The organism is Streptosporangium fragile (genome assembly GCF_039534445.1).
Classification (GTDB): Bacteria; Actinomycetota; Actinomycetes; order Streptosporangiales; family Streptosporangiaceae; genus Streptosporangium; species Streptosporangium fragile.
The window spans coordinates 115344-169747 of the sequence record NZ_BAAAVI010000003.1 but is presented as its reverse complement, the minus strand read 5'-3'; the positions used below and the strand labels follow the sequence as shown (position 1 = coordinate 169747).

Here is a 54404-nt window from a genome sequence, read left to right as displayed (position 1 = left end):
GAGCACCAGGTCCGCGCGCGCGGCGTACAGCGCGTCCCAGAACGGTTGCATGTTGGGGAAGTTGCCGTGCGAGGAGCCGGAGCTGAACATCGGGCGGTGCCAGTAGGCCAGCACGCACGGCTTGGTGGTGGCGCTCAGGTCGTTCTGGAGCCAGGTGACCTGCTCGCTGCCCGCGCTGCGGCTCGTCTCGGAGTTGAGCGACACGATGTGCCAGTTGCCCAGGTCGAAGCTGTACCAGCTCTTCCCCGCGGGCCTGGCCGCCGTGCCGAAGTACTGGAAGTAGCCCGCCGCGCCGTCGCCGAGCCCGTACTCGTGGTTGCCCGGCGTCGGCCTCGTCTTCGCCTTGAACCGGCCCCAGCTCGGCGCGTAGTGGGTGGTGAACTCCTGGTAGGTGCCGTTCTCGTACTGGTTGTCGCCCAGGGTCAGCACGACCTCGGGGTTGATGGCGAGGACCCGGTCGGAGGTGCGGGTATGCGCGCAGCCGCTCTCCTCGCAGGTGGTGGCGATGTCACCGGCCGCCACGACCACGTGCTCGCCGCCCTGGCCCTGGTCGGGGCCGAGCGCGGCGGTCTCGCTGATGCTGGCCCAGGATCCCTCCTGGCTCTGCCAGAAGGAGATCCGCACGTAGCGGGCGCTCACCGGCGCGGCGTACGGGTAGCTCTCGAACCCCGCGGTGCTCCCGGAACTGCGGCCGGCCCAGACCTTGGTGTAGGTCGTGCCGTCCGTGGACGTGTAGATGTTGAAGTCGTTCCACCGCAGGTTGCCGCGGTGCCAAGCGATCTTCAGGCCGCACATGGTGCGCGCCTGGCCCAGGTCGAGGATCAGGTGCGCGCCGAGCCCCTCCCCGGACCACCTGGTGGTCAGGTTGCCGTCGACCGCCTGCCCCGGCGGGTTCACCTCCTCCCAGGTGCTGGCCGTCACCGCGGAGACCGGCTGGGCGGTGGTGCAGCCGGGGATGACCGGGACGACCGTCGAGGGAACGTCGTCGGCTCGCGCGGCGCCACCCGCGCCGAGCACCGGTATCAGGAGGAGCGCGCAGAGCGCCGCCCACACCCGTTTCGTTCGTGGCATGCGTGATCTCCCTGTCGGCAGTGGGGTGTCCGGCCGGGCCGGCGGGTCGGCGGCCCGGCCGGTGGGTCAGGAGGTGGCGAGCGCGGCGGCTTCGGCGATGCTGGCCCAGCCGTTGCCGGCGGAGCTGTTCCACCACGAGATGCGGACGAACCGGGCCTGGCGCGGCGGGAAGCGGTACGGCTCCGGGCTCAGGGTCGATCCCGAGCTGCGCCCCTCCGCCGCCTTGGTGTAGGTCGCGCCGTCCGGGGAGGTGTAGACGGTGTAGTCGTTCCACCGCCCGTCCCCCTGGTGCCAGGCCACGTCCACCCCGCACACCGGGCGCGAGGCGCCCAGGTCGAGCACCAGGTGCGCCCCGTACCCGCTGCCCGACCAGCGCGTCGCCAGGTTCCCGTCGATCGCGTTCGAGGGCGGGTTGATCTCCTCCCAGGTGCTGGCGGTCACACCGGCGGGGGCGAGTTTCATCGGGCAGGGGTCCGCCTGGCCGGCGGGGTCGATCTCCCGGACGCTGAGCTTGGTCACGTCGACCTCGGTGGCGTCGTCCCAGCGGAACGCCGCCTTCGGACCGCCCCAGGTCACCTGCTCGGTGCGGGTGCCGCCGCAGGGGTTGCCGGTGTCGATGGACCAGCCGCCGGTGTCGTCGCGGGTCGTGACGCGGGTCCAGGTGCCGTCGTTCTCCCGGTCGAGGTAGGCCTCCAGCCGCACGCCGCCGGGGATGTTGTACATGACCGTCTTGAAGCCGACCGTCTTGCCCTTGATCGAGGCGCCGCCGTTGACGTAGGAGCCGTCCGCGTAGCCGTCGCCGCCGTGGTGGTAGATCTCCTTCTCGAACTTGACGGCCCCGTCGGCGTAGCGCAGGTTGCCCTTGTAGGCGGTTCCCCAGCACGCCTCGGGGGCCCGCCCCTCACCGGTGTGCCGGCCGCCGCGGGCGTACCAGGTGAAGGCGTCCCCGTCGTCTTCGCCTTCGACGTAGCGGACGTATCCGGTGATCTCCACGTCCCGCCAGTCGTTCCGGTCGTGCATGTGGCCGTCCGTGCGCAGGTCGGGCTGGTACCAGGTGAGGTCGTCCTCGTGCTCGTCCTCGTCGTAGGTGGTCGTGGAGACGCCGAGCCGGGTCTTGACGTTCCGCACCGTGAAGGTGCCGTCCCCGTTGGGCTCCAGGCTCGTCCCGTCGAGACGGGGGTCGCTTGAGGGGTCGGCCGACAGGTGCCAGACCTGTCCTCCGGCCTTGGTGGGATAGATCATCGCCACGCCGTCGACCGGGTCGGTCCCGGCCACCGCCACCGGAGAGGCGGCCGGGACCGACGCGCGGGGATCGGGGGTGAATCCGGTGAGCAGCATGGCGCCGGCCGCGGCCAGCGCGGTCAGCAGAGGGAGGGTGCCGGGTCGTCGCATGGGGAGTCGCCTCTCCGCGGGGGGAAGTCGCCGGGGTGCTCCCGTGCCGCGGGGACGGCGGCACGGGAGCGGCGGGACCGCTCCGGGTCAGGTCGGGGACACGGAGCGGCCGGGTCGGGAGCCGGAGCCCGGATCAGCCGGATCGGGGATCGGGCCCCGGACCGGCGGGGTCAGGCCGGAGACGCGTCTCAGGATCCGAGGACGGCCGCCTCGGTGATGCTCGCCCAGTCGTTCTGGGGGTTCTGCCAGAAGGCGATCTTGACGTACCGGGCGTCGCGGGGGCCGTTGGTGAACAGCTCCTCCTCGGGCGCGAGCGTCGTGCCCGAGCTGCGCCCCTCCCAGGCCTTGGTGTAGGTCACGTTGTCCGGCGAGGTGTAGACGGTGTAGTCGTTCCACCGCTTGTCGCCGAGGTGCCAGGCCACTCGCGTGCCGCAGAGGCGGCGCGTCGTTCCCAGGTCCAGGATCAGGGCGGCGCCGAAGCCCTGCCCCGACCAGCGGGTGGACAGGTTGCCGTCGACGGCCTGCGCCGGCGGGTTGATCGCCTCGTGGGTGGTGGCGGACGCGCTCGCCACGGGGACGGTGGCCGCGCAGGCCGGGCCGCCGGTGCCGCCGGGGCTCACGTCGGCGTAGGTCGCCCGCTGGTCACCGAGCCGCAGGGCGTCGTAGAACATGACCCGCTGGCTGGTGTCGGACGGCTTGCTCGGGTTGTTCCAGTCCCACTTGTAGATCCCGAACTTGAAGTACGGCGAGCGCGGGCCCCCCGGGTGCGTGGCGCCCGTGCGCTGCAGGACCATCTGCCCGCCGCGCCACACCTCGAGCAGCCCGGAGCTGTCGGTGCGCCACTTGACGTGGAAGACCCAGTCCGTCCACGTGCCGGTGGTGTACCGGCCGAGGTCGATGATGTCTCCCCGGAAGTCGATCTTCCAGCGTCCCTCGTCGGTGAGCAGCGCCAGCGGCGGCGAGCCGCCCGGGCAGTCCCTGTCGCACTGGTGCCACTGGCTCACGATCTCGGCCGAGACGTCGTGGGCCCAGCTCGCGGGCAGATTGATGCTGAAGCCGTACCATCGCTCGACGTTGAGAGGCTGCTCGTCGCGCTGGGTGATCTCGGCGCGCTTGCTACTGGAGTGGATGGGATCGTCACGGTTGAGCTGGAACCGCGCCGCGTAGGAGCCGTCCCGCACCGGGCCGGTCACGACGGTGGCACCGTGGCTAGCCACCCAATGCTTGCCGAAGCCGCTGGGCGCGGCCGCCGGCATGGTGCGGTCGGCCGCGTTCTCCCAGTCCAGCGTCCTGAAGACGCCCGCGGGATCGGCGCTCGCCGGCTGCGCGGGCAGGGCCGAAACCCCTGACGCCATCGCCAACGTCGCCGCGGCCAGTACCGCGACTCTCTTCCATATCACTGTCATCAGCTCCCCAGTGGCGAAACCGGCCCCCACCGCTCGGGTGCGGGCCGCGTGTCGGCCGGTGTCCGTTTCCGACAGGGTCCACGGGTGATCGGTGACAGTCATGAGTAAGTGATGCTCATTCGGATCTCCGCCGCCCGCCCTCCCTTTTACGCCGCGTCACGGCGTGGTGACGGAGGCGGGCGCGGTCTCCTGAGGTAAGAACCTGTGCGGGCCGCTCCTCCTTACCGCGGAGGAGCCCGGACTCGTACACGGGGGATCGTCCATGCTTCACAAGACCTGTCTCGCCCTGGTTGTCGCAGCCGGCACGGTGATGGCCGGAGCCGCGACCGCCGCGACCGCCGAGGCGGCTCGGTGGCCCTGGCCGAAGGCCGACGCCGTCATCCAGGACACGGCCGGCAGGAACGTCGGCGTGCTGCGCATCGAGCACCGGCTGTACAACAAGTCCCGCGTCACGATCAAGGTGAGGAACCTGCGTCCCGGCCACCACGGCCTCCACATCCACGCCAAGGGGCTGTGCGACCCCGACTCGACCGACCCGGTCACCGGAAGCCCCTTCTACAGCGCGGGCCCGCACTTCACCCTCCGCTCGGCCGCGCACGCCGGCCACTCCGGCGACCTGCCCAACCTCCTCGTCGCGGAGGACGGCACCGGCGAGGCCACCGTCGTGACCGACCGCTTCCGGGTGGGGCAGCTCTTCGACCGCGACGGCAGCTCCATCGTGATCCACGCCCTGCCGGACAACCACGCCAACATCCCCGACCGCTACACCCACCCCGCCGACTCCACCGGCACCAGGGGCCCGGACGCCGAGACCCGCAAGGCGGGCGACTCCGGCGGCCGCATCGCCTGCGGAGTGATCACCAGGCGCGAGTGAATCACCAGGCGCCGGACTGCCGCCCCGGCCGCCCGCCTGGCGAGCAGTCCGGTGTGCGCGGCGAGCGACTCGCTGCGCGCGTCGGCCTTGCCCGCCCGTTTCCCGTGCCTCCGGACGGCCCGGCTAGTCCGACGGGAGATGGACGGTCAGCCACTCGACGAGAGGGGTGAGGTCGCGCCAGACCACGCGGACGCGGTCGAGGACCTCGGGGGTGTGCACCCATGGCTCGGGGTCGAAGCGGCGGCCGGCGTGCAGCGAGCGGTGGCGGAGCAGGTCGAGGCGGGGATGGTCGTCCGGGACGCCCCGGGGACGGGTCTTGAGACGGTCGCCCTCGACGGCGTAGCCCGCCGCGCGGATCTCGGCCACGATCTTCGCCAGCGGGACACCGCTGATCTCCTCGTCGACCGCCTCGCGGTAGCGGGTCAGCCGGTCGCCCTGCGCGGTGTACAGGCCGGCGCCCACGTGGAGCCCGGCGGCGTCGAGCTGGACGTAGTAGCCGACGGCCTCGGCGGTCGCGACGTAGGCGCCCTGATGGGTCTTGTAAGGCGACTTGTCCTTGGAGAAGCGCACGTCGCGGTGCGGCCGGAACAGGTGCACCGGCCCGAACTCGGCGGCCAGCTCCTCCCCCAGGGCGGCCATGGGCTCCTTCACGGCACGGTCGTAGACGTGCCGGTGACGCGTCCAGTAGGTCTTGGAGTTGTCGGCCTCGAGGCCCTCGTAGAAAACGAAGGCCTCGTCGGGGAAACCGCTGAAGCTCATGGCTTCCATCGTGCCATCGGGCTCCGACGGTTCCCGCCCGACCGCCCCGCGCCGGGTCCGGCCGGCCGGGCGGGCGGGCGGGCGGCGTCAGCCACGGTTGTAGTACTTCCTCCCGGGCTTCAGCGGCCTGCCGCCGTACAGCTCCGAGAGCGTCACGAACGTGTACCCCCTGGCGGCGAGCCGCCTCAGCAGCCGGGGCACGGCCGTGACCGTGGAGGGGTGGATGTCGTGCAACAGGACGATGGAGCCCGGCCTGATCCTGGCCGCCCGCCGCACGACGACGGAGACCTTGCGGTCACGCCAGTCGAGCGTGTCGACGTTCCACAGGACCTGCGCGAGCCCCTGGCGGCGGCTCTCGGCGGTGACCCTGAGGTCGGTGGCGCCGTAGGGCGGACGCATGACGGTCATCCTGACCCCGGTCGCCTGCTCGACCACGAGCTGGGTGCGGAGGAGTTGCCAGCGGATCCGCGCCCTCGACAGTTCGGAGAGCACCGGGTGGCTCCACGAGTGGTTGCCCAGCTCGTGTCCCTCGGCCACCATCCGGCGGACGGTGCCGGGGCCGTCGTCGACCACCATGCGGCCCAGGACGAAGAAGGTCGCCCTGGCCCGGTGCCTGGCGAGGACGTCCAGCAGGGGACGGGTGTACGGCCCCGGGCCGTCGTCGAAGGTCAGCGCCACGCACTTGATCCTCCGGCAGTTCACCCGGCGGGCCGCGGGCGCGGCGGGAAGGCCCTCACCCGGCCGGTACGCCCGTTCGCCGTCCGCTCCCCCGCGCTCCGTCGCCGGGAGCCGGCCCGTCGCGGGGACGGCGGGCGCGGAGGCGGCGGGTGCGGAGGCGGCGGGTGCGGAGGCCGCCGGTCGCCGTTCCCGATCCGCCGGGGCGATCGGGGAGGCGCATCCCGCAGCCGCCAGCAGCACCATTGGAACGATCCACAGCCGCATGCCATCCCCCGGCCGGCAGTGCGAGGACTGCGAGCAACGCCCCGGCCGCGTCCCCCGCAAGATCACGGCCAGGCTCCTGACAAGGATGGAACATCGGCCGCCGGTTCTCCGTAACCGACGCGCCACACGAGTGCCATATCCAACAGATGTGTACCCAAATACCGAAATTTCACCTCTTTCCCGACATGTAAGTACCCCACCGGCAGCCGGGCGGCGCGGGGCGTCAGCGGTCGGGCGTCTCCCGGGGCTCGGTGACGACCATCATGAAGCGCAGCGGGACGTCGCCGTCGTTGGCGTACCGGTGCGGCCGGTCCGCGCTGAACACCACGGCGTCGCCGGTCTCCATGGTGTGACTGCCGCCGTACACCGACAAGGTCAGCCGGCCCTCCAGCACGGTCAGCATCTCGCGGGTGCCCGGGGGATGGGCGTCGCTGTCGCGGTGGTCACCCGGGGCCAGCCGCCAGTCCCACAGTTCCAGAATGGCGGGAGCGTCGGTGCCGACCAGCAGGCGCGCGGTGCTCGACGCGCCGTGCGGGAAGGTGACGACGTCGGCGCTGTGGACCACCCGGACCACGGGCGTGTCGGATACCTCCACGATGCGCGCGACGGTGACCCCGAGCGCATCGGCGATGCGGGTGAGCGTGGAGATGCTCGGGTTGGTCCTGCCCTGCTCGACCTGGACCAGCATGCCGCGGCTGACCCCCGAGCGGGCGGCGAGTTCGTCCAGGGTCAGCTGCCGGTGCGCCCGCTGGGCCCGCACGTTGTTGGCGATCGCGGCGGTGATCGTCTCTGGGTCCATGGGTTCAGTGTAGTGAACCTGATTTGCACTACATTGCACTCTCTGTATTGTACTAGTAGTGCAACCTATTGAACTGGGGTGAAGAGTGACGGCTGCGGTGCTGGCGACGGTCTGCGCGGTGGTGTACGGCACCGCCGACTTCTTCGGCGGCCTGGCCACCCGTCGCTCCCGGGTGCTGGCGGTGGTGCTGCTCTCGCAGATCGCCGGCCTGGCGCTGCTGGCCGCCCTGCTGCCGGTGCTGCCCGGAGTCCTCACGACCGAGGCGCTGGCGTGGGGCGCGACCGCCGGAGTGTCCGGCACCACCGGGATGGTGCTGTTCTACCGGGCGCTCGCCGTCGGGGTGATGTCGGTGGTCGCCCCGATCACCGCGACCACCTCGGCGGCACTGCCGGTGCTGTTCGGGCTGGCCACCGGGGAGCGGCCGGAACCGGTGGCGCTCGGCGGGGTGCTCCTCGCGCTGGTGGCGGTGCTGCTGGTGAGCCGCGACTCCTCGGCCGCCGCGTCCGGGCGGGGCTACGGCCCGGTCCTGGCGTCGCTCGCCGCGGGCGCCGGTTTCGGCGGCTTCTTCGTCCTGCTCTCCCAGGCGCCCGAGGGCGCCGGCATGTGGCCGCTGCTCGGGGCGAGGACGACCTCGATCGCCCTCATCGCGCTGCTGGCCCTGGCCACCCGCAGGCCGCCGCGGCCCGGCCCCGGCACGCTGCACGTCATCGTGGCGGCCGGCACCCTCGATATGGCGGCCAACGCGCTCTTCGTCCTCGCCCAGCAACGGGGCATGCTGAGCCTGGTGGCCGTGCTGGTCTCGCTCTATCCGGCGAGCACGCTGCTGCTGGCCCGGTACGTGCTGGGCGAGCGGCTCAACACCGTCCAGGTGGTCGGGATCGGCTTCACCCTCGCGGCGGTCGCGTTGATCGCCGGCGGCTGACCGTCCCGGAGAACCCGGACGCCCCCGGACGGGATCCCCGGAACCGCCGGCGCCGTGAGCACTCTTACGGCCCGCACCCGGGACGGGTGCGGGCCGTAAGGCCGAGGGTCGATCTCGAAGGGACCGGCCGGGACGGACCGGGGCGGAGGGTCAGGCGGCCCGAGACTGCTCGGGCACGCGCAGGCCCGCCTCCTCGCGGGCGTAGTCGGCCAGCATGGTGCGCAGCTGGCGTCGGCCGCGGTGCAGGCGGGACATGACGGTGCCGATGGGGGTGCCCATCCGCTCGGCGATCTCCTTGTACGCGAAGCCCTCGACGTCGGCCAGGTAGACGGCCACGCGGAAGTCCTCGGGCAGGGCCCGCAGGGCGTTCATCACCGCGCTGTCGGGCAGCTGCTCCAGAGCCTCGGTCTCGGCGGACTTCAGACCGCTGGACGTGTGGGACTCCGCGGCGGCGAGCTGCCAGTCCTCGATCTCCTCGGTGGCCGAGAGCTTCGGCGAGCGCTGCTTCTTGCGGTAGTCGTTGATGAAGTTGTTGGTCAGGATGCGGTGGAGCCACGCCTTGAGGTTCGTGCCCTCGCGGAACTGGTGGTAGGAGGTGAACGCCTTGGCCACGGTCTCCTGGACCAGATCCTCGGCGTCGGCGGAGTTACGGGTCAAACGCATCGCCGACGCGTAGAGCTGGCCGGTCACCGGCACGACATCACGCTCGAACCAGTCCTGACGCTGCTCATCCGTCATCGTGATCATTCGATCCCCCTCGTGCTCTTCCCCCCATTGCCGCCCCGCGGAGGCGCGACGCACCCGTTCCGGCGGCGTAGCACATGCTCGCAGGCATCCCGTAAGGGTGCCGTTAAGACCTCTAGCTGCTCAGGGGATTCTTCGATGGCTGCGTCATCAGCGGTTGCGACACGCTTCGCAGCCGAACAAGTCTCAATATCATAACACCGTCTACCGGGTTTGGTATGAAATGTGCATGAAATCACATAACCGCAGGTGGCGATACCTTTAAGGACATGAAACATGTGGACCGGCATGACCCCGAGACCCGACGCTGGGTGACCGAAGCCATCCGACGCGTCGAGGCCGACGCCCATCGAAGCTGCGACACGCATCTCCACGTCTTTCCGCTTCCCACCCGCTGGGGGCTAAACCTCTACCTGAAAGACGAGTCGGTCCACCCCACCGGTTCACTGAAGCACCGCCTCGCCCGTTCGCTCTTCCTGTACGGCCTCGCCGGCGGCTGGATCGGCCCCTCCACCACGGTCGTGGAGGCCTCCAGCGGGTCGACCGCGGTGAGCGAGGCGTACTTCGCCCGGCTGGTCGGCCTGCCCTTCATCGCGGTGATGCCCGCCTCGACCTCGCCCGAGAAGATCGCCTTGATCGAGTTCTACGGCGGCAAGTGCCACCTCGTGGAGAACCCTGGAACGATCTACGAGGAGTCCCGGCGCCTGGCCGCGGAGACCGGCGGTCACTTCATGGACCAGTTCACCTACGCCGAGCGGGCCACCGACTGGCGGGGCAACAACAACATCGCCGAGAGCATCTTCACCCAGATGCAGTTGGAGCCCCACCCCGAACCCGCCTGGATCGTGGTCGGCGCCGGTACCGGTGGCACCTCCGCCACCATAGGCCGATACATCCGCTACCGCCGTCACCCCACCCGCCTGGCCGTGGTCGATCCGGAGGGCTCCGCCTTCTACTCCTCCTGGTGTTCCGGCGACGACACCGTCACCGCCCCGGGCTCCCGCATCGAGGGCATCGGCCGCCCCCGTGTCGAACCGTCGTTCATGCCCACCGTGATCGACCGCATGGTCCAGGTGCCCGACGCCCGGTCCATCGCGGCCATGCGCTGGGTCCGCGAGGTCACCGGCCGCGACGTCGGCGGCTCCACCGGTACCAACGTGGCGGCGGCCGTGGAGATCCTCCGCGAGATGCGCGACGCGGGCGAGCAGGGCAGCGTCGTCACGCTGATCTGCGACGGCGGCGAGCGCTACCGGGGCAGCTACGACGACGACACCTGGCTCGCCGACCGCGGCCTGGACATCGCGCCCCACCTGGAGGACCTGCGGGCCTTCCTCGGCGAGGGGTGAGCGAGGGCGGGCCTCGGCGGGCGGCGTTGACGAAAGTCAAGGGTGATCGAGGACGATCGATGATCGTTCCCGCTCCCCGATGGGTCTACGGTCGGAGGTGACCGACAAAGCACTGACTTGTGACCCAAGAGTGGATGAAGAGTGAACGACGCTATAAACATCGAGGATGTCCCGGACGTCAGCGCCGAGTGGTACCGCGACGTCACGGAGTTCGCCCGTGACACGCCGTCCTGGTCACACGGCCTGGCGGAGCTCGGCACGGAGGCCGTCATCGTGCTTCTCGCGGCCCTGCTGGTGTGGGCGTGGTGGCGGGCCCGGCGGCAGGACGCGCGGGCGATGGCGGCGGCCGTCATCGGGCCCGTGGCCGTGGTGGTCGTCTACCTCCTGAGCGAGGTGCTCAAGAACATCGTCCAGGAGGAGCGGCCCTGCCGCGCGGTACCGGGCGTCGCCGCCCTCGCCCCCTGCCCCGAGTACGGGGACTGGTCCTTCCCCAGCAACCACTCGGTGCTCGCCGCCGGGGCGGCGGCCGTGCTCCTCCTGGCCTGGCGCAGGGCCACGCTCCCGCTGCTCGCGCTGGCCGTGCTGGCGGCCTTCTCCCGGGTCTACCTCGGCGTTCACTACCCGCACGACGTCGCGGCGGGCTTCCTGCTGGGCGTGGTCGCGGCGCCGTTGCTGGTGCTGCTGCTGACGCCGCCGCTCACACCGCTGGTGGACCGCCTGCGTGGCCAGGCCCTGTGGCGCCCGCTGCTGGGCGGCACCGGGGCGGTCACCGCGGAGGCGGGCTGGGATCGGGATCCGCGAGCCCGGCCTCATGGGCGATGATGGCCGCCTGAACCCGGTTGCGCACGTCCAGGCGGGTCAGGATCGTGCTGACGTACGTCTTGACGCTGCCCTCGGCCAGGTGGAGGCGCCGGGCGATCTCCGCGTTGGACAGGCCCGCCCCCACCAGGCCGAGGACCTCGCGCTCCCGCCTGGTCAGCGCCTCGACCCGGGTGCGGGCCGCCGCCGCGCGGGCCAGCCGCCCGCCGGCGATCTCACCGATCACCCGGGACGCCACCCGGGGTGAGAGGTACGCGGCCCCCTCGGCCGCGGCCCGCACCGCCAGCAGGAACTCGCGCGGATCGCCGGTCTTGAGCAGGAACCCGGCGGCGCCCTCGCCGAGGGCCCGTGCGATGTAGGCGTCCTTGCCGAAGGTGGTCATGATCAGCACCGCCGTCCCGGGCGCCACCCGGTGGATCTCGGTGATCGCGGCCAGGCCGTCGAGATCCGGCATCCGGATGTCCGCCAGCGCCACGTCGGGCCGGTGCCTGCGGACCGACTCGACCAGGCTCCGCCCGTCGGAGGCCTCGTCGACCACCTCGATCGCCGGGTCGGCCGACAGGATCATCCGCACCCCCGCCCGGATCACGGGCTCGTCATCGGCCAGTACGACTCGGACCACCATGCTCCTCCCCCTTACCGGATTCCGCTCCGGGCCCCGGAGCGGAACCGCGCCCGGCGCCGTCCCCCGGCAGGAAATCCTTGCTCGCCAGCCGCCCACCCGAGAAGCACAGCCGGTAGAGATCGTGCCGCCGCCCGTCGAAGGGGTTGCCGTGCGTGCTGTAGTAACGGCAGACGGCCCCGGCGGGCGCCGGCGGCTCCGGGCCCGTGCGCGCCGGGGACTCGACGCGGGTCCTGGCCGGCAGCACCGCCCGGACCTCGGCCAGTTCCCGCCCCACCCGCAACCGCTCGAAGTCGGCCGGGCGCAGCGTCGAGGTCACCGCGTCGTACGTCATGTAGCCGAGCACGGCCGCCGTCACACCCGTCCCGGCCACCAGTGCGGCGGCGACCGCGGTGAGGCGGGTACGGCGCACCCGCCGCCGTTCCTCGGCCAGCCGGACCGCCGAGCGGGACGGCGGGGCGGTCCGGGCCTCCCCGGTGGCGGCGACCCGGCCGGGAACGTGCGGCACCCGGGCCACCAGCTCGAACACGCCGTCGCGCTCGCCCGCCCGGAAACTCCCCCCGCCGAGCCTGACCCGTTCCGCCAGCCCCACCAGCCCGAGCCCACCCCCCGCGCGAGCCTCTCCCCGGTCGGCGGGCACCAGGTCGTTGGTCACGGTCACGTGGGTCTCGCCGTCACGGTGGTCGAGGGTCACCCGGACCAGGGCGCCCCGGGCGTGCTTGGCGGCGTTGGTCAGCGCCTCCCGGACCACCCGGTAGGCGGTCCGCTCGACCATGGGCGGCGGCGCGACCCGCCCCTCCAGGCGCAGCTCGACCGGTACGCCGGAGGCGCGGGCGCGCCTGACCAGCTCGACGACGTCCTGCCGGCCGGGCTCCGGCCCGGCGGACTCGCAGTCGCCGTGCAGCACCTCGACGATCTCGCGAAGTCGCTCGGAGGCGGCGGTGACCGCTCTGCGGGCCTCGCCGGCCGCCTCGCGGTAGCGCTCGTCGAGACCGGGGGCCACCTCCAGCCCACCGACGCGCAGGGCGATCAGGCTCAGCTCATGACCGAGCAGGTCGTGCATGTCCTCGGCGATGCGCGTCCGCTCCCGCGACCGAGCCTGTTCGGCGATCATGAGCTGCTCGTGTTCGAGCCGCTCGGCATGGTCCCAGCCGACGCGGGCCAGGTGCAGGCTCTGGCGCCGGTGCCTGCCCACCAGCCACGGTACGACGCCGAACAGGGCGATCCCGGCGATCCCGGTGAGGCCGGCGGTGAATCCGGCCCCGGGCTCCCCCGCCAGCAGGGGCGCGAGGACCACGACCGTGGCGGACGCGCCCAGCAGCCCGGACAACACCGGCCAGACCTCCGCCGTCCGCACACCCGCCAGGTAGCTCGTGACGACCATGGTCGGCGGGAACGCGGCGACCCCGAGCACCGAACCGTCCCGCGAGACGATCGAGACCGCCCAGCAGGCGGCGGCGACGAGCACCGCCACCGGGGGCCGGCGCCGAGAGGCGGCCACCGCGACCGCGAGGAGGGCCGCCTCGGCGACCGGCTCCCACCAGGCGTACCCCCCGGCGGCGGAGGTCAGGACACCCCACAGCACGGGCAGGCACAGGCCCGCCCAGAGCAGCACGTCCTCCACCCGGTGGCGCCGGGTGCCCGGGTCGGTCACGGAAGATGTCATCCGATCGACGGTAGCCACCCGCCGGGGGTGCTTCCACCGCCGAAAGTCAATGATCGGCGCCTGCCCGGCCGGACCCCCGCGGCCGGAGCCCCGACGGGATCAGGCGGCCTTGGCCGGGTCGACCTCGAAGATCTTGGCCAGGTCGTCGAGGATGGCGTGGGCGCCCTGGATGCCGACGGCGCTCATCCAGGTGACGTCGTTGACGTCGTGCTTGGTGCCCTTGAGCTTGCCCCACAGCGGGTTGGCCTCGAACTTCTCCTTGACGGGGGTCACCGCCGGGTCCTGGAAGGCAGCGATGAAGATGTGGTCGGCGTCGAGCTGCGCGATGTTCTCCTGGCTGATCGGCACCATGATCGTGTCGGTGACGGTCGGCTGGTCCTCGGGGCGCGGGAAGCCGACGTCCTTCAGCACCAGGCCGGAGTAGGAGTTCTCCACGTACAGGCGGACGGTCGGCTCGCCGGCGAAGCGGACGACGGAGACCGTGGGCAGCTCGCCGTCCTTGGCCTTGATGGACTCGCCGATCTTGGCGGCGCGCTCCTGGTAGGCCGTGATCTTCTGCTCGGCGAGGTCCTCCTTGCCCAGGGCCTGGCCCATGAGCCTGAGGTTCTCCTTCCAGATGGCGCCGGTGGTCTCGCTGAACACCGTCGGCGCGATCTGCGACAGCTTGTCGTACAGCGCCTCGTGGCGCACCTTGGCCGAGACGATCAGGTCGGGCTTGAGGGCGACGATCCGCTCCAGGCTGGGCTGCTCCAGCGTGCCGACCGAGGTGGCATCCTTGGCGTGGCCGAGGACCGGGGCCAGGTAGTCGGGGAGCTTCTCCTCGATCGCCCGGTAGGTGGTGAAGCCGACGACGTCGGTCTCCAGCGTCAGCACCGCGTCGACGAAGCTCTGGTCGAGAGCCACGACGCGCTTGGGCTGAGCGGGGATCTGCGTCTCGCCCATGGCGTGCTTGATCGTGCGGGGGAAGGTGGTCGCCGCGTCGCTCGCCGCCGGGGCCGCGGACGCACCGGTCGTGCCCGAGGGCTCCGCGGCGGTGCCGGAGGTGCTCGACCCGCAGGCCGCCAGCCCGGTGGACAGCACGACTCCCACCGCACCCAGGGCGAAGGCACGCAACGCTCTCATCTGATCAAACTCCTCGGCAAAGATAAGGCTAACCTTATTTAGGTTATACATACCTAAGCTGGCATACTCATATCGGGTCAGGCAAATACCGGGAGGACGGGTGATCAAAACGGCGGTCGCGGCGCGACCCGTCCCCTCCGGGGTCCTCCGGGGAATCCACCGGCACCGGTTGCTCGTCCTCGCCGGACTGTGCGCGGCGCTGGCCGTGGCGACCGTCCTGAGCATCACGGTCGGCGCGAAGGCCGTCCCGTTCCCCGACGTCTGGCACGCGCTCACCGGCCCGACCGGCACCGAGAACGACATCGTCGTCCGCTCGCTGCGTGTGCCGAGGACCGCCATCGGCGTCATGGCCGGGGTGGCGCTCGGCGTCGCGGGCGCCCTCATGCAGGGCCACACCCGCAACCCGCTGGCCGACCCGGGCCTGCTCGGCGTCACCCACGGCGCGGGGTTCGCGATGGTCTTCAGTGTCATGGTGCTCGGCGTGAACAGCCTGTACGGCTACATCTGGTTCGGCCTCGCCGGCGCCCTGACCGCCAGCGCGGGGGTCTTCGCCCTCGGCATGGCCGGCGGCCGCGGCGGTCCCACCCCGGTGACCCTGGCCCTGGCCGGCACCGCGGTCAGCTCCTTCCTGTACGCGCTCACCTCGGCGCTGGTCCTCATGGACGAGCAGACCATGGACGTCTTCCGCTTCTGGCAGGCGGGCTCGATCGCGGCCAGGGGCGCGGACGTCGCCTGGCAGGTGTTCCCCTTCATCGCCGTGGGCCTGGTCCTGGCGCTGGCCAACGCGCCCGGCCTCAACGCGCTCTCGCTGGGCGAGGACGTCGCCAGGGCCCTCGGCCAGAACATCGCGCTGACCCGCGGCCTGGGCATCGCCGCGATCACGCTGCTCAGCGGCGCCTCCGTGGCGGTCTGCGGCGCGATGGCCTTCCTCGGCCTGATCGTCCCGCATCTGACCCGGCCGCTGTCCGGCCCCGACCACCGCTGGCTGCTGCCGTACTCGGGCCTGGCCGGCGCCACCACGCTGCTGCTGGCCGACGTGATCGGCCGGGTGGTCGCCCGCCCCGGCGAGCTGGAGGTCGGCGTCGTGCTCGCCCTCCTCGGCGCGCCCTTCTTCGTCGCGCTGGTCCGGCGCAGGAAGCCGGTGCGGCTGTGAAACGGGAAGCAGGCGCGGCGGTGGGACAGGAAGCCGGTGCGGCGGTGGGACAGGGGCCGGCCGCGGCCGTGGCACGGGAAGCAGGCACGGCGGCGACACGGAGGGCGGCGGCCCCGGCTCGGGGGAAGACCGGCCCGGCCGTGCGGCTCACGGGCGGCCTCCCGCTGCGGGTCGGCCCGGTCTCGTGGCTGTTCCGGCCGCGCTCCGTCACCGTGACGGCGGTCCTGCTGGCCGCCACGGTGCTGCTGATGGCGCTCACCATGCGGCTGGGCGACATCCCGATGAGCATGCCGCAGGTCTTCCGGGCGATCGTCGGTGACGGTCCCGACCACTTCGTCGTCATGGACCTGCGGCTCCCCCGGGCGCTGACCGGCGCCCTGGTGGGCGCGGCGCTCGCCCTGGCCGGCGCCATCACCCAGGCCGTCGCCCGCAACCCGCTGGCCAGCCCGGACATCCTCGGCGTCACCACCGGCGCCAGCGTGACCGTGGTCGCGGTCATCGTGACGGCTGGCAACGCCTGGGGTGGGACCAGCGGCGCCCTGGCGCAGGTGGGCCTCCCGGTGACGGCCCTGGCCGGCGGCCTGGCCGGCGCCCTGGCCGTCTACCTGCTCTCCTGGCGCCGCGGCCTGGACGGCTACCGGCTGGTCCTGGTCGGCATCGGGGTCTCCGCGGTGTGCACCAACCTCAAGTACTGGCTGCTGACCATCGGCGACGTCAACGACTCCAGCCGGGCCATGGTCTGGATCAGCGGCTCGCTGAACGGCCGGGGCTGGGAGCACGTCGTCCCGGTGGCGCTCGCGCTCGTCGTGCTCATCCCCCTCACGCTGCTCGGCACCCGCTCGCTCGGCGCGCTGCGCTTCGGCGACGAGACCGTCACCGGCCTGGGCGTGCGGATGAACCTCGCCAGGGTCCTGATGCTCCTGGCCGCCGTGCTGCTCGCCGCGACCGCGACGGCCTCGGCGGGGCCGATCACGTTCGTCGCGCTCGCCGCGCCGCAGATCGCGCTGCGCCTGGTGGGGGTGGCGCAGCCACCGCTGGTCGTCTCGGCTCTGGTGGGCGCCGTCCTCACCACCGCCGCCGACCTGGTCGCGCGGACCGCGTTCAGCCCCGTCGAGCTGCCGGTCGGCGTGGTCACCGCGGTCCTCGGCGCCCCCTACCTGATCTACCTCCTCATCCGTGTGCGCAGGGAGGCACGTTCTTGAGACTGCAAGCCGTTGGCGTCACGCTCGGGTACGGCGACCGCGTCATCGTCGACGGCCTCGACCTCGGGATCGAGGCCGGCACGGTGACCACGATCATCGGACCGAACGGGTGCGGCAAGTCCACGCTGCTGCGAGCACTGGGCCGGCTGCTCAAGCCGTCGGGCGGCGAGGTGCTGCTGGACGGCAAGCGCATCGACCGGATGCCCACCAAGGAGGTGGCCAGGGTCCTGGGTGTGCTGCCGCAGGCACCGACGGCGCCGGAGGGGCTGACCGTGGCCGACCTGGTCGCCAGAGGGCGGCATCCGCACCAGACCTGGTACCGGCAGTGGTCGTCCGACGACGAGTCGGCGGTCAGCGAGGCCCTGTCCATGACCGGCCTGCTCGATCTGGGCGAGCGTCCCCTGGACGAGCTGTCGGGCGGGCAGCGCCAGCGGGCGTGGATCTCCATGGCCCTGGCCCAGGGCACCGACCTGTTGCTCCTCGACGAGCCGACGACCTTCCTGGACCTCGCGCACCAGATCGAGGTGCTGGAGCTGGTGCGCCGGCTCCACGGCGACTTCGGCCGCACCGTGGTGATGGTCCTGCACGACCTGAACCTCGCCGCCCGCTACGCCGACCGCCTGGTGGCCATGCGCGAGGGCAGGGTCGTGGCCGCGGGACCGCCGTCCGAGGTCCTCACCGAGACCCTGCTGGCCGAGGTCTTCGAGCTGGACGCCAAGGTCATCGAGGACCCGGTGGCGGGCACCCCGCTGGTCGTCCCCATCGGCACCCTGTCACACACCCCGCGCTGACCCCGGCCCTCCGCCACACGCCCGGTGCGGGCCCCGCGCCGGCACCCGCCCTCCCGTCCCGCCGCGGGGCGGCGCGGGGAACGGGCGGGCGGGGACGCGGGGTGTTCCTCAGTCGCCGAGGAGGGCGTCGACGAAGACCTCGGGGTCGAACGGGGCCAGGTCGTCCGGTCCCTCGCCGAGGCCGACGAGCTTGACCGGGACGCCCAGCTCCCGCTGGACCGAGATGATGATGCCGCCCTTGGCGGTGCCGTCGAGCTTGGTCAGGGCGATACCGGTGATGTTGACGACCTCGGCGAACACCTGGGCCTGGCGCATCCCGTTCTGGCCCGTGGTGGCGTCGAGCACGAGCAGGACCTCGTCGACCGTGGCCCGTTTCTCGATGACGCGCTTGACCTTGCCGAGCTCGTCCATCAGGCCGGTCTTGGTGTGCAACCGCCCGGCGGTGTCGACGATGACCACGTCGGCCTTCTCCTGAATGCCCTCCGCCACGGCGTCGAAGGCGACCGAGGCGGGGTCGCCGCCCTCGGGGCCCCGGACGACCTGCGCCCCGACCCGGTCCCCCCACGTCTGGAGCTGGTCGGCGGCGGCTGCGCGGAAGGTGTCGGCGGCGCCGAGCACGACCTTGCTGCCGTCGCCGATGAGGACACGGGCCAGCTTGCCGGTGGTGGTGGTCTTGCCGGTGCCGTTGACGCCGACCACGAGGACCACCGCGGGACGCTCGCCGTGCGGCTTGACGTTCAGGGTCCGGTCCATGTCGGCGCCGATCTGGGTGAGCAGCTCCTCCCGCAGGAGGGTGCGCGCCTCCTCGGGCGTCCGGCTGCCCAGCACCTTGACCCGGGTGCGCAGCTCCTCGACCATCGCCCGGGTCGGCCCGACGCCGACGTCGGCGGTGATCAGGGTCTCCTCGATCTCGTCCCACGTGTCGTCATCGAGACGGTCGCGGGAGAGCAGATCGAGAAGCCCCTTGCCGAGGGTGCTCTGCGACCGGGCCAGCCGGGCGCGCAGCCGCACCATCCGGCCGGCGGACGGCGGCGGAATCTCGATCTTCGGAACGACGATCTCCGGCTCGACCGGCCGGGTCGGCGGCGGGACGGTGGTCGTGGCCGCGTCTTCCTGGACCGCCCCCCGGGACGGCGCCTGCCCCTCCTCGGGGATCGGCGGCGCCTCGGGCGGCGCGACCGGCGGCGGCGCGCTCTTGCCACCTCCCCTGAACAGCAGGAACATGCCGCCCGCCGCAAGCAGGGCGACGACGACGATGATCGCGATTATGCCGAGATAGGCTTCCACAAGACCACAGTTTTCCAGACGACCCGGGATGCTCCGACACCCCGGGGTCAGACCGCCTCGTGTTCCCTCAGGCGCTGGCTGATGACCTGACTGACGCCGTCACCCCGCATCGACACCCCGTACAGCGCGTCGGCGATCTCCATTGTGCGCTTCTGGTGGGTGATGACGATGAGCTGCGAAGTCTCCCGCAGTTCCTCGAAGAGGGTCAGCAGCCGCTGGGTGTTGGTGTCGTCGAGCGCGGCCTCGACCTCGTCCATCACGTAGAACGGCGACGGCCGCGCCTTGAAGATGGCGACCAGGAACGCCACGGCGGTCAGCGACCGCTCGCCGCCGGACAGCAGTGAGAGCCGCTTGACCTTCTTGCCGGGCGGCCGGGCCTCGACCTCGACGCCGGTGGTGAGCATGTCCTCCGGGTCGGTGAGCAGCAATCTGCCCTCGCCACCGGGAAAGACCCGCGAGAAGATCGTCTCGAACTCGCGGGCCACGTCCTGGAAGGCGGCGCCGAAGACCTGCTCGACGCGCTCGTCGACCTCCTTGACCACCAGGAGCAGGTCACGCCGGGTCTTCTTGAGGTCCTCCAGCTGCGAGGTGAGGAACGCGTGCCGCTCCTCCAGGGCGGCGAACTCCTCCAGCGCCAGCGGGTTGACCTTGCCGAGCTGCGCCATCTGCCGGTCGGCCGCCCTGGCCCGCTTCAGCTGCTCCTCCCGGTCGTAGGGCACCGGCTCGCCGTCGGCCACGAGGACCGGCTGGTCCGGGCCGTACTCGGCGATGAGGGTGTCGGGCTCGACGCCGTACTCCTCGACCGCGCGCGCCTCCAGCTGCTCCAGGCGGAGCCGCTGCTCGGTGCGGGCCACCTCGCTGCCGTGCACCCGGTTGACCAGCTTGTCCAGCTCACCGGAGAGCTCGCGGACACGGAGCCGGACGGCCTTGAGCGAGGCGTCGATCTGCCCGCGCGCCCGTTCGGCCTCGTCGCGCTCCTCGGCCGCGGCGGCCAGCGAGGCGTCCAGCGCGCGCAGCGCCAGCTCGGTGCCCCGGGCGACCGCCCGGGCGGTACGGGCCTGCCGGCGTCGTCGTTCCCGCAGCTCGGCGGCCCTGGCCCGCTCCTCGCGCTCCCGCTCGGCGGCGCGGATCAGCTCCTCGGCCCTGCCCTCGATGCCCCTGACCCGCTCCTCGGCCGTCCGCACCGCCAGGCGGGCCTCCATCTCGGCCTGCCTGGCCGCCGTGCAGATCTCGGCGAGCTCGTCGCGGATCTCGGTGGCGGGCTCGGCCGGGAGCTCCTCCGCGCCGACGGCGGCGGCCAGCCGTTCCTCCAGCTCCGCGAGCCCGGCCGCCTCCCGGTCGCGTGCCTCCCGCGCGGCCTGCACGCCCCGGGCCAGGCGCTCGCACTCGTCGCGGGCGGCCTTGGCCGCGGCGCCCAGCTGGGCCAGGCGCCTGGCCGCCTCGGCGACCCGCTGGTCGGCCTCGCGCTGCCTGGCCCTGACCTCGTCCAGCGTGGCCTGCGCCGCGTTGACCCCGGCCTGGACGGCCTGCACGCCCGTCTGCGCCTCGGCCACACGCGCCTGGGCGGCCTCGACGGCGAGCTGGGCCTCGGCCTCGGCCTCGGCGGCCTCCTCCAGCACCGCGGGGGCGCACTCGGCGGCGATCCCGGCCTCGGCGAGGTCGGCGGCCGCCTCGTCGAGCGCGGCCCGCACCTGGAGGGCGGAGGTGCCGCCGGCCGAACCTCCCCGGGCGGTGTAGGCACCGAGCAGGTCGCCGTCGCGGGTGACGGCCCGGAGTTCGGGACGCTGCTCGACGGCCTTCCTCGCGGTGTCGAGATCGTCGACGACGAGCACGCCGGCCAGCAGGTGGGCGACCGCGGCCCGCAGCTCGGCGGGGACCGTGACCAGGTCGATCGCCCACTCCGCACCGGCCACGGGGACCGGGCCGGCCGGGCGCCCCTCCCCCGCCGCGGCGATGACCATGCCGGCCTGGCCGCCGCCCTGCCCCCTGAGGAAAGCGATGGCGTCGGCCGCGCTCTGCAGCGACTCCACGGCCACCGCCTCGGCGGCGGCGCCGAGCACCGCGGCCACGGCCACCTCGGCACCGGGCCGCACCGAAAGCATGGTCGCCACCGGGCCGATCACTCCGGTCAGGTCCGCGGCGAGCAGGGCGGCGCCGCCGTCGGCGCCCCTGGCGAGACTCAACTCCAGCGCCTCGAACCTGGCCTCCAGGGCGGCCACCTGGCGCTGCGCCTCCTGGTCGGCCTTGCGCGCGGCGGCGAGGGCGCCCCTGGCCGCGGCGAGCGCGGCGTTCGGACCGGCGACGGCCGCCTTGGCCTCCTCGACCCCGGCCCGGGCCGCGTCGACCGCGTGCCGGGCCTGCTCCACGGCCTCCAGGGCGATCTCCAGCTCCTCGGCGAGGGCGGGATCGGCGGCGGGCTCGGCCAGCTCCTGGCTGTCATGCTCGGCCTGGGCGGTCTCGGCGCGCTGCTCGGCCTCCTCCAGCGAGCGCCGCAGCCGCCCGATCTCCTCCTCGGCCGCCGTCACCCGGCTGCGCACGGCACCGACCCGGCCCTTGAGCCTGGCCAGCTCCTCGCGTCTGTCGGCCGCGGCCCTCGCCTCGGCCGCCAGGCGCCGCTCCTCGGCGGCGAGCGCGGACTCGGCCTCGGCACGCCTGGCCACGGCGACGGCGAGCGCCTCCTGTTCCTGCGCGAGCAACTCGGCCAGGACCCGCTCCTGCTCGCGGACCTCCTCGGCCTCCCGCTCGAAGTCCTCCGGGTCGCGCCCGCGCCGCTCCACCGCGGTGTCGGTGGCGTGCCGGTGTCGTTCGGCGGCGAGCCCGCCCAGGCCACGCAGGCGCTCGCGCAGCGACGACAGGCGGAAGAAGGCCTCCTGCGCGGCGGCCAGGCGAGGCTGGGCCTCGGCCTCGGCGGCCTCCAGCTCGGCCTCGGCGACCTGGTTCTGCTCCAGCTCGCCCTCCACCGCGGCGCGGCGGGCGAGGATGGCCGCCTCGTCGGCGATCTCGCGCTCCAGGGTGGTGCGCAGGGTCAGCACGTCGTCGGCGAGCAGCCGGAGACGGGCGTCGCGGAGGTCGGCCTGGATGACGGCGGCCTTGCGGGCGATCTCGGCCTGGCGGCCCAGCGGCTTGAGCTGGCGGCGCAGCTCGGTGGTGAGGTCCTGGACCCGGTTCATGTTGGCCTGCATGGCGTCGAGCTTCCGCAGCGCCTTCTCCTTGCGCTTGCGGTGTTTCAGGACGCCTGCGGCCTCCTCGATGAACGCCCGGCGCTCCTCGGGACCGGCGTGCAGCACCTGGTCGAGCTGGCCCTGCCCGACGATGACGTGCATCTCCCGGCCGATGCCAGAGTCGGACAGCAGCTCCTGGATGTCGAGCAGGCGGCAGGTGTCGCCGTTGATGGCGTACTCGCTCTGGCCGGCCCGGAACATCAGGCGGCTGATCGTGACCTCGGTGTAGTCGATCGGGAGCATGCCGTCGGAGTTGTCGATGGTCAGCGTCACCTCGGCGCGGCCCAGCGGGGCCCGGGAGGACGTGCCGGCGAAGATGACGTCCTCCATCTTGCCGCCGCGCAGCGACTTGGCGCTGTGCTCTCCCATGACCCAGGCCAGGGCGTCGACCACGTTGGACTTGCCGGAGCCGTTGGGGCCGACCACCGCGGTGATGCCCGGCTCGAAGCGGAGCGTGGTGGCCGAGGCGAAGGACTTGAACCCGCGCAGGGTGAGGGTCTTGAGATACACCGAAACCCCCCGTCCATCCCCCGGTGCCCGCCGACCGGCGCGGTGCCGCGCGCCTCGACCCGGGCGCCGGCGAACGTGCCGCGCCTCGTCAACCGGCCGCTTCGCTCCCCGGGGAAGACTACCGTTCTTCACCCGCGCCCGCCCGTACACGGCCTAGGGTGCCCTGCATGGATGCGGAACGCGATGAGGACGGGGTCCGGCTCCGTCCACGGAGCGGCGGCCACCGTCCGGGGCGGCGCGCCTTCCTGCTGGGGGGCGGGCTCGCCCTGCTGAGTATCGGCGGGGCGGCGGCGGCCCGGCCCGAGGGCGTCCGGCGCGCATACGCCCAGATCGTCTGCGGCGGGATGCCGGACCCGCCGCGCACACACCCTGGAACGCTCCAGACGGCCCGGGTGGACGGCCGCCGGGTGGTCGTCGCGCTGCCGCCGGACGCGCGGGAGGGACTGCCGGTGGTGGTGATGCTCCACGGGGCCGCGGGTGACGCGCGTACGCCGTTCGACGCCTACGCGGTCGACCGCTACCTCGCCGCGGGCGGGGAACGCCTGGCGATGGTCGCGGTGGACGACTGGCCCTCCGCCGACATCACCGGGGCGGTCCTGCCCTACCTGGAGGCGAGCGGGATGGACACCGGAAGGATCGGCCTGCTGGGCTGGGCGGCGGGGGGCGCCGGGGCGCTGAGACTGGCCGCGAAGCTGGGCCCGGAGAAAGTGGGCGCCGTCGTCGCGACGTCGCCGGCGGTGACGGCCGCGCGCGCGCCGCTGCGCGAGATCGTGGACATCCCGATCTGGCTGGGATGCGGCGAACACGACGCCTGGGCGGCCCAGACGGAGACGATGCTGAAGGGCCTGCGGGCGCTCGGCGCGACGACCGACGGTGGAATCACCAAGGGGTGCGAGGACATGGCTTACCGCAGACGGGTGTTACCCGAACAGCTGGCCTTCCTCGCACGCCATGTGTGACAACGTCGTATGTGACAAGGGACGCCCCGGCGAGGCGCCCCTGGACAGTTGTTGCAGCCCCGGCCTCTAGGTGAGGGCCGGCTCGCGATCCTGCAGGCCGAACGCCTCGTCGCGGACACTGGCCGCGAGTTCGTCGTTCTGTGCCTGGAGCCGGATGAGCTCTCCCTCCAGATCGCGGATGCGCTGCTGGAGGCGGCGCATTTCCGAGACCATCCGAGGGTCGGGACCGCCGACGTGGCCGAGTAGAGCCTTCGCCATGGTAAAGGGTCCTCCACGCTGAGTGACCAGACTGGTTCGCGCACTTCTTGCCGCGGGAGGGGTGCGCGTGGTTCTTATCAAGAGTCGCACCGGTGAGGGAGACGGTCAAGTTGATCGCTCCGGATGGATGCACCAGTGGACACTCTCGACGTCTAAATATACCTTATTTTGGGCGGTTTGTGGAAGTGGTCAGCGCTCGACAAATCCATGCAGACTACCTTTGGCGTCGCTCCAGCGCTCGACGACGACGTCGACCCTGCCGGGCGTGTCGCCGCCCCGCAGAAGCTCCAGGAGCCGGGCGCACGACGCCTCCGGGCCCTCCGCGACGACCTCGACCCGGCCGTCGGCGGTGTTGCGGGCCCAGCCGGTCAGGCCGAGCTCCAGCGCCCGCGCCCGCGTCCACCAGCGGAAACCCACGCCCTGGACGCGGCCCCTGACCCAGGCCGTGAGCCGCACGTCCGTCATGCCCCGGCCCTCCGCGGGCGGGGCTGGCAGCGGGGGCAGCTGTAGGAGGAACGGTTCATGAACGACTCCCGGACGATGGGGGTGCCACAACGCGAGCAGGGCTCGTCACGCCTGCCGTACACGGCCAGGGAGCGGTCGAAGTAGCCGCTCTCACCGTTGACATTCACGTAGAGACTGTCGAAGGATGTGCCGCCCTCCGCCAGGGCCGCGGACATCACCTCGCGGGCCGCACCCAGCAGCTCGGCGATCTTCGGCCTGGTCAGCGCCCCCGTGGGCCGGGAGCCGTGCAGCCGTGCCCGCCACAGCGCCTCGTCGGCGTAGATGTTGCCGACCCCGCTGATCAGCGACTGGTCCAGCAGCGCCCGCTTGATCTCGGTCTGCCTGGCGCGCAGGCGGCGGGCGAAGGCGTCGTCGTCGAAATGCTCTTCGAACGGGTCGGCCGCGATGTGCACGATCGGCTCGGGCACCGACCGGCCCGCCGAGTGGGCCATGGACGTCACCAGCACGTGGCCGAAGGTCCGCTGGTCGACGAAGCGCAGGTCGGGGCCGCCGTCGGTGAAGGCGATCCGCACGCGCAGGTGCTTCTCGGGCGCCGCGTCGGGCTCCACCACCAGCAGTTGGCCGCTCATGCCGAGGTGGGCCAGGATCGCGTCGGAGCCGTCCAGCGGGAGCCAGAGGTATTTGCCCCTGCGCTCGGCGGAGCCGATCGTGCGGCCTTTCAGCCGGGCGGCGAACTCCTCGGCGCCGGGGACGTGCCGCCGGATCGCCCTGGGGTGGAGCACCTCGGCGCGGGCGACGACCCGACCGGAGACCCAGCGCTCCAGGCCGCGCCGTACGACCTCGACCTCGGGCAGCTCGGGCATGCGCCTCTCCTCCTGGGGGCGTTCGGCTTCTAGGGTGCCAGCTTGGCTTCGCGCCGTTCGCGGTCCTGGCGGATCCGGTTCCAGGCCGCCTCCGCGGCCTGCTGCTCGGCTTCCTTCTTCGAGCGGCCCGAACCCGCACCGTACTCCTCGCCGCCGACGCGGACCACCGCGGTGAAGGACTTGGCGTGGTCGGGGCCGCTCTCCTCGACGTGGTACTCGGGCACGCCGAGCGACTCGGACGCGGTGAGCTCCTGGAGTGAGGTCTTCCAGTCGAGCCCGGCGCCGAGCGAGGCCGAGCGGGTGATGAGCGCGTCGAAGAGCAGGTGGACCACGCGGAACGCCTCGTCCAGGCCCTTGTCCACGTAGACGGCGCCGATGAGCGCCTCGAGGGTGTCGGCGAGGATCGAGGACTTGTCGCGCCCGCCGGTGCCCTCCTCCCCCCTGCCGAGCCGCAGGAAGCGGCCCAGGCCGAGCGAGCGGGCCACGTCGGCGAGGGCGCGCATGTTGACCACCGCCGCCCGGAGCTTGGCCAGCTGGCCCTCGGGCAGGTCGGGGTGGTTGCGGTAGAGGGTGTCGGTGACGACCAGCCCCAGCACCGAGTCGCCGAGGAACTCCAGGCGCTCGTTGGTGGGCAGCCCACCGTTCTCGTACGCGTAGGAGCGGTGGGTCAGCGCCCGCTCCAGGATGGCGGCGTCGATCCGGACCGCCAGAAGGCGCTCGATCTCTTCCTGGACGAACTCGACGGCGACCGGCTTCATGCTCGTGGCCACGGCTTCTCCTCGCACGCTCTCTCGACGGAATGCGCGATGGCGAAGGTGGGGAACGAGAAATGCCCGAAGATGTGGTGGGCGCCGGGAGGGCACGCGTTCTACCGCGAACCCCGGCGTCCACCACAGCCGCGGGCGGACCGCCATCGCATTGGGGGGGTGCAGACGGTGACACCGGCCGGAACCGGGCAGGACCCGGCCGGCGTCCGTCAGTCAGAATGCGATCAGGCGGAGGGCTCGATCACCTGACGGCGGTTGTAGGTGCCGCAGGTCGGGCACGCCACGTGCGGACGCTTCGGCGAGCGGCACTGGGGGCAGCTCACGAGCGAGACCGCGGCGGCCTTCCACTGCGACCTGCGGGAGCGAGTGTTGCTCCGCGACATCTTGCGCTTGGGGACAGCCACGTCAGCTCTCCTGATCGTTGTTATGTTCCGGAACCAGATCTTGCAGCTTGGCCCAGCGAGGGTCGATCGCCTCGTGCGTGTGGCCAGGCTCGGCGTCGGCCAGCCTGATCCCGCAGTCCACGCAGAGCCCGAGGCAGTCGTCGCTGCAGACCGGGCTCAGCGGCAGTGTGAGCACCACCGCGTCGCGGAAGACGGGTTCGAGGTCGAGGAGTTCACCGTCGAGAAGCGGGTCACCCTCGGCAGCATCCTCTGCCGAGTAGAAGAACAGCTCCTGGAAGTTCACCTCACTGTGCGAGATGACCGGTTCCAGGCAGCGTGCGCACTCCCCCCGCAGCGGGGACCACGCAGTGCCCGTGACGAGCACACCCTCCATGACCGCCTCAAGCCGGATGTCCAGCTCGACGTCGGCGTCCTTGGGGACGCCGATCATGTCGACGCCGATGTCCGCCGGTGCCGGGAGAACGAGATGCATCTCGCGCATGGAACCCGGTCGTCGCCCCAGGTCATGGGTGGAGATCACCCATGGGGCTCGGGGGTCCAGGCTGGGCTGATTCATTCCGCTCTCATTAGGCATGGCGCATCACCGCCGTCGTGCAAGGCCGAAATAAGAGAATACCAGGGACTAGCCCCTGAGCCGTTCGACCAGGAGTTCCTGGACAAGATCGGGAACCAGCCCGGCCACGTTACCACCGTACTTGGCGATCTCCTTGATCCGACTGGACGACAGGAACGAGACTTCGGGACCGGTCGCCATGAACAGGGTCTCCACCCCGGACATGCGGTAGTTGAGCTGCGCCATCTGGAGCTCGTAGTCGAAGTCGCTGACCGCGCGCAGGCCCTTGACGATGGCGGGGATCTCCTGCTGCCTGCAGTAGTCGACCAGCAGGCCGTGGAACTTGTCCACGCGGACGTTTCCGTACTCCTTGGTCACCGTCTGGAGCATCTGGATGCGCTCCTCCACCGTGAACAGGCTCTTCTTCTCGATGTTGATCAGCACGGCCACGACGACCTCGTCATACTGCCGGGAGGCCCGGCCGATGATGTCCAGGTGACCGTTGGTGACGGGATCGAACGATCCCGGACAGACAACACGACGCAAGGCGAACCCCCTGCTCTATGGATTCCCGGCGGCGCGACCGTACCAAACGGCCGCTTCGCCGTAACGACGGACCCTCTCCTCTTCGTATCCGGCCGGCCAGACCAGGTCCTTACCCCTGCTCTCGCGTTCCACCGCGACCAGTGCGTCCTGCGCCAGCCAACCGCGGTCGCGCAGTTGCTCCAGGACGGCCCCCACCTCCTCACCGGTCACCGCGTACGGCGGGTCGGCGAAGACCAGGTCGTACGGCTCGGCGACGCCGCGGGCCAGCAGCCGCTCCACCCGGTCGGCTGCGATCTCGGCGCCGGGCAACCCCAGCTCGGCGATGTTCTGCCTGATCGTCCGGATCGCCTTGGGGTCGGACTCCACGAGCAGGGCGTGCGCCGCCCCTCGGGAGAGCGCCTCCAGTCCGAGCGCCCCCGAGCCCGCGTACAGGTCGAGCACCCTGATGCCCGTCAGCGGGCCGATCAGCGACCCCACCGTGGAGAACATCCCCTCCCTGGCACGATCGCTCGTGGGGCGGGTGCCCCGCCCCGGCGGGACGGCCAGTCGCCGCCCCCCTGCGCTTCCCGCGATGACTCGGCTCACCCGGCCATCCTCTCAGTGCCGGGGTCGGCCGTGACGCCCCGCGTCCCCCCGGGCGCCCCGGCCCGCGGCGCCCGAGCCCGCGTGCGGTGCCGCGTGTCGCGACGGATCACATAACCGCAGGTCAAAAAGGTCCTGGTAGGTGATCTAGGTCAAGAGTGGGCAAGGAGTGGCGACGAAAGCGCAAGGGTCGTTCCCCCGGGTGCCGACGCCTTGCATGATGAGTCCTGCGGCCTTCAAGACCCAGGGGGAGGCCGACCGGCGTGATCGTGAGCCCTTCCGCACGCCGGTGCTCTCGGCACCTGACCCGAGAGTGGGCCCAAGCGGGGACGGCATTCGGGGGGAGGCCGTCCCCGCAGTTGGGCTTTCCGGCCCATGCCTTCCGGCCCATGCCTTCCGGCCCATGCCTTCCGGCACATACGCTTTCCGGCCCCTACGGTGGTCCCGCGCCGTTCCCGCGCGCCGGGACGGCGGCCCGGCGCCCCTCGACGCGGAACGGCGATCCGGCCGCCTCGCCCCCCTCTGATCGTCTCCGGGCCTCTCCCGGCCCTTCCCCGTTCCCGGGGGACTCGGCCCTCTCCAGCCCCCGGTGCCCCTCAGGCCTTCTCCAGGTACTCCGCGCGCTCGTCGGCGAGGAGCCTGTCGATCTCCATGCGCAGGACGGGGTGGGCGGACAGGTCGCGGTCGGCCTCCAGCATGGCCTCGGCGTCGAGGCGGGCCGCGTGGATGACCTCCTCGTCGCGCAGGAGCCGGAGCATCTTCAGCGACGACCTGCGCCCCGACTGCGCCACACCGAGCACATCGCCCTCCCTGCGCTGTTCCAGGTCCACCCGGGAGAGCTCGAAGCCGTCCAGGGTCGCCGCCACCGCGTCGAGCCGGGCCCTGGCGGGCGTGCCGCCCAGGGAGTCGGTCACCAGCAGGCACAGGCCGGGCAGCCCGCCCCGGCCGACCCGGCCCCGGAGCTGGTGGAGCTGGGAGACGCCGAACCGGTCGGCGTCCATGATGACCATGACCGAGGAGTTGGGGACGTCGACGCCGACCTCGATGACCGTGGTGGCCACCAGGACGTCGACCTCGCCGCGGGCGAAGGCCTTCATCACCGCGTCCTTCTCCTCCGGAGGGAGCTTGCCGTGGAGCACCGCCGTGCGCAGGCCCCGCAGGGGACCCTGCGAGAGCGTCTCGGCGACGTCGAGAACGGCCAGCGGCGGCCTGCGCTCGTCGTCGGCCTTCACCAGGTCGCCCTCGTCACCCTCCAGGTCGCCGATGCGCGGGCAGACGACATAGGCCTGCCGGCCGAGCTCGACCTCCTCTCGCACGCGGGTCCAGGTCCGGTCGAGGAAGTGCGGCTTCTCCGCGGCGGGGACCACGTGCGTGGTGATCGGGGCGCGTCCGGCGGGCAGCTGGGAGAGCGTGGAGACCGTCAGGTCGCCGAAGACCGTCATGGCGACCGTGCGGGGGATGGGGGTGGCGGTCATGACGAGCACGTGCGGCCGGCCGCCCCCGGCCTTCTCGCGCAGCGCGTCGCGCTGCTCGACGCCGAACCGGTGCTGCTCGTCGACCACGACCAGGCCGAGGTCGGCGAACTGCACGCGCTCCTGGAGGACCGCGTGGGTGCCGACGACGATGCCCGCCGTGCCCGAAGCGGCGTCGAGCATGGCCGAGCGGCGGGCCGCCGCGCCGAGCGAGCCCGTGAGCAGGGCGACCGAGGTGCCGCCGAACATGCCGCCGGTGGCCAGGTCGCCGAGCATGGCCGTGATCGACCGGTGGTGCTGCTGGGCGAGCACCTCGGTGGGTGCCAGCAGCACCGCCTGGCCCCCGGCGTCGACCACCTGGAGCATGGCGCGCAGGGCCACGACCGTCTTGCCCGCGCCGACCTCGCCCTGCAGGAGCCGGTGCATGGGGTGGGCCAGGGCCAGATCGGCCGCGATCTCCTCCCCCACGGTGCGCTGCCCCTCGGTGAGCTCGAACGGCAGCCGCGCGTCGAAGTCGGCCAGCAGCCCGTCGCCGCGTGCCGGACGGGGGGTCGCGGGCCAGGAGGAGGCGGCCATCCGGCGCTGCAGCAGGACCGCCTGGAGCAGGAACGCCTCGTCGAACCTGAGCCGCTTGCGGGCCCTGGCCACGTCGGCGTGGTCGCGCGGCCGGTGGATCGCCTGGAGCGCCTCGGCCAGGCCGGGCAGCCCGCGGCGGGCGCGGAGCTCGGCGGGGAGCGGGTCGTCCGGCTCGCCCAGGGTGTCGAGCACGACGCCCATCGCCCTGCGGATGGCCCAGGGCGTCACGTCCTTGCCCGCCGGGTAGATCGGCACGAGCGCGGCGGCGAACTCCTCGGCCCCGGCCTCGCTCTCGTCGATCATCTCGAACTCGGGGTGGGAGAGCTGCCATTTGCGCTTCTCGCCGTGGCCGAACGCGCCGACCTTGCCGGCGAACATCCCCCGGCGGCCGGGCCGCAGCCGCGTCTCGGCGAGGTGGGAGGTCTTCCCGAAGAACGACAGGTAGATCTTGCTGCGGCGGGCGTCGGCGATCTCGACCTCCAGCCAGGTGCCGCCCTTGTTGCGCATCGGCCTGCGCATGACCCTGGTGACCTCGCCCACCACAGTGACGTGCTCGTCGACCTGCAGGTCGTCGAGGTCGGTCAGCTCGCCCCGCTCGGCGTAACGCCGCGGGTAGTGCCGCAGCAGGTCGCCGACGGTGCGCAGGCCGAGAACGCTCTCCAGCAGCTTGGCGGTCTTGGGATCCAGCGCCCTCGCCAGCGGCTCGTCGAAGCTCGTCACGTCACGTTTCTACCGTGCCCGGACGACAGAATTCACCTGGCGCGTCACCGACGCCGCCGGGGAGCCGCCCCGCCCGCGTACGCGACCACCGCCGAGACGACGCCCTTGGTCCGCTCGGGCCGGAGCCGCCCCGCCCGCGTACGCGACCGCCTCGACGTCCGGCCGGATCCCGGCAGGACGGGGCGGAACGGCCCCGCACGGTCCGGAGCGCCGTCCGGGGCACGGTCCGGGGCACGGTCCGGGGCACCGCTCCCGGCGTGACCCGCCACCTCGCAGCCCGGGATGCGCTACGGTTGCACCCGGAGATTATCCCCGTTCGACCGGTCATGGCGGCTCGGGTTCGCGTGCACGGCTGGACATCGGATATCCTCGTGTGGCCAGCCGGTTGCCCCGGCATGCCCGATGACCGCCCGCCTGTGCGGCGGATCGAGCCTCTCGACTGATCTAAGGAGCGAACCGTGGCTTCCGTCTGCGACGTTTGCGCTAAGAAGCCGACTTTCGGCAACAACGTCTCCCACTCGCACCGCCGCACCCGCCGCCGCTGGAACCCGAACATCCAGCCCGTGCGCGCAGTGGTGAACGGCACGCCGAAGCGGCTGAACGTGTGCACCTCCTGCATCAAGGCGGGCAAGGTCACCCGCTAGTCACACTTCCGCGAGAGCCCGTCGTGCCCGTGAGGCACGGCGGGCTCTCGCGTCTCCCGGTCCGGGCGTGATCCCGCGTCCTCGTCCGGCGCCCCCGAATCCACCTCGGCGCCCCGAATCGCCTCAGAGCCCCCGAATCGCCTCAGAGCCCCCGAATCGCCTCAGAGCCCCCGAATCGCCTCGATAACCCCGAATCGCCTCGATAACCCCGAATCGCCTCGATAACCCCGAATCGCCTCAGCGTTCCCGCAGACGCCAGGCGTGGTCGACGGGGCCGATGCCCGCCCCGAGCGGGAAGCCGCCGGCGATCGCACCGGTGACGTACGCCTTCGCCTTCTCCACCGCGGAGGGGACGTCCTCGCCGAGGGCCAGGTGGGAGGCGACGGCCGAGGCCAGGGTGCAGCCGGTGCCGTGGGTGTGCCGGTTGTCGTGACGCTCGGCGGTGAAGCGGAACTCCCTCGTGCCGTCGGTCAGCAGGTCGACCGGTGGGCCCGGCAGGTGGCCACCCTTGATCAGCGCCCACGCGGGGCCGAGCTCCAGAACCGCGTCGGCGGCCCGGCGAAGGTCGTCCTCCTGCTCGACCTTCACCCCGGTCAGCTGCAGCACCTCCCACAGGTTGGGGGTGACCACCGTGGCCGTGGGCAGCAGGCGTGCCTTCACCGTGTCCACGGCCTCGGGGGCGAGGAGCGAGTCACCGTGTTTGGAGACCCCCACCGGGTCGATCACGACGGGCACATCCAGCCCCGCCAGCACCTCGGCGACCGTCTCGACCAGCACCGGCGAGGCGAGCATGCCGGTCTTGACCGCCTGGACGCCGATGTCGCCGAGCACCGAGTCGAGCTGGGCCCGTACCGCCTCCACGGGCAGCTCCCAGTAGCCCTGCACGCCCAGCGAGTTCTGCGCGGTCACCGCGGCGATCACGCTCATGCCGTGTACGCCGAGGGCCATCATCGTCTTCAGGTCGGCCTGGATGCCCGCGCCGCCTCCGGAGTCGGATCCGGCGACGGTCAGCACACGAGGGGGAGTCAAATCGGTCATATCACCATCCAACCAGTTTCAACCGGATCGCAGGATCCCGGCCGCCGGCCGAGGGACCGAGCGGGGCGGCACGGCACGAGGGCGGACCTCTGCCACCGGCCCGGACGGAGACCGGAACAGGCCGCGGACCGGGCCGGACGGCAGGTGCGGACCGGGCCGGACGGCAGGTGCGCCTCGCACCGGCCGGTCAGGCGACAGACCCGGTCAGGCGACAGACCCGGCTAGGCAACAGACCCGGCCAGGCAACAGACCCGGTCAGGCGACGGAGCACTCCCCCTGGCTGCTCCGGCAGCTCTCGGGGATCTCCGCCGCGCCCCAGGCGGTGAAATTGACGACGAGTTCCTCGCCCGCCGCCAGACCCTCCGCCGACTCGATCGTCAGGGTCTCGCCGTCCTGGCTCCACTCGGCGCCCTGCACCGAGGTGACCTCCCCGCCGACCGGGACGCTCAGCGCCAGGCCGGTGACGGCCTCGTCGGCGGCGACGACGAGCTTGACGGTGTAGACCTCCTTCTTCGTCTGGACCAGGTCGGCCCCGACGGTGATCACGACGCCGCCGGCGGGGGGCGGCGCGGAGGTCTGGACGGGCGCGGGCGCGGTCTCGCTGGGGAAGGGCTGGGACGGCGCCTCGGTGCGGTGGCCGCCGACGAGGGTCTGCGACGTGGGGCTCGGCGAGGGCTCCGGCTCATCGGTGGGGAGCGGATCGTCGGCGACCCGGGGGGCACGGGTGGGCTCCTCCGTGGGGGTGGGCCGCGGCGTGGCGTCGTCGCGGCGGGTGGCCGTGGGAGCCGGGGCGGGAGCGTCCTCGCGCGCGGTGTCCGTCGCCTCCGTCGCGCCTCCCGTCTCCTCCGTGGACGGCTCCTCCTCCGGCTCCTCCTCCGGTGCCGGCTCGTCGACGGGCTCGGTGACGTCGATCTCCGGGTCCGGCTGGTTGGTCGCCGCCGCGACACACCCGGCGGCCGGGCAGTCGGCGGGCCCTTCGGAGCCGGTCAGCGCCTGGACGCCGACCACGGTCCCGCCGAGGACCGCGGCGACCGCCGCGACGGTCAGCACCGCCATCCTGGTCCGGCTGGACGTGCGCTTCTCGCCCGGCCAGGCCGCCGTCTCGGACGGCTCGGCCTCCGACGACCATCCCGAGCCCAGGAATCCCGTCTGGGTGACCGCCGACTCTTCGGGACGGAGTCGGCGCCCGATCGGCTCGTCGCGGGGAACCGGCTGCGGAGCGGGCTCCGGCCCGCGCCTCCCCCGGTCCGGGGAACCTTGATCCCCTTTTCCACCGTGGCGGCCCATATCGCCCCTTTCTCGGAGGGAATCTCGACCGCCCATCTTCATATCATTTCGATATACGTTTGTCGCAATTTTCACAGATGTAGCAAGAAGTGGGAAACGTCACTCCCGGAAGTGATCCCAGCCGCCGTGGTCGACCGACACGCCCCTGACCTGCACACCCGTACCCTCCGTGACGATCCCGACCACGGTCCAGCCCGGCGGCAGGCGCACGTCCTCGGGGAAGGTCGCGGCGAGCGCGTGGTCGTCGCCGCCCGAGAGCACCCACTCCAGCGGATCGACGGCGAGCAGCCGGGCGGCGTCCCGCATCGCGTAGGGGATCGTGAACGCCTCGGGGTCGAGCACCAGGCCCACCCCGGAGGCCTCGGCCACGTGGCCGAGGTCCTGGAGGAGGCCGTCGCTGACGTCGAGCATGGCGGTGGCACCGAGCGCGGCGGCCTCGGGGCCGCGGGCGTAGGGCGGGTGCGGGCGCCGGTGGGCTTCGATCAGCTCCGGTGGCCCGTTCAGGCCCTCGCGGAACAGCGCGAGCCCGGCGGCGGCGTACCCGAGACGGCCGGCGACCGCGACCGCGTCCCCGGGACGCGCCCCCGAGCGGGTGACCGGTGCCCGCCCGCCCAGGTCGCCGAGGGCGGTCACGCCGATGACGACGAGGTCGCAGCGGGTGATGTCGCCGCCGACCACGCTGGCGCCGACGAGGTCGCACTCGTCGCGGAAGCCGTCGGTCAGCTCGTCCAGCCACCCGGTGGCGGCGTCGGCGGGCAGGCCGAGCCCGACCACGATGCCGGTGGGGTCCGCGCCCATCGCCACGACGTCCGAGAGGTTCTGCGCCGCCGCCTTGCGGCCGATGTCATAGCCACTGGACCAATCCCGGCGGAAATGCCTACCCTCGATCAATAAGTCTGTCGTCACGACGACCCGCCCATCGGGAGCACTCACCACTGCGGCGTCGTCTCCGGGACCGAGCAATACGGCCCTACCTTGTGGCAAGCGTCCGGCAATACGTGCAATAACCCCGAATTCGCCGAGATCTCCGACTGTGATGACGCACCTCCCGTTCATCACAGGGTACGGTGGCCCTTCGGCACTGATCCAATCGCCCGGGAGGACGTGATGGTGCAGGCCTACATCCTTATCCAGACCGAGGTCGGCAAGGCCGCGAACGTGGCCCGCGAGATCTCCGGGATCCCCGGTGTCACGCAGGCCGAGGACGTCACCGGCCCGTACGACGTGATCGTACGGGCCCAGGCCCGCAACGTCGACGAGCTGGGCAAGCTCGTCGTGGCGCAGATTCAGGCGGTAGAGGGAATCACACGTACTCTTACGTGTCCCATCGTCCATATCTGACCGTCAGGAAGGTGAGATGCCACTCCGGTTCGCCCGCCGGGCGGGATGCGCCTGTGCCCTGCTGATCCTGGCCGGGTGCGGCGGTGCCGTCCGGGTGGATCCGCCCGTTCCCGAGGGGCCTGCCGCCGCGGCGTGCAAGACCCTGGGCGAGCGGCTCCCGCAGAAGCTCGACGGCGCGGACCGGGGAGAGTCCACCCCCGCCTCGCCGTACGTCGCGGTGTGGGGCGAGGCGGAGATCGCGTTGCGTTGCGGGGTGCCGCGACCGGCGACGATGTCGGCCACCGACCAGGTGCCCGAGATCGACGGGGTGGCGTGGTACGCCGACCCGGCCCGGCCGACGCTGTACACGTCGGTCGGGCGGGAGGCCTACGTCGAGGTGACGATCTCCCGCAAGCACGTCCCGCAGAACGTCCTCATCGACCTCGCGGCACCCATCAAGGCGGCGCTACCGCAGACCGGGTGAGCGCTCCAGCGCGAGCTGGATCAGCCGGTCGACGAGCTCGGCGTAGGGCAGCCCGGTGGCGGCCCACAGCTGCGGCGCGACCGACAGCGCGGTGAAGCCCGGCATGGTGTTGATCTCGTTGAGGATCAGCCGGCCGTCGGGGGTGTAGAAGAAGTCGACCCGCGCCAGCCCCTCGCAGCCCAGCGCCTCGAAGGCGCGCACGGCCATCGCCCGCAGGTCCTCGGCCACCGCCTCGGGGATGTCCGCGGGCGCCACCAGGGACATGCCGCCCCCGATGTACTTGGCCTCGAAGTCGAAGAACTCGTGGTCACCGTGGACCAGCACCTCGCCCGGCACGCTGGCCCGCGGCGCCCCGTCGCCCGGCGACTGCAGCACGGCGCACTCGATCTCGCGGCCCGTGATCGCGGCCTCGACCAGCACCTTGGGGTCGTGCTCGCGGGCGAACTCGATGGCCCGCTCCAGCTCCTCCATGGTGGCGGCCTTGGAGATGCCCTGGCTGGACCCGGCCCGGGCCGGCTTGACGAACACCGGCCAGCCGAGCTCCTGGACCTCCTTGAGGACCCGGTCTCGGTCGACCCGCCAGTCGCGGTCGCGGATCACCACGTGGCGGCCGACGGGCAGGCCGGAGGCGGCGAGCACCATCTTCATGTACGCCTTGTCCATGCCGACCGCGCTGGCCAGCACCCCGGAGCCGACGTAGCGGACACCGGCCATCTCCAGCAGTCCCTGGATCGTCCCGTCCTCGGCGAAGGGCCCGTGCATGACGGGGAAGACCACGTCGACCTGACCGAGTTCGACGGGGACGCGACCGGCCTCGTAGGTCACCAGCGGGCCGCCGCCGGCCGGCAGCGCGAGTTCGGTGCCCCGGACCTCGACGGACGGCAGCTCGCCGCCCTCGATCACGTAGCGCTGATCCCCGGAGGCGAGCACCCACCGTCCGTCCTGGGCGATCCCGATCGGAACCACCTCGTATTTAGACCGGTCAATGACTTCCAGCACGCTGCCCGCTCCCATGATGGAGACGGCGTGCTCGGAATTGCGGCCGCCGAAGACGACGGCGACCCTCGGCCGGGGTCCGTGCTGCTCACTCATGATGACCGAATCTACCCCCTGTTAGGGGGAAATCCGCCTGTTGGACGCGCCCGTCTGACCGTTTTGGGCGGGGAGCCGAGCGTCCACGACGACATCCGCGGTCAGGTCCTCGGCGTCCTCCGGCCCGGCGGGAGCCGGACGGCCGCGGCACCGGCGCCCGGCCCCTCCGCAGGGCGGCCGCGGGCGTTCAGAGGCCGTACCGTTCCGGCTTGGGAGTCCGTGACATCAGGAGCACGGCGGCCTCGCCGGGGGGCATCGCGTCGTGGACGACGGCCACCACCACCTCGGTGATCGGCATCTCCACGTCGTGTTTCCTGGCCAGTTCGAGGACCGAATCGCAGGACTTGACGCCCTCGGCGGTCTGCTTGGTGGCGGCGACGACCTCGGCCAGGGTCATCCCCCGCCCGAGGTTCTCCCCGAAGGTACGGTTCCTGGACAACGGGGACGTGCAGGTCGCCACCAGGTCGCCCATCCCGGCCAGGCCGGCGAAGGTGTGCGGGTCGGCGCCGAGCGCCGCGCCCAGCCGGGAGATCTCGGCCAGGCCGCGCGTCATCAGCATCGCCCTGACGTTGTCGCCCAGCCCCATCCCGGCCGCGACGCCGACCGCCAGCGCGATCACGTTCTTGACGGCCCCGCCCAGCTCCACGCCCACGACGTCGGGGTTGGTGTAGGGACGGAACCACGGCGGCAGGTGGCAGGCCGCCTGGAGGCGTTCCATGGCCCGCTCGTCGGTGCAGGCGACCACGGTCGCGGCGGGCTGGCCGCGGACGATCTCGCCGACCAGGTTGGGCCCCGACACCACCGCGACCCGCTCCTGGGGCACCTCGGCGACCTCGCAGATCACCTCGCTCATCCGCTTGGTGGTGCCGAGCTCGATGCCCTTCATGAGGCTGACGAGCAGCGCATCGGACGGCAGGTACGGTTTCCAGCCGGTCAGGTTCTCGCGCAGCGTCTGGGAGGGCACCGCGAGGACCACGAAGTCGGCCCCGTCCAGGGCCTCGGCCGGGTCGGTCGTCGCGCGCAGGGCCTCGGGCAGCACGGCGCCGGGCAGGTAGTCGGGGTTCTCGTGACGACGATTGATCGCCTCGACGACTTCCGCCCGCCGGCCCCACAGCGTCGTCCGGACGCCCGTCCCGGTGAGGATCATGCCGAACGTCGTGCCCCACGAACCCGTGCCGAATACAGCCGCCTTGGTCATTTCATCACCGTACGCCGAAGTCAGTTGTCAGAAGGCCGCTTGAAGGGCGTCTCCGGCGGCTTCTCCCCGCGGATCTCGGCGAGCTGGGCCGTGATCGCCGCCATGATGTCGGCGGTCGCCTCGCGCAGCACGTCGGCGTGGGGGGGCTGCCCGTCGTACTTCGACAGGTCGACCGGCGGCCCGGGGAGCACGTGGAAGGTCTTGCGCGGCAGCAGCCTGGGCCGTTTGCTGCCGTAGGGCAGGATCTTCTGGGCACCCCAGTGCGCGACGGGGACCACCGGCGCGCCGGTCTCCAGGGCGAGCCGGGCCGCGCCGGTCTTGCCCTCCATCGGCCAGAACTCCGGGTCGCGGGTGCAGGTGCCCTCCGGATAGAACATGACGCACGCCCCCGCGGCGAGCCTGCGCCGCGACTCCTCCAGTGAGCGCGCCGCGTCGGCGCTCCCCCGGTAGACCGGGATGGCCTGCAGCGACCGCACCATGTGACCGAGCACCGGCACCGAGAAGAGGCCCGACTTTGCGAGAATCACCGGCCATCGCCCGTTGTTGTAGAGGAAGTGCGCGACCAGGATGGGGTCCAGCCAGGACAGGTGGTTGGTCACCATGATGATCCCGCCTGTCTTGGGCAGGAGGTCGGCGCGACGCCAGTCCTTCTTGACCAGGAGCCAGGAGATCGGCTTGACGATCGCGACGGCAAAGGCGACCCAGAATCGCGATGGCCACCCGGGGCGTCTCATGGGCTCCTCCATATGAGCGGTATGCGTCCCAAGTCTCCCCGTTGGTTCCCGAGAATGTCGAGGCACGATGCTTAAGGCTATGCCTGATCCGGACAGTTCGGACTGGACCCTCGTCGTTCCGGTCAAGACCCTGGTCGCCGCCAAGACCCGGCTGTCGGCGGCGGCCGGGCCGCACCGCGCCGCCCTCGCCGTGGCCATCGCCTGTGACACCGTGGCGGCGGCGCTGCGCTGCCCGCTCGTCGCGCGGGTGGTCGTGGTGACGGGTGATCCGGTGGCGGCCGACGCGCTCGCCGGGGTCGGCGCACACGTGGTCGGTGATCCGGAGGCGGGGCTGAACGCGGCTCTGCGGCACGGTGCCGCGGAGGCGGTGCGGCTGACGCCCGGCACCCCGGTCGGCGCGCTCCAGGCCGACCTGCCGGCGCTGCGCCCCGCCGAGCTCGCCCGGGTGCTCGCCGCGGCGGCGGAGTTCGACCAGATGTTCCTGCCCGACGCCGCCGAGGTCGGCACGACCTTCTACGGGGTGCGGCCCGGCCTCCCGTTCAGGCCGGGGTTCGGCGGCCGGTCGCGTGACCGTCACCTGAGGCGCGGCGCCAAGGAACTCTGCCTGGACGGGGTCGACTCGGTCCGCCGTGACGTGGACACCCCGGACGACCTCCGTCTGGCCCTCGCTCTCGGCGTCGGCCCCCGCACACTCGTGATGGCGGAGAGAATCCGCGAGTGGGCGGTCCGGGGGTGAACGCGGCGGGGAGCCCTCGACCGGAAGGCCCCCGTCGCGCGGCTTCCGGCCCCGTCCCCGGCTCCCGTCAGGGGCTACGCTGGGCGTGTGCAGGCGACGGTGCGGACCTTCGACCCGGCGACCAGATCGGGGTCGGTCTTTCTGGACGACGGGACCGAGATCCCGTTCGGTGCGGCGGCGTTCGACGCGGGGCCGCTGCGGCTGCTCAGGTCCGGACAGCGGGTCAACATCGTCATGGACGGCGGCGAGATCGCTTACATCACCCTGTCGACCTTCCCCGTACCCGGCGAGGTCCCGGGGCGGTCCTGAGGTGACGGCCGGGGAGGCCGCGGGCACTCCCGGGGGGAACGGCCCGTGCGCCGCCCGGGAGGAACCCGGCCCGTACCGGCCCGCCCCGGAGATCCGGGAGACGGCGCGGGCGGCCCGGAAAGGCCGAACGCCCGGCTCTCCCGTTCAGGACGGGGGCCGGGCGCCCGCGTGAGGTCCTACTTCTTCTTGCCGGCCTTCTTGCCGCCGGTGTTGACGAGCTCCTTGAAGTCGGAGCCCGGCCGGAACTTCGGCGCCCAGCTCTCGGCGACGTTGATCTCGGCACCTGTCGAAGGGTTGCGGGCCGTGCGGGCCGGCTTGTGCACCATCTCGAAGGCGCCGAACCCCGTGATGGAGACCTTGTCGCCGTTGGCGACGGCCGTCTGGATGGCGTCGAGCACCGCGTTCACGGCCTCGGTGGCCGTCTTCTTGTCGCCCACCCGATCCGCGATGGCGTCGACGAGTTCCTTCTTGTTCATAAGGTTGCTCCCCCTGTTACCGATGTCCGGGAGTGGGTCACGAGGCAGAAAACCCGTCTCACCCGATTTGGTTACGGCGCGGGGTCTCATCACGGATGCCACATCGTCGATCACGGTGCGAAACCCCTTGCCCGCTTGAAATTAGGGGACGGAGCCGTATGACTCAATCACCTTCCGCAATGTTTCCAGCACTTGACGTATCTGAAACCAGGACATCTAGGTTGAGAAGGAACAAATTAAGACGGGCGGCGGCGTGATCAAGGTCGCGTTTGGCCACGTCGCAGATGGCGAGGAGGCGCCTGGCAAGGCGTTTTCTCTCCTCGGAGGGGACGGGCAGGGCGCGGACGCGGCGGTGCGCATCGCGCAACCGCCGCGCCAGTTCGTCTTCTGAACGCGTCAGACGGTCGTCGGCAGCCATGGCTGCCGCCCATTCTCGTATGCCGCGATGTCGTCCGCGTTGCGGAGGGTCAGCCCGATGTCGTCCAGGCCCTCCATCAGCCGCCAGCGGGTGTAGTCGTCGATCTCGAACGCAACGGCCCGGCCGCCCCAGCGGACCTCGCGGTTCTCCAGGTCGACGGTGATCTCCAGGGCGGGGTCGGCCTCCACCTCGTCGTGCAGGGTGTCGACGACGTCACCCGGCAGCACGACCGGGAGCAGGCCCATCTTGGTGGAGTTGTTGCGGAAGATGTCGCCGAACCGGGCGGCGATCACGACGCGGAACCCGTACTGCTGGAGCGCCCAGACCGCGTGCTCGCGCGAGGAGCCGGTGCCGAAGTCGGGGCCGGCGAGCAGGATCGAGGCGCCCCGGTGGGCGGGGTTGTTCAGGACGAAGTCGGGGTCCTCGCGCCAGGCGGAGAACAGGCCCTTCTCGAAGCCGGTCCGGCTGACCTGCTTGAGCCAGACGGCGGGGATGATCTGGTCGGTGTCGACGTTGCTCCGGCGCAGCGGCACGGCCCGGCCGGTGTGGGTGACGAAGGCTTCCATGGTGCGAGCTCCTTACAGGTCGGCGGGCGCGGTCAGTTTGCCGGTGACGGCGGTCGCTGCGGCGACCTGCGGGGACACGAGGTGCGTACGGCCGCCCTTGCCCTGGCGTCCCTCGAAGTTGCGGTTGGAGGTGGAGGCGCTGCGCTCGCCGGGGGCGAGGGTGTCGGGGTTCATGCCCAGGCACATCGAGCAGCCCGCCTCACGCCACTCGGCGCCGGCGGCCTTGAAGACCTCGTCCAGCCCCTCCTGCTCGGCCTGGAGCTTGACCAGCATCGAGCCGGGGACGATCAGCGTGCGGGTGACGACCTTGCGGCCCCGCAGCACCTCGGCCGCGGCCCGCAGGTCCTCCAGACGGCCGTTGGTGCAGGAGCCCACGAAGACCGTGTCCACCTCGACGTCGCGGAGCGGCGTGCCGGCGGCCAGGCCCATGTACTCCAGGGCGCGCCTGGCGGCGGCCGGGTCGGGGGTGTCCTCCGGGTTCGGCACGGAGGTGCCCAGCGGGGCCCCCTGGCCCGGGTTGGTGCCCCAGGTGACGAACGGGGTCAGCGTCGAGGCGTCGATCTCCACGACGGTGTCGAAGACGGCGTCCTCGTCGGTGACGAGCGACTTCCAGTACTCGACCGCGGCGTCCCAGTCGGCGCCGGACGGCGCGTGCGGGCGGCCCTTGAGGTATTCGAAGGTGGTCTCGTCCGGGGCGATCATGCCCGCGCGGGCGCCCGCCTCGATGGACATGTTGCAGACGGTCATCCGGCCCTCCATGGAGAGCTTGCGGATGGCCTCGCCGCGGTACTCGATGATGTGACCCTGGCCGCCACCGGTGCCGATCTTGGCGATGATCGCCAGGATCAGGTCCTTGGCGGTGACCCCGAACGGCAGCTCGCCGGAGACCTCGATGGCCATCGTCTTGGGCCGGTAGGCCGGCAGCGTCTGCGTGGCGAGCACGTGCTCGACCTCGGAGGTGCCGATGCCGAAGGCGATGCCGCCGAAGGCGCCGTGGGTGGAGGTGTGAGAATCGCCACACACGATCGTCATGCCGGGCTGGGTGAGGCCGAACTGCGGGCCGATGATGTGCACCACGCCCTGGCCGGCGTCGCCCATCGGGTGCAGCCGGACGCCGAACTCCGCGCAGTTCTTGCGCAGCGTCTCGACCTGCACGCGCGACACCGGGTCGTCGATGGGACCACGCACGGTCGGGACGTTGTGGTCCTCGGTGGCGATCGTGAGCTCGGGCCTGCGGACGGACCGCCCGGCCATGCGCAGGCCGTCGAACGCCTGCGGGCTGGTCACCTCGTGAATCAGGTGAAGGTCGATGTAGAGCAGATCAGGCTCTCCCTCAGCACGTCGCACGACGTGCTGCTCCCAGACCTTCTCCGCGAGCGTGCGGCCCATGTCGCCTCCTTGCGATCGGCTGTTCCACCACCCACTTGCTTTCTCATATGTCGAGACGGCAGTATCGGTGTATGGACAACTCTAGCGGAGTCGGCGTACTCGACAAGGCCGTTCTGGTGCTCAACGCCCTTGAAGCCGGCCCGGCGTCTCTCGCCCAGCTCGTGCAGGCCACCGGCCTGGCCCGCCCCACGGCCCACCGGCTGGCCGTCGCGCTGGAGCACCACCGCATCGTCTCGCGCGACACTCAGGGCAGGTTCGTTCTCGGTCCGCGACTGTCCGAGTTGTCCACCGCCGCGGGGGAGGACCGGCTCCTGGCCGTCGCCGGCCCGGTGCTGACCCAGCTGCGGGACCTGACCGGGGAAAGCGCGCAACTTTACCGGCGCCAGGGCGATGAGCGGGTCTGCGTGGCCGCCGCCGAGCGCGCGAGCGGGCTGCGCGACACCGTGCCGGTCGGCTCGGCCCTGCCGATGATCGCCGGTTCCGCCGCGCAGATCCTCCTGGCCTGGGAGGAGCCCGACCGCCTGCACCGGGGGCTGCGCGGCGCCAAGTTCACCGCGGCCACGCTGGCGAGCGTCCGGCGCCGGGGCTGGGCGCACAGCGTCGGCGAGCGCGAGCAGGGCGTGGCCAGCGTCTCGGCGCCGATCAGGGGCACGGGCGGCAAGGTGGTGGCCGCGGTGTCGGTCTCCGGCCCGATCGAGCGCCTGACCCGCACTCCGGGCCGGCTGCACGCCGCCCCGGTGGTCAGCGCCGCCGAGCGGATCACCGAGTCGATGCGCCGGGCCAACTGACCCGCCCGAAGGGCGCTGTCAGGGGGATATGAGGAGGCGAGCATCCCTGCGGCCCCCTAGGCTGGGTAGGTGACAGATCGCATCGAGGCAGCCGCCGCTGAACTGCGTCCCCTGCTCCAAGATTTCATCCTCTGGGCGCGGGAGAACGCGCCCGGGAGCGACTCCAACCTGGTCGGCTCCGTCGCGCTGTGGCACCGGCTGATCGCCTCCGACGACGTCGGGCGGTGGAGGCGGTCCGATCTGCGCACGGTGCTCCTCGACCGCATGCCCCAGGTCGTCGAGGACCCCGACGCGGCGGCCGACGGCATGATGCCGGCGGTCCGCGCCTACCTGACCTTCCTGTCGGACTCCGGCCGCCTGGCCAAGGGCTCGTCGCCGCTGCGCGACCTGCTCGCCGAGCTCGACCGCCTTGAGGACGACTTCGTCGACGCGATGGAGGAACTCGCCGCCGAAGACGAGGACGACGACGAGTACGACGAGGAGGAACCGGAAGGCCTGGGCGACTTCGAGCCGTTCGCCGAGGAGCTCGCCGAGCTGCCGACGATCCGGCTCCGCCCCGACTCCGAACTGGCCGAGGCGGCCCGTCGCGCTCCCCTGATCATCAAGGCCCGCGATCTCGCGGTCTGGGTCGGGACCGAGCGCCGGGTGGGCGAGACGAGCCTGCTCACCGACGCCGAGATCGCCGAGGCGCTGGGGGTGCTGGGGCTCTCCGCCCCCGCCGGGACGGAGCCGCCGGCCGCCGACTCCGTCCCCGCGCTCTGGAACATCTGGAACCTCGCCATCGACCTCGACTTCCTCCAGCCCGAGGGGGAGGACACCGTCAGCGTCGACCCCGACGCCGCGGAGTGGCCCTTCGAGGAGGACGACGACGCCCTCGACGCGTGGCTGGCGGGCCTGCACTCGGTCGACTACGGCGACCCCGAGCTGGAGGACGAGGAGGCCACGATCGCCCTGTCCGGGCTGACCAGGGCGCTGCTGATCCGGGTGCTGCTGGCCACGGGCTCCAAGCCGCTGGCCGAGCTCCGCACCGAGCTGGCCGAGGCCGCCGCGGAGTACGACGACCTGGGCACCGAGGCCTGGGCCGCCGCCGCCGCGCGCTACGGCGACCCGCTCAACCCGGTGCTCGACTGGCTCGCCGGGTACGGCATGGTCGAGGTCGAGCACGACCAGGTGCGCCTGACGCCGCTCGGCATGGAGGGCGTGGTCCACCTGGTGGACGACGCCGACATCGAGCTGGACGCCCGGCCCGCCATCGACGCGATGACGGCCCTGGACCTGCTCACGTTCAGCGCCGAGCTGCCCGAGGAGGAGGCGGACGCCGAGTTCGCCGCCTGGCTGGAGCTGCGCTCCCCCGAGCAGGCCGCCCGCGACCTGCTGGAGGCCGCCGCCGAGGACGACTCGGACGCCCTCGTCCGGGTCCAGGCGGCCAGCATGGTCGGCTCGCTCGGCGAGGTGGCCGTGCCCGCCTGGCGCGCCGCCCTCGGCGAGCCCTCCCTGCACCCGTACGCGGCCACCCACCTGGCCCAGCTCGGCGTCGAGGACGCCCCGCAGCCCACCCAGGCCGACACGCACTGGCTGATCCTCGACATGCTGACCATCTCGGCGGGCCTGGGCCGGCCGGAGTTCGTCAGCAGCCTCGACGACATCGGCACCGACCTCGTCGGCCTGCTCGATGTGATCTGGAAGGTGCCCCACCCGCACCTGGAGGAGCTGCTGGAGGCGATCGGCAAGGCCCACCCGGACAAGCAGGTGACCAAGGCCGCCAAACGGGCGCTGTTCAAGGCCCGCTCGGGGCACAACTAGCGCATCGGGAAGACGGCGCAGGTCGTGGTGGCGTGGGCGTACAGCTTGCCGTCCCCCTCCCCCACGACCTGCGCCTCCGCGGTGGCGATGGTCCGGCCGACGTGCAGGGTCCTCGCCTCGCACCGTAGCGGTCCGGTGTCGGCGAAGACCGGCCGGACCAGGTTCACCCCGAGCTGGGCGGTCGTGTACGCCTTCCCGGGCGGCAGCTCGGTCATGACCGCGCAGCCGAGGGCCGAGTCGAGCAGGGTGGCGAGATAGCCGCCGTGCACGCTCCCCAGCGGGTTGTAGAGATGCTCACCCGTCTCCCCCACGAAGACCGCCACACCGCGTTCCACGTGGGTGAGCCGGAAGCCGAGCGTGCCGGTGATCGGGGGCGGGGCGATCCGGCCGTCCACCAGCCGCTCCAGGAATTCGAGGCCCGACAGCTCCGCCACGTCGGCGGGGACGGTGGGCGACACCCACGAGTGGGTCCGTGAGATCGTGGGCCGGGTCTGCGGGGTCGTTGTCATGGGCTCCACCATCACGTAGGCGAGAATCGCGCCTCAAGTACAGATTCCGTACCTTGAGGCCTATGAATGAGTACGGGCAGTTCTGCGCCGTCGCCCGGGCGCTGGAGATCCTCGGCGAGCGCTGGACCCTGCTCGTGGTCCGCGAGCTGCTGCTGGGCTCGACCCGGTTCAACGAGATCCACCAGGGCCTGCCCCGCATCTCCAGGACGATGCTGTCGGCCCGGCTCCGCTCCCTGGAGAAGGCCGGGATCATCGAGCGGCGGGACCGCGCCTACGGCCTCACCCCGGCGGGCAAGGCGCTGGCCGGGCCGGTGCGGGCGCTGGGCGAGTGGGCGATGGAGTGGGACCGCCGCGAGCTGGCCCTCGACCCGCGCCTGCTCGCCTGGGATCTGCGCCGCCGGGTGCACCGCGACCGGCTCCCGGAGAACCTCACGGTGGTGGCGCTGAGCTTCCCCGAGGCCCACTGCTTCCTGCACGTGCGCCGCCCGAGGGTGGACCTGTGCGGGGAGTCCTACGGGCGGGCGGTGGACCTGCACGTGGAGGCCGACCTGAGGGCGCTCACCGAGTACTGGATCGGCGAGCGTTCGTGGGCCGACGTGACCCGCACCGGGGAGGTCCGGCTGACCGGCCCCGCCGAGCTGCGCCGGGCCTTCCCCACGTGGTTCTCCGGCTACCTGCTGGCCCGCACGTCGCCCGCGTAGGGAACCGGGCAGGGGACACCGTCCCGGACCCCGCTCCGGGCGGGACAGGGCCGTCTCAGGTCCCGCTCCGGGCAGGGGACGCCGTCTCAGGCTCGCTCCGGGCGGGACAGGGCCGTCCCGGACGCCGGTGGGGCGCGGAGCCCCCGTGCCCCACCGGCCGGCGAAGTGGCTGTCTCGCCCCCGTCGGGCTGCATTGCTCGCCGGGTGCCGGAGAGCTCCGCCCTCCGGCCGGGGGATGTGCCGCACGTCACATCGCGCGACGCTCGGGGAGAAGGCGCGGAACCCGGCAGGCAAGGGGCCGACATACGCGAAAACCCCCGGAAGCCGATGCTTCCGGGGGTTCGCAAGGTAGCCCCGACCGGATTCGAACCGGCGCTACCGCCTTGAGAGGGCGGCGTCCTAGGCCACTAGACGACGGAGCCTTGCGTTGACAACGTGGTAGTCCCGACCGGATTCGAACCGGCGTTACCGCCTTGAGAGGGCGGCGTCCTAGGCCACTAGACGACGGGACCGAGCACACTGTCGTCGGATTCGGAGGGGACCAAACCCGCAGCGTCTTCGCAGGAAGACGCAGCTGGGGTACCAGGACTCGAACCTAGAATAACTGAACCAGAATCAGTCGTGTTGCCAATTACACCATACCCCACCGCGCTGGACCCCCTTGCGGGGCTCGCTGGCGACTCCGAAAGAATAGCCCAGGTTCGGGGACAAGACCAAAACGATTACCGGCGGCCGGATCGCCGTGCCACCGGCGTGCCGTCCGGAGGCCCGCTGTGTAACGCTGCTGGGAGATCCGTCCGCCTGTGAGGAGTTTCCGCCTTGGCTGAGAACCCGTTCTTCGCCCCCAGCACGCTGCCCTACAAGCTGCCGCCGTTCGCGGAGATCAGGGAGGAGCACTACCTGCCCGCCTTCGAGCGTGGCATGGCCGACCAACTGCGCGAGGTGCAGGAGATCGCGGACAACCCCGAGCCGGCGACGTTCGCCAACACGATCGAGGCGCTGGAGCGCTCCGGGCAGATCCTGAAGCGGACCGCGACCGTCTTCATGAGCATCGCCTCCTCCGACACCACGGACGGCATCAGGGAGATCGAGACCGAGGTCTACCCCAAGCTGACCAAGCACGGTGACGCGATCCACCTGAACCGCCCCCTCTACGCGCGGATCAAGCAGGTGGTCACCGACGACCCCGAGGAGGCGTGGCTGCTGGAGAAGTACCGCGTCGACTTCGTCCGGGCCGGCGCCGACCTGTCCGAGACCGAGCAGGAGCGCCTGCGGGGGATCAACGAGGAGCTCACCCGGCTCGCCACGGCCTTCTCCCAGAACCTGCTGACCGCGTCCACCGCCTCGGCGCTGGTCGTCGAGGACGCCGGGCTGCTGGACGGGCTCTCCGAGAGCGCGATCAAGGCGATCGAGGAGGACGGCAAGTACGTCCTGCCGCTGCTCAACTTCACCAACCAGCCCGCGCTGGCCGAGCTGACCGACCGGGAGACGCGCCGGCGGCTGTACGAGCTCTCCGTCAACCGGGCTCCGGAGAACTTCGGGCTGGCCCTGAAGATGGCGACGCTCCGCGCCGAGCGGGCGGCCCTGCTCGGCTACCCCAGCCACGCCGCCTACACCGTCGCCGACCAGACGGCCAAGACCACCGACGCCGTCGAGGAGATGCTCGGCAAGCTGGTGGGCCCGGCGGTGGCCAACGCCCGCCGCGAGGCCGAGGCGCTGAGCGAGCAGGCCGGGTTCCCCATCGAACCGTGGGACTGGTCGTTCTACGCGGAGAAGGTGCGCAAGGCCCGCTACGACTTCGACGGCGCCGAACTGCGCCCGTACTTCGAGCTGGACCGGGTGCTGCGGGACGGCATCTTCCACGCCGCCGGCGAGCTGTACGGGATCACCTTCGCCGAACGGGACGACCTGGCCGGCTACCACCCGGACGTGCGGGTCTTCGAGGTCTCCGACGCCGGCGGAGCGCCGCTCGGCCTGTTCCTGTTCGACCCCTACGCCCGGCCCACCAAGCGTGGCGGCGCCTGGATGAACAACCTGGTGGACCAGTCGCACCTGCTCGGCGAGCGGCCCGTGGTGATGAACAACCTCAACATCACCAAGCCCGCCGAGGGCCCGACACTGCTGACCTTCGACGAGGTCAACACCGCCTTCCACGAGTTCGGCCACGCCCTGCACGGCCTGTTCTCCGACGTGCGCTTCCCACGGGTCTCCGGCACGGAGGTGCCGCGTGACTTCGTGGAGTACCCCTCACAGGTCAACGAGATGTGGGTCACCTGGCCGTCGGTCCTCGCCAACTTCGCCAGGCACCACGAGACCGGCGAGCCGGTGCCCGCGGAGCTCCTGGAGAAGATGAAGGCGGCCGAGAAGTTCAACCAGGGCTTCGCCACCGTCGAGTACCTGGCGGCGGCGCTCCTCGACTGGGCCTGGCACAAGCTGGCCGTCGGTGAGGACGTCGAGGACGTCCCGGCGTTCGAGGCCGCGGCCCTGGAGCGCGCCGGAATCGCCTTCGAGCTGGTCCGCCCGCGTTACCGGACGAACTACTTCGCCCACATCTTCTCCAGCGGCGTGGGCGGCTACAGCGCCGGCTACTACTCCTATATCTGGAGCGAGGTGCTCGACGCCGAGAGCGTGGAGTGGTTCAAGGAGAACGGGGGCCTCAGACGGGAGAACGGCGACCACTTCCGCTCCACCCTGCTCTCGGTCGGCGGCTCCAAGGACGTGATGGACGCCTTCCGCGACTTCCGGGGGCGCGACCCGCGCATCGAGCCCCTCCTGGAGCGCCGCGGCCTGCTGGCCTGACGGCGGCCGGGGCCGCGCCCGGCGGACACTCTCGCCGCGCCCGGCGGTCACGCTCACCGCGGAGCCGGGCCGATCGCCCGGCTCCGGCCCCGCGGCGCCGGACGTCTCCGCGCACGCCTCCACACCGGTATGTCCCGCGTTGGTGAACGTTCCGTACCGGTGGACATGGCCCGGACCGCGGCGGCCTCGGCCGCGGCGGTCCGGGCCGCCGGGCCTCAGCCGCCGAGTCTGGCCAGGGCGGCGCGCAGGCGCTCGACGGTGCGCTCACGCCCGAGGGCCTCGATCGACTCGAAGAGCGGCAGGCCCACGGTGCGGCCGGTGACGGCCACGCGGACGGGCGCCTGGGCCTTGCCGAGCTTGAGCCCGTGCTCGGCGCCGACCTCCTCCAGGGCGGTCTTCAGCGACTCGGGGTCCATGGCGACCGTCTCCAGCCGGGCCAGGTAGCCGGTGAGGATCTCCACCGCGGAGTTCTTCATGGCCTTGTCCCACGACGCCTGGTCGAAGACGGGCTCGTCCAGGAAGAGGAAGTCGACGTTGGCCGTGATCTCGGAGAGCACCGCGATGCGGGTCTGGGCCAGCTCGGCGACCCGGGCGAAGGTCGCGCGGTCCCAGTCGGGCGCGAGCCAGGGCTCGCAGCGGGCGATGAACTCCGCGAGAGGCAGCGCCCGGATGTACTCGCCGTTGAAGGCGCGCAGCTTCTTCTCGTCGAAGAAGGCCGGGGAGGGGTTGACGTCCTCCAGCCGGAACAGCGGGACCATCTCCGACCAGGGCATGATCTCCCGGTCGTCGCCCGGACCCCAGCCGAGCAGCATCAGGTAGTTGACCATCGCCTCGGCCAGGTAGCCCTCGTCGCGGTAGGACTCCAGGGCGACCTTGTCGCGGCGCTTGGACAGCTTCTGGCGCTTCTCGTTGACGATGACCGGCACGTGCGCCCAGGTGGGCGGGGCGACGCCGAGCGCCTCCCAGAGGAGCTGCTGCTTGGGCGTGTTGGACAGGTGCTCCTCGGCGCGGACCACGTGGGTGATCCGCATCTCGATGTCGTCGACCACGTTGGCCAGCACGAACAGCGGGGAGCCGTCGGCGCGGGCGATGACGAAGTCCTCCATCGCGTTGTTGGGGAACTCGACGGTGCCGCGGACCAGGTCCTCGACCACGGTGACGCCCTCGTCGGGGGTGCGGAAGCGGACCGCGCCCTCGGTCAGGCCGCGCTCGCGGCAGAAACCGTCGTAGCCCCTGTGCTCCGAGCCGGTGCGGGCCTTGACGTCGTCACGGGTGCACGTGCAGTAGTACGCCCGGCCGTCGGCGACGAGCTTGGCCGCAGCCTCGCGGTGCTGCTCCTCGTAGGACGACTGGAAGTAGGGGCCCTCGAAGGCGGGGTTGTCGCCGTTGATGCCGATCCAGGCGAGCGCCGAGACGATGCCCTCGGTCCACTCGGGCCGGTTGCGCGCGGCGTCGGTGTCTTCGATGCGGAGCACGAACCTGCCGCCGGACTGCTCGGCCAGGGCCCAGTTGAACAGCGCCGAACGGGCGCCGCCGACATGGAACATGCCGGTCGGCGAGGGGGCGAAACGAACCCTAATCACGCGAGACCACCCGGTTGGTGAGAGTGCCGATTCCTTCGATGGAGACGCTGACCTCGTCGCCGACGCTGAGCGGGCCGACCCCCTCGGGCGTCCCGGTGAGGATGACGTCGCCGGGGATCAGGGTCATGACCGCGCTCACGTGGGCGATCAGCGCGGGGATGTCGTACATGAGCTTGGAGGTGCGGGACTCCTGCCTGACCTCGCCGTTCACCGAGGTGGTGATGCCCACGTCGGACGGGTCGAGCTCGGTCTGGATCCACGGGCCGAGCGGGCAGAACGTGTCGAAGCCCTTGGCCCGGGTGAACTGCACGTCCTTCTTCTGCAGGTCTCTCGCCGTCACGTCGTTGGCGCAGGTGTAGCCGAAGACGACCTCGTGGGCCCGCTCGCGGGGCACCTCGCGGCAGAGCCTGCCGATCACCACGGCCAGTTCCCCCTCGAAGTCGACCCGTGCCGAGAGCCCGGTCGGGTAGGCGATGGCCTCGCCCGAGCCGATCACCGAGGTCGACGGCTTGAGGAACATCAACGGCTCGTCGGGAACTTCGCCGCCCATCTCCCTGGCGTGGTCGGCGTAGTTCTTGCCGATCGCGACGACCTTGCTGGGCAGCATCGGCGCGACCAGCTTGACCTGGGAGAGCGAGTAACGCTCGCCGGTGAGCTGGATCGGCCCGAACGGGTGCCCGGAGATCCCGGCGACGAACTCCTCCCCGGGGCCTCCCTCGACCACGCCGAACCCGACACCGTCACCTGTGGAGAACCTGGCTATACGCACATGACAAGGCTAGTCGCGGTCGCGGTCCGGCCGGACCGCGAGGGCCGCGGGCCCCTCGTGACGGCGGGACCGCACCCCGAGGCGGGACCGGGATAGATCGAATCATCCATATATCACCATGAGCACACCAAGAAAAGGTGTGTCCTGATTGATGCGTATTTGGGGGGTATTACCGCCTGTAGCAGGCAGGAGGGCCGGACAGGCCCTCCCCCGGGGAGAGGAAAACGACGTGACCGAAGCCAGTACGGCGAGCAGGCCGAAGGGCGACGAGGCGACGGTGCCCCGGGCCAGGACCGACAGTCCCGCGACCCAGAGCAGCCTGGTGACCCCCAGGGGGACCACCACCATCGAGAGCGGGGTCGTGGCCAAGATCGTGGGCATGGCGGCTCGGGAGATCTCCGGGGTCTACGACATGGGCGCGGGCACGGCGCGCGCGCTCGGCGCGGTCCGCGGCATCGTGGGCGCCGACAGGAGCATCACGCAGGGAGTGTCGGTCGAGGTGGGCGAACGGCAGGCCGCCGTCGACCTGGAGCTGGTCGTCGAGTACGGCATGGCCATCCCCGACCTGGCCGGCGCGGTGCGCCGGAACGTGATCACGGCGGTCGAGCGCATGTGCGGGCTCGAAGTCACCGAGGTCAACATCAAGGTCTCCGACGTCCACATGCCCGGCCAGGAGAGGGAGCGGGCGGAGGAGACCCCCGAGCAGGGACCGCGCGTCCAGTGAACGACCCGGCACGCGGGACGACCTCCCCGGCACGCGGAACGGCGGAGCCCGCCGGGCGGACGGCCGTCGCGACCCCGGAGAAGGCGGACCCCGTTCGCGGGACCGCCGCACCGGCGGACGCCCCCGTCTCCCAGACCGTCACCGTGACCCAGGGGACGACCGCCCCCGCCCGCGAGACCGCCGGACCGGCGCGCGGGGCGAAGGGCCCGGCCGGCGGGGCGGGCGGCCTCGCCCGGACGGTGGCCGCGACGGTACGGAGCCATCCCGACGTCGCCGACCTGACGGGCGGGCCGTTCGGGACCGTGGCGACCTATCTGCCGGGCGAGAGGGTGCCCGGTGTGGCACTGCGCGAGGACGAGGTGGAGGTGTCGATCGTCGTCAGGCTGGGGCGCCCGCTGCCGGAGATCGCCGACGAGGTGCGCGTGGCGGTCGCCCCGCTGGTGGGCGGCCGGCCGGTGAACGTCCATATCGGAGGTGCGCGGTGAAGGAATTCCCCTTGTGGTCGGTGGTCGGCACGATCGCCGGGGTGCTGTTGGGGTTCGCCGCGGCGTTCGGCGGCCTGGGGGCCTTCCTCCTGGTCCTCGTGCTGGGCGCCGCCGGTCTCCTGGTCGGGCGGCTCGTCGACACCGGCGGCATCGACCTGTCCCGGCTGACGGCGAGACGGTGATGGCCACACCGGTCGGGCACCGCTCCGCGCCCGGTGCCGGGGGCGCGACCGCCCCCTCCGCCCCGGGGCCCGGGGGGGAGGGCGCCGTGCACGCGGAGGCCGGGTCGTCGGCGGCCCAGGGCATCCCCGCCCAGTCGGTACGGGAGATCGTGCCGCCCGAGCGGCGCGGCCGGACGGACATCCCCGGCAGGGTCGTGTCGCGTATCGCGATCCGCTCGGCCGGGGAGGTGGCACGGGTGCGGGAGGTCGGCGAGCGGGGGCCGCTGACCTTCCACGGGGGCACCCGCGCCACGGTCCACGGCCGGCTGGCGGCGCTGCGGCTGGACGTGACGGTGGAGTATCCCGCTCCGATCCGTCAGGTGGCCCAGGAGGTCCGGCGGCACGTCGCCGAACGCGTCCACACCCTGACCGGCCTGGACGTCGGCCACATCGACATCGAGGTCGTCGGCGTGGTGCCTGCCCGGCACGCGGCCTCTCCTCAGGACATCGCCCCGGTGCGGGAGACGCCCCCCGAGCGGGCCGGGCGGGTTCCGCGGGGCGCCACCGCATATCGGGAGACGGAATGACCATGCCGGTGCCCGACCCGGCCGACAGGATCTCCATGGCGGAACCCACCATGGCGACACCGACCGCACCCGGCGCGGAGCTCGGGGGGTCGCCGGTCCCGCCTGTGCCCGGAGCGGCGGCGAGGGACGCCGCCGCGGACCGGGCGGCGATCCGGGCCTTCCGGCCGCGCCGGGTGGTCCCCTCAGTGATCACGGCCACCCTGATGACCCTGGGCGGCGCCCTCGTGGCCGCGGAGGTGATCTCCGCGCTCCTGGGTCGCCCGCTCCGGTTGGTGCCGTACGACCGCGCCCTGGCCTGGGCGTCGTCCACGCCCTGGAGCTCGCCGCAGGTGGCGACCGGCGCGGGCCTGGTCGCGCTGCTGGGCCTGGTGCTGGCGCTGCTCGCGCTGCTGCCGGGCCGGCCCAGGCTCGTCCCGATCAGGACCGGCGACAGGGACCTGGTCATCGGCGTGCCCCCTCGGGGCTTCGCCCGCGCCCTGGCCCGCGCGGCCGAGCAGGTGCGGGGCGTCGGCCACGCCCGGGTGCGGCTGCACGGCAGGACCGCCGACGTCACGGCGGAGAGCCTCATCCGCGACACCACCGGCATGGCGGACGCCGTACGGCAGGCGGTGCACGCGCGGATCGCCGAACTCGGCCCCGTACGGGACTACCGCGTCCGCGTACGTCTGCGGGAGAGGTGACCGGCATGCACGACAAGACCGCCCGGGGGAACAGGCTGGGGCTGCTGATCGTCGGACTGGCGTTGCTGATCCCGGGCGCCCTGGGGCTCGCCCGGAGCCTGGGTGCGCTCCCGCGGGCCTGGGCGCCCGCCGACGAGCCGCTCGTCGGCGACCAGGTCCGCGACGCCTTCGCCCGCTACGACCCGTGGCCGTGGTGGGCGATCGCGGCGAGCGCGGCCGTGCTGGCGCTGCTCGGGCTGCGCTGGCTGCTGGCCCAGGCACGGCGTCGCCGGCTGGACGGCATACGCCTGGACGGCGGACCCGCCGGGATC

The 54404-nt window shown here is 72.0% G+C and carries 57 protein-coding genes and 4 tRNA genes (2 of these 61 cut by a window edge); 23 read left to right on the top strand and 38 right to left on the bottom strand.

Going from position 1 to position 54404, the window contains the following annotated elements; translation table 11 throughout:
- The 3 genes from ABD841_RS03540 to ABD841_RS03530 form a co-directional block, all read right to left on the bottom strand.
- Positions 1 to 1071, bottom strand: partial view of a discoidin domain-containing protein gene (locus ABD841_RS03540; RefSeq protein ID WP_344967758.1) — the 5' portion only. 261 nt of this gene lie to the left of the window's left edge; only the first 1071 of its 1332 coding nucleotides appear in the window; its start codon is at positions 1069 to 1071; its stop codon lies off the left edge, out of view.
- Positions 1072 to 1137: 66 nt separating this feature from the next.
- The gene (locus ABD841_RS03535; protein WP_344967756.1) at positions 1138 to 2463 is read right to left on the bottom strand and encodes a discoidin domain-containing protein; all 1326 of its coding nucleotides are present in this window, start codon (positions 2461 to 2463) and stop codon (positions 1138 to 1140) included.
- Between the two features lie 188 nt (positions 2464 to 2651).
- Complete coding sequence (locus ABD841_RS03530; protein ID WP_344967754.1) at positions 2652 to 3869, bottom strand: heparin lyase I family protein; 1218 nt, start codon at positions 3867 to 3869, stop codon at positions 2652 to 2654.
- A 262-nt stretch (positions 3870 to 4131) separates the two neighbouring features.
- Between ABD841_RS03530 and ABD841_RS03525 the strand changes: the two genes are divergently transcribed.
- Positions 4132 to 4743: a superoxide dismutase family protein gene (locus ABD841_RS03525; RefSeq protein ID WP_344967752.1), complete on the top strand. Its 612-nt coding sequence runs from the start codon at positions 4132 to 4134 to the stop codon at positions 4741 to 4743.
- A gap of 123 nt (positions 4744 to 4866) precedes the next feature.
- Here the strand turns inward: ABD841_RS03525 and ABD841_RS03520 are convergent, their stop codons facing one another.
- The 3 genes from ABD841_RS03520 to ABD841_RS03510 form a co-directional block, all read right to left on the bottom strand.
- A complete protein-coding gene (locus ABD841_RS03520; RefSeq protein ID WP_344967750.1) occupies positions 4867 to 5502 on the bottom strand; it encodes a DUF2461 domain-containing protein in 636 nt (211 codons plus the stop codon).
- A gap of 87 nt (positions 5503 to 5589) precedes the next feature.
- Entirely contained in the window at positions 5590 to 6423 is an 834-nt protein-coding gene (locus ABD841_RS03515) for a polysaccharide deacetylase family protein (protein WP_344967748.1), read from the bottom strand.
- A 244-nt stretch (positions 6424 to 6667) separates the two neighbouring features.
- Positions 6668 to 7243: a helix-turn-helix domain-containing protein gene (locus tag ABD841_RS03510; RefSeq protein WP_344967747.1), complete on the bottom strand. Its 576-nt coding sequence runs from the start codon at positions 7241 to 7243 to the stop codon at positions 6668 to 6670.
- 85 nt (positions 7244 to 7328) lie between these two features.
- Between ABD841_RS03510 and ABD841_RS03505 the strand changes: the two genes are divergently transcribed.
- Complete coding sequence (locus ABD841_RS03505; RefSeq protein ID WP_344967746.1) at positions 7329 to 8165, top strand: EamA family transporter; 837 nt, start codon at positions 7329 to 7331, stop codon at positions 8163 to 8165.
- A 150-nt stretch (positions 8166 to 8315) separates the two neighbouring features.
- On the opposite strand, the gene ABD841_RS03500 is transcribed toward ABD841_RS03505, so the two are convergent.
- Positions 8316 to 8912, bottom strand: a complete 597-nt coding sequence (locus ABD841_RS03500; protein WP_344967745.1) for a sigma-70 family RNA polymerase sigma factor — start codon at positions 8910 to 8912, stop codon at positions 8316 to 8318.
- Positions 8913 to 9178: 266 nt separating this feature from the next.
- Here ABD841_RS03500 and ABD841_RS03495 point away from each other — a divergent pair, with 266 nt between their 5' ends.
- Together ABD841_RS03495 and ABD841_RS03490 are read left to right on the top strand one after the other, a co-directional pair.
- Complete coding sequence (locus tag ABD841_RS03495) at positions 9179 to 10255, top strand: PLP-dependent cysteine synthase family protein (protein WP_344967743.1); 1077 nt, start codon at positions 9179 to 9181, stop codon at positions 10253 to 10255.
- A 141-nt stretch (positions 10256 to 10396) separates the two neighbouring features.
- Positions 10397 to 11077 (top strand): phosphatase PAP2 family protein, encoded by a 681-nt coding sequence (locus ABD841_RS03490; RefSeq protein ID WP_344967741.1) that lies wholly within the window; start codon positions 10397 to 10399, stop codon positions 11075 to 11077.
- Here ABD841_RS03490 and ABD841_RS03485 read toward each other — a convergent pair.
- The 3 genes from ABD841_RS03485 to ABD841_RS03475 all read right to left on the bottom strand — a co-directional run bounded on the left by ABD841_RS03485 (position 11022) and on the right by ABD841_RS03475 (position 14484).
- Positions 11022 to 11696, bottom strand: a complete 675-nt coding sequence (locus ABD841_RS03485; protein ID WP_344967861.1) for a response regulator transcription factor — start codon at positions 11694 to 11696, stop codon at positions 11022 to 11024. The two genes, ABD841_RS03490 and ABD841_RS03485, sit on opposite strands and share 56 nt — an antisense overlap.
- Positions 11671 to 13362 carry a sensor histidine kinase gene (locus tag ABD841_RS03480; protein WP_344967739.1) on the bottom strand — a complete coding sequence of 564 codons (1692 nt, stop codon included), beginning with the start codon at positions 13360 to 13362 and terminating at the stop codon, positions 11671 to 11673. Before ABD841_RS03480 ends, ABD841_RS03485 begins: the two co-directional genes overlap by 26 nt.
- 99 nt (positions 13363 to 13461) lie before the next feature.
- The gene (locus ABD841_RS03475) at positions 13462 to 14484 is read right to left on the bottom strand and encodes an ABC transporter substrate-binding protein (RefSeq protein ID WP_344967737.1); all 1023 of its coding nucleotides are present in this window, start codon (positions 14482 to 14484) and stop codon (positions 13462 to 13464) included.
- Positions 14485 to 14584: 100 nt separating this feature from the next.
- Here ABD841_RS03475 and ABD841_RS03470 point away from each other — a divergent pair, with 100 nt between their 5' ends.
- The 3 genes from ABD841_RS03470 to ABD841_RS03460 all read left to right on the top strand — a co-directional run bounded on the left by ABD841_RS03470 (position 14585) and on the right by ABD841_RS03460 (position 17630).
- Entirely contained in the window at positions 14585 to 15637 is a 1053-nt protein-coding gene (locus ABD841_RS03470; RefSeq protein WP_344967735.1) for a FecCD family ABC transporter permease, read from the top strand.
- Between the two features lie 140 nt (positions 15638 to 15777).
- Positions 15778 to 16839, top strand: coding sequence for a FecCD family ABC transporter permease (locus ABD841_RS03465; RefSeq protein ID WP_344967733.1), 1062 nt, complete (start codon positions 15778 to 15780; stop codon positions 16837 to 16839).
- Positions 16836 to 17630, top strand: a complete 795-nt coding sequence (locus ABD841_RS03460) for an ABC transporter ATP-binding protein (protein WP_344967730.1) — start codon at positions 16836 to 16838, stop codon at positions 17628 to 17630. Before ABD841_RS03465 ends, ABD841_RS03460 begins: the two co-directional genes overlap by 4 nt.
- A gap of 108 nt (positions 17631 to 17738) precedes the next feature.
- Here ABD841_RS03460 and ftsY read toward each other — a convergent pair whose 3' ends face one another.
- From ftsY to ABD841_RS03445, 3 genes are all read right to left on the bottom strand, one after another.
- Positions 17739 to 18917, bottom strand: coding sequence for a signal recognition particle-docking protein FtsY (gene ftsY / locus ABD841_RS03455; RefSeq protein ID WP_344967728.1), 1179 nt, complete (start codon positions 18915 to 18917; stop codon positions 17739 to 17741).
- Positions 18918 to 18964: 47 nt separating this feature from the next.
- The gene (gene smc, locus ABD841_RS03450) at positions 18965 to 22627 is read right to left on the bottom strand and encodes a chromosome segregation protein SMC (protein WP_344967859.1); all 3663 of its coding nucleotides are present in this window, start codon (positions 22625 to 22627) and stop codon (positions 18965 to 18967) included.
- Positions 22594 to 22708, bottom strand: a tRNA-Arg gene (locus ABD841_RS03445). Before ABD841_RS03445 ends, smc begins: the two co-directional genes overlap by 34 nt.
- 107 nt (positions 22709 to 22815) lie before the next feature.
- On the opposite strand from ABD841_RS03445, the gene ABD841_RS03440 reads away from it, so the two are divergent.
- Positions 22816 to 23607 carry a dienelactone hydrolase family protein gene (locus ABD841_RS03440; RefSeq protein WP_344967726.1) on the top strand — a complete coding sequence of 264 codons (792 nt, stop codon included), beginning with the start codon at positions 22816 to 22818 and terminating at the stop codon, positions 23605 to 23607.
- Between the two features lie 66 nt (positions 23608 to 23673).
- Here ABD841_RS03440 and ABD841_RS03435 read toward each other — a convergent pair whose 3' ends face one another.
- The 9 genes from ABD841_RS03435 to recG form a co-directional block, all read right to left on the bottom strand.
- On the bottom strand, positions 23674 to 23865 hold the full coding sequence (locus tag ABD841_RS03435; protein WP_184545644.1) for a hypothetical protein: 192 nt from the start codon (positions 23863 to 23865) through the stop codon (positions 23674 to 23676).
- Between the two features lie 189 nt (positions 23866 to 24054).
- Positions 24055 to 24330: an acylphosphatase gene (locus tag ABD841_RS03430; RefSeq protein WP_344967722.1), complete on the bottom strand. Its 276-nt coding sequence runs from the start codon at positions 24328 to 24330 to the stop codon at positions 24055 to 24057.
- A complete protein-coding gene (gene mutM, locus ABD841_RS03425; protein WP_344967720.1) occupies positions 24327 to 25193 on the bottom strand; it encodes a bifunctional DNA-formamidopyrimidine glycosylase/DNA-(apurinic or apyrimidinic site) lyase in 867 nt (288 codons plus the stop codon). Before mutM ends, ABD841_RS03430 begins: the two co-directional genes overlap by 4 nt.
- 29 nt (positions 25194 to 25222) lie before the next feature.
- On the bottom strand, positions 25223 to 25963 hold the full coding sequence (gene rnc, locus ABD841_RS03420) for a ribonuclease III (protein ID WP_425581939.1): 741 nt from the start codon (positions 25961 to 25963) through the stop codon (positions 25223 to 25225).
- A 221-nt stretch (positions 25964 to 26184) separates the two neighbouring features.
- Positions 26185 to 26364, bottom strand: coding sequence for a 50S ribosomal protein L32 (gene rpmF / locus ABD841_RS03415; protein WP_012894381.1), 180 nt, complete (start codon positions 26362 to 26364; stop codon positions 26185 to 26187).
- A gap of 1 nt (position 26365) precedes the next feature.
- A complete protein-coding gene (locus ABD841_RS03410; RefSeq protein ID WP_344967718.1) occupies positions 26366 to 26920 on the bottom strand; it encodes a YceD family protein in 555 nt (184 codons plus the stop codon).
- A gap of 66 nt (positions 26921 to 26986) precedes the next feature.
- A complete protein-coding gene (gene coaD / locus ABD841_RS03405; protein WP_344967716.1) occupies positions 26987 to 27463 on the bottom strand; it encodes a pantetheine-phosphate adenylyltransferase in 477 nt (158 codons plus the stop codon).
- 15 nt (positions 27464 to 27478) lie between these two features.
- The gene (rsmD, locus tag ABD841_RS03400; RefSeq protein ID WP_344967714.1) at positions 27479 to 28048 is read right to left on the bottom strand and encodes a 16S rRNA (guanine(966)-N(2))-methyltransferase RsmD; all 570 of its coding nucleotides are present in this window, start codon (positions 28046 to 28048) and stop codon (positions 27479 to 27481) included.
- A gap of 593 nt (positions 28049 to 28641) precedes the next feature.
- Positions 28642 to 30813 (bottom strand): ATP-dependent DNA helicase RecG, encoded by a 2172-nt coding sequence (gene recG, locus ABD841_RS03395; RefSeq protein WP_344967713.1) that lies wholly within the window; start codon positions 30811 to 30813, stop codon positions 28642 to 28644.
- Between the two features lie 458 nt (positions 30814 to 31271).
- On the opposite strand from recG, the gene rpmB reads away from it, so the two are divergent.
- The gene (rpmB, locus tag ABD841_RS03390; RefSeq protein WP_012894387.1) at positions 31272 to 31457 is read left to right on the top strand and encodes a 50S ribosomal protein L28; all 186 of its coding nucleotides are present in this window, start codon (positions 31272 to 31274) and stop codon (positions 31455 to 31457) included.
- A gap of 237 nt (positions 31458 to 31694) precedes the next feature.
- Here the strand turns inward: rpmB and thiD are convergent, their stop codons facing one another.
- The 3 genes from thiD to ABD841_RS03375 all read right to left on the bottom strand — a co-directional run bounded on the left by thiD (position 31695) and on the right by ABD841_RS03375 (position 34838).
- Positions 31695 to 32495 carry a bifunctional hydroxymethylpyrimidine kinase/phosphomethylpyrimidine kinase gene (gene thiD, locus ABD841_RS03385; RefSeq protein ID WP_344967711.1) on the bottom strand — a complete coding sequence of 267 codons (801 nt, stop codon included), beginning with the start codon at positions 32493 to 32495 and terminating at the stop codon, positions 31695 to 31697.
- A 255-nt stretch (positions 32496 to 32750) separates the two neighbouring features.
- A complete protein-coding gene (locus tag ABD841_RS03380) occupies positions 32751 to 33551 on the bottom strand; it encodes a hypothetical protein (protein ID WP_344967709.1) in 801 nt (266 codons plus the stop codon).
- A gap of 330 nt (positions 33552 to 33881) precedes the next feature.
- Positions 33882 to 34838 (bottom strand): thiamine-phosphate kinase, encoded by a 957-nt coding sequence (locus ABD841_RS03375; protein WP_344967707.1) that lies wholly within the window; start codon positions 34836 to 34838, stop codon positions 33882 to 33884.
- Positions 34839 to 34889: 51 nt separating this feature from the next.
- Between ABD841_RS03375 and ABD841_RS03370 the strand changes: the two genes are divergently transcribed.
- On the top strand, positions 34890 to 35123 hold the full coding sequence (locus tag ABD841_RS03370) for an Lrp/AsnC family transcriptional regulator (protein ID WP_344967704.1): 234 nt from the start codon (positions 34890 to 34892) through the stop codon (positions 35121 to 35123).
- Between the two features lie 16 nt (positions 35124 to 35139).
- Positions 35140 to 35586, top strand: coding sequence for a DUF3515 domain-containing protein (locus ABD841_RS03365; RefSeq protein ID WP_344967702.1), 447 nt, complete (start codon positions 35140 to 35142; stop codon positions 35584 to 35586).
- On the opposite strand, the gene ABD841_RS03360 is transcribed toward ABD841_RS03365, so the two are convergent.
- From ABD841_RS03360 to ABD841_RS03350, 3 genes are all read right to left on the bottom strand, one after another.
- Positions 35569 to 36678, bottom strand: a complete 1110-nt coding sequence (locus tag ABD841_RS03360; RefSeq protein ID WP_344967700.1) for a D-alanine--D-alanine ligase family protein — start codon at positions 36676 to 36678, stop codon at positions 35569 to 35571. The genes ABD841_RS03365 and ABD841_RS03360 overlap by 18 nt on opposite strands.
- Positions 36679 to 36865: 187 nt before the next feature.
- Positions 36866 to 37876, bottom strand: coding sequence for an NAD(P)H-dependent glycerol-3-phosphate dehydrogenase (locus ABD841_RS03355; protein ID WP_344967698.1), 1011 nt, complete (start codon positions 37874 to 37876; stop codon positions 36866 to 36868).
- Positions 37877 to 37896: 20 nt separating this feature from the next.
- The gene (locus tag ABD841_RS03350; RefSeq protein ID WP_344967696.1) at positions 37897 to 38610 is read right to left on the bottom strand and encodes a lysophospholipid acyltransferase family protein; all 714 of its coding nucleotides are present in this window, start codon (positions 38608 to 38610) and stop codon (positions 37897 to 37899) included.
- A 67-nt stretch (positions 38611 to 38677) separates the two neighbouring features.
- On the opposite strand from ABD841_RS03350, the gene cofC reads away from it, so the two are divergent.
- Together cofC and ABD841_RS03340 are read left to right on the top strand one after the other, a co-directional pair.
- Positions 38678 to 39346 (top strand): 2-phospho-L-lactate guanylyltransferase, encoded by a 669-nt coding sequence (gene cofC, locus ABD841_RS03345; protein ID WP_344967694.1) that lies wholly within the window; start codon positions 38678 to 38680, stop codon positions 39344 to 39346.
- A gap of 87 nt (positions 39347 to 39433) precedes the next feature.
- Entirely contained in the window at positions 39434 to 39655 is a 222-nt protein-coding gene (locus ABD841_RS03340; protein WP_344967692.1) for a hypothetical protein, read from the top strand.
- A gap of 176 nt (positions 39656 to 39831) precedes the next feature.
- On the opposite strand, the gene ABD841_RS03335 is transcribed toward ABD841_RS03340, so the two are convergent.
- The 4 genes from ABD841_RS03335 to leuC form a co-directional block, all read right to left on the bottom strand.
- On the bottom strand, positions 39832 to 40131 hold the full coding sequence (locus tag ABD841_RS03335; protein WP_344967690.1) for an HU family DNA-binding protein: 300 nt from the start codon (positions 40129 to 40131) through the stop codon (positions 39832 to 39834).
- Between the two features lie 163 nt (positions 40132 to 40294).
- Entirely contained in the window at positions 40295 to 40549 is a 255-nt protein-coding gene (locus tag ABD841_RS03330) for an SCO5555 family protein (RefSeq protein WP_344967688.1), read from the bottom strand.
- Entirely contained in the window at positions 40528 to 41115 is a 588-nt protein-coding gene (gene leuD / locus ABD841_RS03325) for a 3-isopropylmalate dehydratase small subunit (RefSeq protein WP_344967687.1), read from the bottom strand. Before leuD ends, ABD841_RS03330 begins: the two co-directional genes overlap by 22 nt.
- Before the next feature lie 12 nt (positions 41116 to 41127).
- A complete protein-coding gene (leuC, locus tag ABD841_RS03320; protein ID WP_344967685.1) occupies positions 41128 to 42504 on the bottom strand; it encodes a 3-isopropylmalate dehydratase large subunit in 1377 nt (458 codons plus the stop codon).
- A 71-nt stretch (positions 42505 to 42575) separates the two neighbouring features.
- On the opposite strand from leuC, the gene ABD841_RS03315 reads away from it, so the two are divergent.
- Positions 42576 to 43292: an IclR family transcriptional regulator gene (locus ABD841_RS03315; protein WP_344967683.1), complete on the top strand. Its 717-nt coding sequence runs from the start codon at positions 42576 to 42578 to the stop codon at positions 43290 to 43292.
- A gap of 69 nt (positions 43293 to 43361) precedes the next feature.
- On the top strand, positions 43362 to 45095 hold the full coding sequence (locus tag ABD841_RS03310) for a hypothetical protein (protein WP_344967681.1): 1734 nt from the start codon (positions 43362 to 43364) through the stop codon (positions 45093 to 45095).
- Here the strand turns inward: ABD841_RS03310 and ABD841_RS03305 are convergent.
- The gene (locus ABD841_RS03305; protein WP_344967679.1) at positions 45092 to 45604 is read right to left on the bottom strand and encodes a PaaI family thioesterase; all 513 of its coding nucleotides are present in this window, start codon (positions 45602 to 45604) and stop codon (positions 45092 to 45094) included. The two genes, ABD841_RS03310 and ABD841_RS03305, sit on opposite strands and share 4 nt — an antisense overlap.
- A 62-nt stretch (positions 45605 to 45666) precedes the next feature.
- On the opposite strand from ABD841_RS03305, the gene ABD841_RS03300 reads away from it, so the two are divergent.
- Positions 45667 to 46305 (top strand): winged helix-turn-helix transcriptional regulator, encoded by a 639-nt coding sequence (locus ABD841_RS03300; RefSeq protein ID WP_344967677.1) that lies wholly within the window; start codon positions 45667 to 45669, stop codon positions 46303 to 46305.
- A gap of 349 nt (positions 46306 to 46654) precedes the next feature.
- On the opposite strand, the gene ABD841_RS03295 is transcribed toward ABD841_RS03300, so the two are convergent.
- The 3 genes from ABD841_RS03295 to ABD841_RS03285 form a co-directional block, all read right to left on the bottom strand.
- Positions 46655 to 46727, bottom strand: a tRNA-Glu gene (locus tag ABD841_RS03295).
- Between the two features lie 14 nt (positions 46728 to 46741).
- A tRNA-Glu gene (locus ABD841_RS03290) sits at positions 46742 to 46817 on the bottom strand.
- Positions 46818 to 46879: 62 nt separating this feature from the next.
- Positions 46880 to 46951: transfer RNA gene (locus tag ABD841_RS03285), tRNA-Gln, on the bottom strand.
- A gap of 173 nt (positions 46952 to 47124) precedes the next feature.
- On the opposite strand from ABD841_RS03285, the gene ABD841_RS03280 reads away from it, so the two are divergent.
- Entirely contained in the window at positions 47125 to 49104 is a 1980-nt protein-coding gene (locus ABD841_RS03280) for a M3 family metallopeptidase (RefSeq protein WP_344967675.1), read from the top strand.
- 215 nt (positions 49105 to 49319) lie between these two features.
- Here the strand turns inward: ABD841_RS03280 and gltX are convergent, their stop codons facing one another.
- Positions 49320 to 50651 (bottom strand): glutamate--tRNA ligase, encoded by a 1332-nt coding sequence (gene gltX / locus ABD841_RS03275; RefSeq protein ID WP_344967855.1) that lies wholly within the window; start codon positions 50649 to 50651, stop codon positions 49320 to 49322.
- A gap of 28 nt (positions 50652 to 50679) precedes the next feature.
- Positions 50680 to 51456 carry a fumarylacetoacetate hydrolase family protein gene (locus ABD841_RS03270; RefSeq protein ID WP_344967673.1) on the bottom strand — a complete coding sequence of 259 codons (777 nt, stop codon included), beginning with the start codon at positions 51454 to 51456 and terminating at the stop codon, positions 50680 to 50682.
- 229 nt (positions 51457 to 51685) lie between these two features.
- Here ABD841_RS03270 and ABD841_RS03265 point away from each other — a divergent pair, with 229 nt between their 5' ends.
- The 6 genes in view from ABD841_RS03265 to ABD841_RS03240 are tightly spaced (at most 5 nt apart) and all read left to right on the top strand, a layout consistent with a single transcriptional unit that may run on beyond the window.
- Positions 51686 to 52180: an Asp23/Gls24 family envelope stress response protein gene (locus ABD841_RS03265; protein WP_425581938.1), complete on the top strand. Its 495-nt coding sequence runs from the start codon at positions 51686 to 51688 to the stop codon at positions 52178 to 52180.
- Positions 52177 to 52665 (top strand): hypothetical protein, encoded by a 489-nt coding sequence (locus ABD841_RS03260; protein ID WP_344967670.1) that lies wholly within the window; start codon positions 52177 to 52179, stop codon positions 52663 to 52665. The genes ABD841_RS03265 and ABD841_RS03260 overlap by 4 nt, the downstream gene beginning before the upstream one ends.
- Complete coding sequence (locus ABD841_RS03255; RefSeq protein ID WP_344967871.1) at positions 52662 to 52847, top strand: hypothetical protein; 186 nt, start codon at positions 52662 to 52664, stop codon at positions 52845 to 52847. Before ABD841_RS03260 ends, ABD841_RS03255 begins: the two co-directional genes overlap by 4 nt.
- Positions 52847 to 53413, top strand: coding sequence for an Asp23/Gls24 family envelope stress response protein (locus tag ABD841_RS03250; RefSeq protein ID WP_344967668.1), 567 nt, complete (start codon positions 52847 to 52849; stop codon positions 53411 to 53413). Before ABD841_RS03255 ends, ABD841_RS03250 begins: the two co-directional genes overlap by 1 nt.
- A complete protein-coding gene (locus tag ABD841_RS03245) occupies positions 53410 to 54093 on the top strand; it encodes a DUF6286 domain-containing protein (RefSeq protein ID WP_344967666.1) in 684 nt (227 codons plus the stop codon). Before ABD841_RS03250 ends, ABD841_RS03245 begins: the two co-directional genes overlap by 4 nt.
- Before the next feature lie 5 nt (positions 54094 to 54098).
- Positions 54099 to 54404: the 5' portion of a hypothetical protein gene (locus tag ABD841_RS03240; RefSeq protein ID WP_344967664.1), read on the top strand. Its footprint extends 282 nt past the window's final position; the window shows 306 of its 588 coding nt (coding positions 1-306); the start codon lies at positions 54099 to 54101; the stop codon falls past the right edge of the window.

What these genes read in the sequence shown, in the direction of transcription:
- ABD841_RS03305 (WP_344967679.1), bottom strand. Translation starts at nt 45,604, where the DNA reads ATGACAACGACCCCGCAGACCCGGCCCACGATCTCACGGACCCACTCG.
- ABD841_RS03250 (WP_344967668.1), top strand. Translation starts at nt 52,847, where the DNA reads ATGGCCACACCGGTCGGGCACCGCTCCGCGCCCGGTGCCGGGGGCGCG.
- ABD841_RS03300 (WP_344967677.1), top strand. Translation starts at nt 45,667, where the DNA reads ATGAATGAGTACGGGCAGTTCTGCGCCGTCGCCCGGGCGCTGGAGATC.
- ABD841_RS03410 (WP_344967718.1), bottom strand. Translation starts at nt 26,920, where the DNA reads ATGAATCAGCCCAGCCTGGACCCCCGAGCCCCATGGGTGATCTCCACC.
- leuD (WP_344967687.1), bottom strand. Translation starts at nt 41,115, where the DNA reads ATGGAAGCCTTCGTCACCCACACCGGCCGGGCCGTGCCGCTGCGCCGG.
- ABD841_RS03510 (WP_344967747.1), bottom strand. Translation starts at nt 7,243, where the DNA reads ATGGACCCAGAGACGATCACCGCCGCGATCGCCAACAACGTGCGGGCC.
- leuC (WP_344967685.1), bottom strand. Translation starts at nt 42,504, where the DNA reads ATGGGCCGCACGCTCGCGGAGAAGGTCTGGGAGCAGCACGTCGTGCGA.
- ABD841_RS03530 (WP_344967754.1), bottom strand. Translation starts at nt 3,869, where the DNA reads ATGACAGTGATATGGAAGAGAGTCGCGGTACTGGCCGCGGCGACGTTG.
- mutM (WP_344967720.1), bottom strand. Translation starts at nt 25,193, where the DNA reads ATGCCCGAGCTGCCCGAGGTCGAGGTCGTACGGCGCGGCCTGGAGCGC.
- ABD841_RS03435 (WP_184545644.1), bottom strand. Translation starts at nt 23,865, where the DNA reads ATGGCGAAGGCTCTACTCGGCCACGTCGGCGGTCCCGACCCTCGGATG.
- cofC (WP_344967694.1), top strand. Translation starts at nt 38,678, where the DNA reads ATGCTTAAGGCTATGCCTGATCCGGACAGTTCGGACTGGACCCTCGTC.
- ABD841_RS03315 (WP_344967683.1), top strand. Translation starts at nt 42,576, where the DNA reads ATGGACAACTCTAGCGGAGTCGGCGTACTCGACAAGGCCGTTCTGGTG.
- ABD841_RS03335 (WP_344967690.1), bottom strand. Translation starts at nt 40,131, where the DNA reads ATGAACAAGAAGGAACTCGTCGACGCCATCGCGGATCGGGTGGGCGAC.
- ABD841_RS03330 (WP_344967688.1), bottom strand. Translation starts at nt 40,549, where the DNA reads ATGGCTGCCGACGACCGTCTGACGCGTTCAGAAGACGAACTGGCGCGG.
- ABD841_RS03350 (WP_344967696.1), bottom strand. Translation starts at nt 38,610, where the DNA reads ATGAGACGCCCCGGGTGGCCATCGCGATTCTGGGTCGCCTTTGCCGTC.
- ABD841_RS03370 (WP_344967704.1), top strand. Translation starts at nt 34,890, where the DNA reads ATGGTGCAGGCCTACATCCTTATCCAGACCGAGGTCGGCAAGGCCGCG.
- ABD841_RS03495 (WP_344967743.1), top strand. Translation starts at nt 9,179, where the DNA reads ATGAAACATGTGGACCGGCATGACCCCGAGACCCGACGCTGGGTGACC.
- ABD841_RS03380 (WP_344967709.1), bottom strand. Translation starts at nt 33,551, where the DNA reads ATGGCGGTGCTGACCGTCGCGGCGGTCGCCGCGGTCCTCGGCGGGACC.
- ABD841_RS03515 (WP_344967748.1), bottom strand. Translation starts at nt 6,423, where the DNA reads ATGGTGCTGCTGGCGGCTGCGGGATGCGCCTCCCCGATCGCCCCGGCG.
- ABD841_RS03365 (WP_344967702.1), top strand. Translation starts at nt 35,140, where the DNA reads ATGCCACTCCGGTTCGCCCGCCGGGCGGGATGCGCCTGTGCCCTGCTG.
- ABD841_RS03520 (WP_344967750.1), bottom strand. Translation starts at nt 5,502, where the DNA reads ATGAGCTTCAGCGGTTTCCCCGACGAGGCCTTCGTTTTCTACGAGGGC.
- ABD841_RS03245 (WP_344967666.1), top strand. Translation starts at nt 53,410, where the DNA reads ATGACCATGCCGGTGCCCGACCCGGCCGACAGGATCTCCATGGCGGAA.
- ABD841_RS03355 (WP_344967698.1), bottom strand. Translation starts at nt 37,876, where the DNA reads ATGACCAAGGCGGCTGTATTCGGCACGGGTTCGTGGGGCACGACGTTC.
- gltX (WP_344967855.1), bottom strand. Translation starts at nt 50,651, where the DNA reads ATGTTCCATGTCGGCGGCGCCCGTTCGGCGCTGTTCAACTGGGCCCTG.
- ABD841_RS03480 (WP_344967739.1), bottom strand. Translation starts at nt 13,362, where the DNA reads ATGACATCTTCCGTGACCGACCCGGGCACCCGGCGCCACCGGGTGGAG.
- ABD841_RS03535 (WP_344967756.1), bottom strand. Translation starts at nt 2,463, where the DNA reads ATGCGACGACCCGGCACCCTCCCTCTGCTGACCGCGCTGGCCGCGGCC.
- ABD841_RS03525 (WP_344967752.1), top strand. Translation starts at nt 4,132, where the DNA reads ATGCTTCACAAGACCTGTCTCGCCCTGGTTGTCGCAGCCGGCACGGTG.
- ABD841_RS03440 (WP_344967726.1), top strand. Translation starts at nt 22,816, where the DNA reads ATGGATGCGGAACGCGATGAGGACGGGGTCCGGCTCCGTCCACGGAGC.
- thiD (WP_344967711.1), bottom strand. Translation starts at nt 32,495, where the DNA reads ATGACCGATTTGACTCCCCCTCGTGTGCTGACCGTCGCCGGATCCGAC.
- ABD841_RS03360 (WP_344967700.1), bottom strand. Translation starts at nt 36,678, where the DNA reads ATGAGTGAGCAGCACGGACCCCGGCCGAGGGTCGCCGTCGTCTTCGGC.
- ABD841_RS03475 (WP_344967737.1), bottom strand. Translation starts at nt 14,484, where the DNA reads ATGAGAGCGTTGCGTGCCTTCGCCCTGGGTGCGGTGGGAGTCGTGCTG.
- ABD841_RS03500 (WP_344967745.1), bottom strand. Translation starts at nt 8,912, where the DNA reads ATGATCACGATGACGGATGAGCAGCGTCAGGACTGGTTCGAGCGTGAT.
- ABD841_RS03375 (WP_344967707.1), bottom strand. Translation starts at nt 34,838, where the DNA reads ATGAACGGGAGGTGCGTCATCACAGTCGGAGATCTCGGCGAATTCGGG.
- ABD841_RS03430 (WP_344967722.1), bottom strand. Translation starts at nt 24,330, where the DNA reads ATGACGGACGTGCGGCTCACGGCCTGGGTCAGGGGCCGCGTCCAGGGC.